We start from the raw sequence: 57444 nt of genomic DNA, 5'->3' as shown, positions 1-57444 counted from the left end.
CGGCCGGTTGGGAGACGGCGGCGATCACCGCGGTCGCCCTCAGCGTCGTCCTGCTGCTGCGCAACCGCCGCGCCGGGGTGGGCCTGGACGCGAACGTCATCGAGCTTAGTGCCGCGGTGTTCTTCGTGGCCGTCGCGATCCTCGCCCACGTGCAGCCCCACTCGCCGCTGCGCGACGGTGTCGGCGCGCTGTCCTCCGCCTGGCTGGCCCTGACCGCCTGGGCCTCCCTGGCGATCTCCCGCCCGTTCACCCTGGGCATCGCCCGCCGCTCGGTGCCTGAGCAGCTCTGGAACACCCCGCAGTTCCGGCGGGCCAACAACGTGATCACCTCGGTGTGGGCGGCCGGCTTCACCGTCACGGCGCTGGTCTGCGGCGCCATCGACCTGACCGACCCGCACGCGAGCCTGGCCACCACGCTGATCCAGGTCGCCGGGTTCGTGGTCCCGGCCGTCTTCACCCTCCGCTACCAGGAGTCCCGCCGCCGGCTCGCCGCCCAGTCCGCACAGACGGCGCGCGCCGCGCAGGCCGGGCAGGCCGCCGTGTTCACCAAGGAGAGCTGACCATGACCCCTCCCAGCGATCAGCCCAGCGATCAGCCCGTCCAGCAGCCCGTCTATCTCACCGGTCACCTCGCGCCCGTCACCGAAGAGACCGAGAGCCGCGCCCTGTCCGTCGAGGGCACACTGCCGCCCGAGTTGAACGGCCGTTACTTCCGCAACGGCCCCAACCCCCGCCCCGGACAGGATCCAGGCCACTGGTTCACCGGCGACGGCATGCTGCACGGCATCCGGCTCCAGGGCGGTCGCGCGTTGTGGCAGCGCAATCGGTGGGTGCGCACGGCCGCGTTCGCCGGGTCCCGCTTCCTCGGTCCGGAAGGGCCGGACCTGCGGGCGGTCACCGCCAACACCAACGTCATCCGGCATGCCGGACTCATCCTCGCGCTGGTCGAGAACGGCTTCCCGTACCAGGTCACCGACCGGCTCGAAACTCTCGGCCCCTACGACTTCGGCGGCCGTCTCACCACGGCCATGACCGCCCACCCCAAGGAGGACCCGGTCACCGGGGACCTGCACTTCTTCGGATACGGCGCCCTCCCTCCCCATCTCACCTACCACCGCGCCACCGTGGACGGCACGTTGGTGGAGAGCCGGGAGATCCCGGTCGGTGGGCCGACGATGATGCACGACTTCGCGATCACCGAGAACCACGTGGTCTGGCTCGACCTTCCGGTCGTCTTCGACCACTCCCGGCTGGGCCGGGGCGGCATGCCGTACCGGTGGGACGACGACTACGCGGCCCGGATCGGCGTCATGGCACAGCACGGCTCAGCTCCGGTGCGGTGGTTCGAGGTTGAGCCCGGCTACGTCTACCACGTCGGCAACGCCCGCGAGGACGCGGCCGGCCGGATCGTGCTGGACGCGGTGCGCTACGGGCGGGACGGCTTCGTCCGCTCCTGGGACCGCATCAGCGGGGCAGCCCCGGCACCGTCCGGCACCGCCGACCACCCCCGACTCCACCAGTGGACCCTCGACCCGGATACCGGCCGGGTGAACGAACAGCCCCTGGACGACCGGGCGGTGGAGTTCCCCACCGTCAACGAGACTCTCGTCGGCCGCCCCAGCCGGTACCGCTACGCCGTCGCCGACACCTCGATCGTCAAGTACGACCTGACCCTTGGCGCAAGCCGCAGCTACGACGCGGGCAGCAGCCAGGCCCCGGGGGAGGCCGTCTTCGTCCCCGCGGCCGACGCCCGCGCGGAGGACGACGGCTGGCTGCTGACGATCGTCTCCGACCGCGAGGGCCGTGGCTCCGCCTTCGCGGTCCTGGACGCGAGCGACATGACCCGTGTCGCGTCCGTGCCTCTGCCGAACCGCGTCCCGGCCGGCTTCCACGGCAACTGGCTGCCGGACGCCGGCTCCTGACGGTCTGCCGGAGGACTGCTCTCACGTTCCGCCGAGAGTGAGCACCTCGTCGGCCGCACGGGCGATCAGGGCGGCCAGGTCGACCTCGGGATCGCCGGCCCAGGCTCGGCTGGCGCGCTCGAAGGCCGCCATCCCGACCTGCGCCGCGAGTCGCGCCGTCGGTCGGGTGACCCCGCGGGCGGAGAGGGCCGCTTCGAGGACGTCGGTGAGGCCGGCGGTCTTGGCGTAGGCGCGTTCCTGCAGGGCCGGTGTCACGGCGATGACCTCCGCTCGCTGCTCCGCCACCGAGCGGTTGGCGACGATGAGCGGGACCGCCGCGCTGAACGCCCTGACCATGACCTGCAGCGGGGCCAGGCCGTCCGGCGCTGCGGCGACGGCGTCGACGAGGATCGCGCGCAGCTCCGCTTCGCCGTCGAAGAGCACCTCGCGCTTGTCGGCGAAGTGCCGAAAGTAGGTGCGCTCGCTCACCTCGGCTCGCGCGGCGATCTGCGCGGTGGTGGTCTCGTCGTAACCGCGTTCGCGGTAAAGGTCCAGGGCCGCCGCACGCAGCCGGGCGCGCGCCTTCGATCCGTCTCTCGGCATGCCCGCATTGTACGTAGCGACAGTGACTGTCACGCTGATAGCGTCAGTGACTGTCGCTACGTGGTGTCGTGAGGAGACCCGATGAGCCCCGTTCCCGCTACCGCAATCCGCTTTCACGAGTACGGCGAACCGGCCGACGTCCTGCGCGAGGAGCGCGTCGAGATCGCCGACCCGGCCGCCCGCCGTGTCCGCGTGCGGGTGTCCGCGGCCGGGTTGAACCCGGCCGACTGGGCGGTCTGCCGTGGATTCAGGCCGGGCGGCCTGCCGCGCGGCATCGGCTACGACGTCGCCGGGGTGGTCGACGCGGTGGGTGAGCAGGTGGACGACGTCGCGGCCGGAGACCTGGTCTTCGGGACGGCGGACTTCCTCGGGCAGCCCAGCGCGGGCGTCGCCGACGTCGCGATTCTCGACAGCTGGTACCGCGTGCCCGACGGGCTGGATCCCGTCGAGGCCGCCGTCCTGCCGATGGTCGTCCAGACCGCCGCCTGGACCCTCGATGCGATGGGCGTCGAGCCGGGCAACACGCTGCTGGTCCACGGCGCGGGCGCGATGGTAGGATTCGCCGCCGTTCAGATCGCGCTGAGCCGCGGCGTCCGGGTCGTCGCCACCGCCGGCCCCACCTACACCGCAGAGCTCACCGCGTTGGGCGCCCAGGCCACTCCCTACGGGGCCGGGATGGCCGATCGGGTACGTGAGCTCGCCGGTGGCCCGGTCGACCTGGTGCTGGACGCCGCGCCGCCGCACGCGGGGGTCGTCCCCGAACTCGTCGCCGCCACCGGCGATCCGAGCCGGGTCATGACCATCAGCAACCACGACGAGGCGCGGCGACTCGGCGCACGCGTCAACCTCGACCACCTCACCGCTCCGGCACCGGCGAGCACCTTCCTCCCCCGGTACGCCGCGCTCGCAGCCGACGGCGCGTTCCGTGTCCCGATCGCGCGCACCTACCCGCTCGCCGACTGGCAGGCCGCCGTCGAGCTCAGCAGGTCCGGCCGCCCCGGGGGCAAGGTCGTCCTGATCCCCTGAGAGAACGCGTCGGGCGCCGGTGTGGGGCCCGACAGACTGGGGGCGGGACGCCGGGCGATGCGACTCTCAGGAGCCGGATCACGTCCCCCGGAGCAGACTGGAGGGGCTGTTCCATCGAGCCCTGCGACAGTCCGGGTGGTGCACCATGGCAGACGCCGCCGACGCGGCACGGACCGTGATCCTGACCGTGGACGACGATCCCGCGGTCTCCCGCGCCGTGGCGCGGGACCTGCGCCGCCGCTACGGGGACCGGTACCGGGTGGTCCGCGCCGAGTCCGGCGACTCGGCGTTGGAGGCGCTGCGCGAGCTGAAGCTCCGCGGCACGCCGGTCGCGGTGATCCTGGCCGACTACCGGATGCCCCAGATGAACGGCATCGAGTTCCTCGAGGAGGCGCTCGACCTGTACCCGGGCGCCCGTCGGGTACTGCTGACGGCCTACGCCGACACCAGCGCCGCGATCGACGCCATCAACGTCGTCGACCTCGACCACTACCTGCTCAAGCCGTGGGAGCCGCCCGAGGAGAAGCTGTACCCGGTGGTGGACGACCTGCTGGCGACGTGGCGGGAGACGGACGGTCGGGTCGTGGACATCACGAAGGTCGTCGGCCACCGGTGGTCGGCGCGCTCCTCGCAGATCCGGGAGTTCCTGGCGCGCAACCAGGTGCCCTACCGGTGGTACTCCGTCGAGGAGCCGGAGGGGGCCAGGCTGCTCGCCGCCGCAGGGCAGGACGCGCTTCGGCTGCCGCTGGTGGTCACCCCGGACGGCACCGCCCTGGTCGAGCCGACTGAGCGGGACCTGGCCGCCCACGTCGGCCTGTCGATCACCCCCGCCGCCGACTTCTACGACCTGGTCGTCGTCGGCGGCGGCCCGGCCGGGCTCGGCGCCGCGGTCTACGGAGCCTCGGAGGGCCTGCGCACCGTTCTGGTGGAACGCGAGGCGACCGGCGGTCAGGCGGGCCAGAGCTCCCGCATCGAGAACTACCTGGGCTTCCCCGACGGCGTCTCCGGAGCGCAGCTCACCGAGCGGGCACGTCGCCAGGCGACGAAGTTCGGCGCGGAACTGCTCACGGCGTGCAAGGTCACCGGACTGGAGGTGAACGGCGCCGCCCGCACGCTGCGCTTCGCCGACGGCTCCGCCGTGTCGGCCCACGGCGTGATCCTCGCGACGGGCGTGTCGTACCGGAAACTCGACGTACCGGGCGTCGCGGAGCTGACCGGGCGCGGGGTCTACTACGGCTCGGCGCTGACCGAGGCGACCGCCTGCCAGGGCCAGGACGTCTACATCGTCGGCGGGGCGAACTCGGCCGGACAGGCCGCGATGTTCCTCGCCCGCAACGCCCGGAGCGTCACCCTGCTGGTACGGGCGCCCCAGTTGTCGGCGTCCATGTCGTACTACCTGCTCCAGCGGGTCGAGGACGCCCCGACCATCGCGGTGCGCACGGACACCGTCGTGGAGGCGGCCCACGGCAAGGACCACCTGGAGGGGCTGACCCTGCGCAACCGGGCGACCGGGCAGACCGAGACGGTCGACGCGCAGTGGATGTACGTCTTCATCGGGGCCGAGCCGCTGACCGACTGGCTGGACGGCACCGTCCTGCGAGACCCCCACGGCTTCGTCCTGACCGGCCCCGACCTGACCCCTGACGCGCGCCCGCCGGCCGGGTGGGCGCTGGACCGGCCGCCCTACCACCTGGAGACGAACGTGCCGGGGGTCTTCGCGGCCGGGGACGTACGGGCCGAGTCCGCCAAGCGGGTCGCGTCCGCCGTCGGTGAGGGTGCGATGGCGGTCATGCTCGTCCACCGCTACCTGGAGCAGTCGTGACCGGCGGCTGGGCGCTCTGCGACGAGGAGGAGCTGCGGAAGCTATTCCTGTTCGAGAAGCTGACGCCGGACCAGCTCACCCAGCTGTGCCGGGACGGCCACGTGGAGTGGTTCGAGGCCGGGCCGGTGTGCCGGGAGGGGGATCCGGCGGCGCACTTCTACGTGCTCTTCGAAGGGACCGTGGTCCTCTCCCGTCTGGTCGGCGGCCAGGAGGTGGACGTCACCCGCACGTCGGCACCCGGGGTCTACGCCGGAGCGTTCCAGGCGTACCTCGGTGACCAGGTGCCGCAGGTCTACAACAACTCGCTCCGGGTGACCGAGCGTTCGCGTTTCTTCGTGCTGCCCGCAGAGGCCTTCGCGCGAATCGTGCGCGACTGGTTCCCGATGGCCGTCCACCTGCTGGAGGGCCTGTTCTTCGGGTTCAAGAACACCCAGGAGGCGATCGGACAGCGGGAACGGCTGCTCGCCCTCGGCTCGGTGACGGCCGGTCTCACGCATGAGCTCAACAACCCCGCGGCCGCCGCCGTGCGAGCCACCTCCGCCCTGCGGGAGCGCATCGCCCAGGTCCGCCGCGAGTTCGGCGAACTCGCGGCCGATCCGCGCCGGGCCAAGGAGTTGGCCCGTCTGAACGACCTTCAGGACATGACCCTCGCCCGGATCGGGCAGGCCCCGCCGCTCAGCCCGCTCCAGACCGCGGACCTGGAGGACGAGGTCGGCGACTGGTTGGAGGAGCGCGAGATCGGCAACGCCTGGGAGCTGGCGCCGGTCCTCGTCCAGGGCGGCCTCGGCACCGACTGGCTGGACGGGATCGCCGCCGCCGTGCCCGAGGACCTGCTCGGCCGGGCCCTGGGCTGGCTGGGCTGCACGGTCGAAGCAGAACTCCTGCTGACCGAGATCGAGGACGCCACCCACCGCATCTCCGCTCTCGTGGGTGCGGCGAAGGAGTACTCGCAGCTGGACCGCGCCCCGTACCAGCGAGCCGACGTGCACGAGCTGTTGGACAGCACGCTGCTGCTGCTCGCCGGGAAGCTCGGTCCGGACATCACCGTGGTGCGCGACTACGACGCGAGCCTGCCCAGCATCCCCGGGTACCCGGCCGAGCTGAACCAGGTCTGGACGAACCTGATCGACAACGCCGCCTGGGCCATGCACAGCACCGGCAACGGCGGCACCCTCACCGTGCGGACCGCACGGGACGGGGAGAAGGTACTGGTCGAGATCCGGGACACCGGCCCCGGCGTGCCGGCCGAGGTGCAGAGCCGCGTCTTCGACCCCTTCTTCACCACCAAGCCCGTCGGTGAGGGCACCGGCCTGGGCCTGGACATCTCCTGGCGCATCATCGTCAACCGCCACGGCGGCGACCTGCGTCTCCAGTCCGAGCCGGGCGACACGCGCTTCCAGATCCGCCTCCCGATCGATCCCGCACCGTCCGACACACCGTCCGACACCGAGTAGGAGCAGGAGCCCCGCCATGAGCGCCGAGAACGCGATCGACCCCACCGTCCCGCCGAGCGGCACCGGCTGCGTCGAGTGCGACGCGGCCGGCGGCTGGTGGCTGCACCTGCGGCGTTGCGCCGCCTGCGGCCACATCGGTTGCTGCGACGACTCCCCCGCCAAGCACGCCACCGCGCACGCCAAGGCCAGCGGGCATCCGGTGATCCGCAGCTTCGAACCGAGCGAGGAGTGGTTCTGGAACTACGACACCTCGGAGTTCTACGAGTCCGGCCCGCAGCTGGCTCCCCCGACCCACCACCCCCTGAACCAGTCCGTCCCCGGCCCGGCCGACCGTCTGCCGAGCGACTGGCAGCAGCGCCTCGCCGCCGGGTGACCGCGCGCAGGCTCGACGTCGAAGCGGAGGCGACGCGCCCGCCGGGGAGAAATGGCCGCGTAGCCGCATACGCGCGGGTGAGACTGGGAGCCATGCTGGGACTCCCGGACCACATCCGCGGCTTCTTGTTCGATCTGGACGGCGTACTGACGCGGACCGCCGAGGTACATGCGGCTGCCTGGAAGGACATGTTCGACGGCTTCCTGCGGGCGGATGCGGCTCGGACCGGCACGGAGTTCGTGCCGTTCGATCCGGTCGGGGAGTACGACCGATACGTGGACGGCCGCCCGCGGTTGGACGGAACCCGCGCCTTCCTGCGGTCCCGCGGCATCCAGCTCCCCGAGGGCAGCCCCCAGGACCCGCCCGGGGCACGGACGATCCACGGTCTGAGCACCGCCAAGAACGAGATCGTGCTGCGCATGATCAAGGAGCGCGGCGTCGACGCCTACCCCGGCTCGGTCGCCTACCTGCGTCGCCTGCAGCAGCTCGGGCTGCCACGGGCGGTGGTCTCCTCCAGCGCCAACGCGCGGGACGTGCTGCACGCGGCCGGCCTCGCCGACCTGTTCGAGGTCGTCGTGGACGGCGTCGTCACCGCGGAGCAGCACCTGGCCGGGAAGCCCGCGCCCGACACCTACCTGGCCGCCGCCCGGATGATCGGCGTCCCGGCCGAACACGCGGCGGTCTTCGAGGACGCGCTGGCCGGTGTCGCCTCCGGGCGCGCCGGGGGCTTCGGTGCCGTCGTCGGGGTGGACCGGGTCGGTCAGGCGGACGAACTGCGCGCACACGGCGCCGACGTCGTCGTGCGGGACCTGTCCGAACTGCTCGATCTGCCCGGACGGCTCGAAGGGGACACGCAGTGAGGTCCGAGGCTTTCTCCGTCGACCCGTGGGCCGTCGTCGAGCACACCCTCGACCTGACCGGCCAGGCCACGGCGGAGTCCGTGTTCGCGTTGTCCAACGGCCATATCGGCCTGCGGGGCAATCTGGACGAAGGCGAGCCACACGGGATGCCCGGCACGTATCTCAACGGCGTGTACGAGCTGCATCCCCTGCCGTATGCGGAGATCGGCTACGGGTACCCCGAGTCCGGGCAGACCGTCATCAACGTCACCAACGGCAAGATCATCCGGATGCTGGTCGACGACGAGCCGTTCGACGTTCGGTACGGGCAACTGCGAAGTCACCAGCGCCGCTTGGACTTCCGTGACGGACTGCTTCGTCGCGAGGCGCAGTGGACGTCGCCCGCCGGACGGACCGTCAAGGTCACCTCCACCCGCCTGGTCTCGCTCACCCAGCGGGCGATCGCCGCGATCGAGTACACCGTGGAGGCCGTCGACGGTCCGGCCCGGATCGTGCTGCAGTCCACGCTGGTCGCCAACGAACAGTTGCCCACCGCGGAGGCCGACCCCCGTGTGGCCGCGATGCCGGAGGCGCCCCTGGTCGCGGAGGCCAACATCGCGGTGGGCACGGAGGCCGCACTGGTGCACCGCACCGCCCGTAGCGGGCTGCGGGTGGCGGCCGGGATGGACCACGTCATCGAGGCCCCCGGGGCCTTCGACGTCAGCGCCGAGAGCAGTGAGAACAACGCGCGCATCAGCGTCACCACCGTGCTGCAGCCGGGCGAGCGCCTGCGGCTGGTGAAGTTCGTCGCCTACGGCTGGTCCGCGGTGCGGTCGCTGCCTGCCGTCCGTGACCAGGTCCTCGCGGCCCTCACGGCCGCCAGGTTCACCGGTTGGGACGGCCTGGTGCGCGAACAGCGGGAGTACCTGGACGAGTTCTGGGAGCACAGCGACGTCCGGCTCGACGGCGACGTGGAACTGCAGCAGGCCGTGCGCTTCGCGCTGTTCCACGTTCTGCAGGCGAGTGCGCGCAGCGAGGACCGCCCCATCCCCGCCAAGGGCCTCACCGGCACGGGCTACGACGGCCACAGCTTCTGGGACACCGAGGCGTTCGTGCTGCCGGTGCTCACCTACGCCCTGCCGGGCGCCGTCAACCAGGTCCTGCGCTGGCGGCACAGCACGCTCCCGCTCGCCCGCGAGCGCGCCGCCCAACTGGGCCTCGCCGGAGCCGTGTTCCCCTGGCGCACCATCCACGGCGAGGAGTGCTCCAGCTACTGGCCCGCCGGCACCGCCGCGTTCCACATCGGCGCCGGGATCGCCGCCGCCGTCGTCCGCTACGTACGCGCCACCGGCGACCACGAGTTCGAACGCACCATCGGGCTCGAGTTGTTGGTCGACACCGCGCGGATGTGGCGCTCGCTCGGCCATCACGACCTCGCCGGGCGGTTCCGCATCGAAGGCGTCACCGGGCCGGACGAGTACAGCGCGATCGCGGACAACAACGTCTACACCAACCTCACCGCGCAGGCCAACCTGCGGCACGCGGCCGCGACGGCGACCACGTACATGCAGGAGGCCGCGGCTCTCGGCGTCGATCCCGAGGAGGCGGCGGCCTGGCGTGACGCCGCCACCGCGATGTACATCCCCTACGACGAAAGGCTCGGAGTCCACCCGCAGGCCGACGGGTTCACCGACCACCAGTTCTGGGACTTCGACAGTACTCCGGCGGAGAACTACCCCCTGCTGCTGCACTACCCGTACTTCGATCTCTACCGCAAGCAGGTCGTCAAGCAGGCCGACCTGGTGCTGGCCATGCAGGTCCGCGGCGACGCGTTCACCGACGAGCAGAAGGCGCGCAACTTCGCCTACTACGAGCGCATCACCGTCCGCGACTCGTCGCTGTCGGCGTGCACCCAGGCGGTCATCGCCGCCGAGGTCGGCCAGCTCGACCTCGCCTACGACTACACCGCCGAAGCCGCCCTGATGGACCTCGACAACCTGGGCGGCAACAGCCACGAGGGTCTCCACATGGCCTCGCTCGCCGGGGCCTGCATCGCCCTGGTCGCCGGCTTCGGCGGCCTGCGCGACCAGAACGGCACCCTCACCTTCCGCCCCCGCCTGCCCAGCGGAGTGCGGCGGCTCGCATTCGCTCTGACGGTCCGCCAGAGTCTGCTGAAGGTGGAGATCACCCATGAAACCACCACCTACGAGGTCCGCAAGGGCGGCCCGATCCCGGTCGTGCACGACACCGAGCGTCTCCAGGTGGAACCCGGCCACCCCGTGACCAGAAAGACCCGTCGGCACGAGCCGGTCGAACGCCACGTGCAGCCGCCAGGACGCGAACCCGCCCGCCGCCACGCCCAGCCGGCCTCCCACACGCCCCCGACCGACCAGCTACCGGCCGAGTGATCCGAATCCCCGCCCTGGGCGGCTGAGGCTCAGGCACGGTCCTGCCGCTGGCCGACATCAACTCCGGCACCGGCTACAACGGCACGGTCACCGTCAACAAACTCAGCCGCCGGGGGTCGTCTCGCCCTCGGTGCAGACGACCTGCAGGGTGAGGTCGGCGGGTTCCGCCGCACTGCCCTGGGTCGGCAGCGTGGACTTGTGGACGGCGACGATCCAGCCGGTGGCGTCGGTGGTGGGGCGACTGGCCAGCACGTCGGTCGGGGTCGCGTCCAGGTGGCGTCCGGGCTGGGCGGACACCGTGAAGCCGCCGCCGAGCACGTTCTCGTCCGGCGGGCACATCAGGGTCTGCTCGGCCCCGTTCGCGCCGTTCTTGATGACGGCTCCAGTGATCGCGTGCGGCTGGAAGTCTCGGCGCGGGCTGGTCGCGCCCGCGCTGGTGGTGAGGACGAGAACGAGCAAGGCTGCTCCCGCTGCGGCGGCAACGGCACGGCCGGGGGTGCTGATCACGGCGGATTCCTTTCCGAGGGCGATCACGGACTCAGCGACATTTGAGCATGCCCACATCCAAAATCGCGGGTTCGCCGCGCGTGTCTGCACACGAACAGTCACCCTCCCTGCTTGTCTGACTACTGTCAGCTACGAGCAAGGAGTGTCCCTGACATGTCCCGAAGATTGTCCGCGGCGCTGGTGGCCTGTACCGCTCTCGCACTGGCCACGACGGCCGCACTGTCCACGTCCCTGCCCACCTCCCGCGGCTACGCGGCCGACCAACCGGGCTCGCACGGAGCGCGGAGCGCGCGCGGCGTGGGCGACTACCCGGACCCGATCCGCGCCCTGCGGCTGAAGACCCTGGCCGACTCCCAGGCCGCGCTCAACAACAGCAAGTTCACCGACGTCGCCAAGTACGGTCGGTTCACCGACTACTTCCCCTCCCCCGACTTCGGCGACCACGTGGCCCTGCTGCCCACGGGCAAGGTGCTGCTCTTCTCGTTCGAGCGGATCACCTCCAACCCGCAGCAGGAGCCCGCGCCCACGCAGACGATCGGCAAGGAGAACGCCGGCCGCGCCTACGTCTGGGATCCGAGCCTGGGCACCGGGCTGAACGCGTTCAAGGACGTCCCGCCGCCGACCGTGAACCTCGACGACGGCCTGAACCAGCCGCGCCCCGCGCCCATCTTCTGTGCGGGCCACGCCTACCTGCCCAACGGCATGGTCGCCGTCTTCGGCGGCAACTTCGGCGGCAACAACGGGGCCGGCGCCCGGTTCGCGCTGGTCTTCGACTCCTGGCACGAGAAGTGGCTCAAGCAGCAGGACATGAGTGTCGGCCGCTGGTACCCGAGCGTGGTCACCGGCGCGGACGGCCGGCAGACCATCATGTCCGGCCAGACCGAGCTGGGTTGGGGCACCCCCACCCCGATCATCGAACGCTTCCCTGCCGCGGGGACCGACGTCCCGTACGGGCAGGACTTCACCGAGAACAACCCGGTGGACCAGTGGCGCACCGCCGACGCCCCCTACCGGATGGACTACCCGCACCTGTTCTCGCTGAACGACGGCCGGATCTACGGCTTCGGCCGCGACGCCGACCAGCAGTTCGTCTTCGACCCCGTCAGGCAGACCCGCCTCCCGCTGCCCAACCGCCCCGACGGCGGGCTGCGCCTCTACGGATCGGCGGTCGCCCTGCCCAACGGCACCGCGGGCCCCAACTCCGTGCTGGTCCTCGGCGGCGACAAGGACGACCCGAACACCTACCTGTTCTCCGGCGGCCGCTGGACCAAGAGCACGCCGCGCGCCTTCGGGCGGACCCAGGACGACACCCTCATCCTGCCGGGCGGCAACCTGTTCACCGTCAACGGCGCCTACGGCATCCGCAACTACGGCTTCGGCGACCTCAACCCGAACGCGGACCTGAAGTACCGCCAGACCGAGGCGCGCGACGCCAACGGCACCTGGACCCTCGGCCCGGCGCAGCGGCTGCCGCGCGGGTATCACTCCAACGCGGTCATCCTCCCGGACGGTCGGATCATGGTGACCGGCGACGAGCTGCAGGAGCTGGCCAGCAACCCGGACATCAAGAACCCGGCCGTCAACGGCTCCATCGAGATCTACGAACCGCCGTACCTCTTCCAGGGCCCGCGCCCGACCCTGACCGAAGTGCCCACCCGCGCGCAGGGCTACAACCGGCTCTTCCCCGTCGACACCACCTCGACGGACATCAGTAAGGCCGTCCTCCTCGCACCGATCACCTCCACGCACTCGGTGGACACCAGCCAGCGCTACGTCGAACTGCCCATCGTCGACAAGGCCAACGGCCAGTTGCTGCTGAAGACGCCCCCGTCCGCGGACGCCGCGCCTCCCGGCTACTACATGCTGTTCCTCCTCGACTCCAAGGGCGTTCCCAGCATCGCCAAGTGGATCCAGCTCAAGCCCTGAGCCCACACGTTTCACTCCGCCCCGGGCGGCTGTCTGAAGGCACCCGCCCGGGGGCACCCCACACCCCCAGCGGAGCAGACCATGACCACCACCACGACCGGCACCACCCCGCTCCCCCTTCGGGACAGCGCCGACATCCAGGGCGACATCATCGCCGGGTTCAAGAAGGACTACGTCTCCCTGCTCTTCCTCCAGTTCGAGGACCGGGCACGGGCGCAGGCCTGGCTCGCCGCACTCGCCCCCAGGATCGCCACGACCAAGCAGGTCGCCAGGTTCAACAAGAAGTTCAGCGATGCCCGCAAGACGTCCGGCGGCGACGACCCCGAGGCGCTCAAGGCCACCTGGCTGGGCGTCAGCTTCACCCACGCGGGCATCCAGTTCGTCTCCGGGCAGCCCGTCCCGGTCCCCGACACTCCGAAGGACTCGACGCTGAGGGCCTTCGTCCTGGGCGCGTCCGCCCGCGCCATGGACCTCGGCGACGTCCGGGACAGCGCCAGCGAGTGCTGGCTCTTCGGCCACGACGGCGGCCGCACCGTCCACGCGGTGCTCACCATCGCCTCGGACTCCCCCGAGGACCTGCAGATCGCGATCGACGAGCAGCGCGAGGTCGCGACGAGGGCCGCCGCCGTGATCGTGTTCCAGCAGAACGCCGCGACCCTCACCGGAGATCGCCGGGGCAAGGAGCACTTCGGCTTCAAGGACGGCATCAGCGAACCCGGCGTACTCGGCTTCGACGAGGAGGACCCGCAGCGCAAGGGCTATGTGAAGGGGCACCCCGGGACCCGACTGATCCCGCCGGGCGAGTTCCTCGTCGGCCGGCCCCGGGTCGAGGTCGAGGGCGACCGCCGCGAATACCCGACCAAGGACATGCCGCCGTGGATGACCGACGGGTCCTTCCAGGTGATCCGCCGCCTCGGCCAGGACGTGCCCGGCTGGTGGGCCCAGGTGGGCGAGCAGTTGGAGGAGCTCAAGAAGGTCAAGGACGCCGTGCCCGAAGGCGCGACCGTCGAGTGGCTGGCCGCCCGGATGGTGGGCCGCTGGCGCTCCGGCGCGCCGGTCCACAAGTGCCCCACCCACGACCCGGTCAACGACGCGGCTGCTATGCGCGACAACGACATCAGCTTCCTCGACGACCCCGACGGCCTGAAGACCCCGCTCTTCTCCCACCTTCGCCAGACCGCGCCCCGCGACGGCCTGGTCGACGAAGGGCCGGTCGCCGAGGTGTTCATGGACGCACGCCGGATCATGCGGCGCGGCGCCCCTTACGGTCAGCCGTTCGACCCCACCACGGGCAGCGCGGGCGGCCCGGACGCCTCACGCGGCCTGCTCTTCGTCAGCTACCAGTCCGATCTGGTCGAGCAGTTCGAGTTCATCCAGAAGGACTGGATCAACACCCCGAACTTCCCGCCCGGCCGCGGCGACCGCAAGCCCGGCCCCGACGGGATGATCAGCGGGCGGCTGCCGAAGATCAACGAGGGCGTCCTGCAGTACGAGAGCACCAATGCGGAGGGACCACGGACCACCCCGCTGAGCATGCGGCGGTTCGTCCGCACCGAGGGCGCCGTGTACGCCTTCGCCCCCTCGATCAGCACGCTCAAGGCGCTCGCCCAGGGTCGACTCGACGGACACACCCCGACCTCGGCCCGCGTCGACGCGTTCCTCCCGGTCGCGGACCAACAGCGCTTCGGCGGCGTCAGCCAGTTCTGGATGTTCCAGCAGGACAAGGTCCGCACCATCGCCGTCCCGGACAGCCGGGAGACCACCGACATGGTGCTGCGCCCCACCAGCGACCTCACCGGCTGGCCCGCACTGGAGAACGTCGCCCGGCTGGACGCCCTCCTCCCCGTGGCGGACCTCCAACGCATCGACGGCAGGAGCTCGTACTGGCTCTTCCACACCAGGAACGGCAAGCAGGTGTTCCGCATGATCTCGATCGCGGACGGGCCCCGGTACACCAGCAAGGTCGAGGTGGCCGACCGCGAACTCACCCCGTGGCGTTCCTTCAGCGGCGTCGCCCACGTCGACGCGGTCCTGCCGGTACCGGACCAGCAACGCGTCGGCGGCAAGAGCGGGTACTGGGTCTTCCACACCGTCACCGGGACGGACGGCCGGGAGCGACAGGTGTATCGGATGATCACCATCACCGACGGCCCCCGGCGCGCCGATGAACTCGTCCGCAGCGACCGTGAACTGACCCTGTGGGAGTCCCTGCGCGGTGTCGACTGGGTCGACGCCTTCCTCCCCGTCCCGACGATGCAACGCGCCGCCGGGAAGAGCCAGTTCTGGGTCTTCCACCGCCAAGGAGTCCGCACGGTCTCCATCGCGGACGGCGAACGCCACACCGACACCCGGGTGCGGGACGACCGCCCCCTCGGCGAATGGGTCAACCTCGGATGACCCCGCGCGTGGCCGAGGCGCTCAGGCCCGAACCCGCGCGCCCCGGCCACGCCGACCGGCCTTCGAGATACGGCCGTACGCCACCGCGCTGACCGGCGGGAGCCTCGTCCTCAGCGTCAGCCGGAACGGCGGGTGGGACGAGACCAAGCCGATGACGATGAATCTCCGTACTTCTCCGGCCCTGCTGCCCAAGGGCTTCTACCAGATCGTCAGCCCCGTCCGGAATCACTGCGCCGCCGAGGACCGCACGAAGGGCTCTCCCGAGCTGGTGGTCCGCGGCGGCACCTGCCCGAACAGCCACGGCACCATGTCCACCTGGGCACTGTCCGAGGACGGCACGATCAAGAACCCGGAGACGGATTCATGCTTGGCTCAGCAGTCCACTGCTGTGGATGTCGCCTCCTGCGACGGCCGCTCCGACCAGAAGTGGCGCTACGACGCGGCGAGCAAAGCACTGTACCCGCACGACGCCGACCCGAAGAAGCAGGCGGTCTGCTGGCCCGAGCACGCTGACGCGTACCCCCCGCTCGTCCTCGGCGCTCCGGGCGGCGCCTTCCCAGCCTGTGAGAACTCCGGCAACCAGACTGTGCTGAAGGAGATCAGGTGACGACGAATGCCGCGGCGAGGTAGAGGCCGCTCCTCAGGCGATGCGGCCCGCCAGGAGGTCGTGTGCCAACAGCTGTTCGGTGCCCTTCACCTTGGCGCGGAGGTAGCGGAGGTTGTGCGGGGTGGCGTGGACGCCGGTGGGAACGCGGTCGCGGATCGCGACGCCGAGGTCGCGCAGTTGGGCGGCCTTGTCGGGGTTGTTGGAGAGCAGGTCGACGCTGCCGACGCCGAGGGCGGCGAGCATCTGGGCGGCGGCGGTGTAGTCGCGGCCGTCCTCCGGCAGCCCGAGGGCCGCGTTCGCCTCGTAGGTGTCGTAGCCCTGGTCCTGCAACGCGTAGGCGTCGAGCTTGTTGTAGAGGCCGATGCCGCGGCCCTCCTGGCGGAGGTAGAGGAGGTAGCCGCCGCGCGAGGCGATGCGTTCGACCGCCTCGCGCAGCTGGGGGCCGCAGTCGCAGCGGGCGGAGCCGAAGACGTCGCCGGTGAGGCACTCGGAATGGAGCCGGACCAGCGGGGTGGTCGTTGCGTCCGGGTCGCCCAGGACCACGGCGAGGTGCTCCTGGCCGTCGGCCAGGCCGTGGAAGGTGACCAGCTCGGAGTCGACGCTGTACCCGTCACCGAACCGCAGCGGGACGCGGACGCGGGTACGGACCGACGCCTCGGGACCCACGCTCAAACTGGGGGCGCTCATGTTGGGGCTCCGCTCGTTCCGGGCTTCGTTCCAATTTGAACCAAGCGACTCGATGACAGTACACCGTGCTTCAAATTTGAACAACGGAGAATCGCCCAGTCATGCCCGGATCCGGGAGCAGTTTTGCTCGCCGGTTCTCACCGGTTCTCGCCGGATCACCAACCGGACCAACCCCGGCTGTATTCCGGGGCGGTCAGGCGCCCGTCCGCCAGCGCAGGACCTCCAGCGCGGCGGCCACGTCCACGACGCTCGAAGCCAGCGGGCGCGGCAGCAACTGGTCCGCGCGGGCCAGGCGGCGCAGCAGCGTGTTGCGGTGGACGTAGAGCCGGGACGCGGCGTGCGAGGCGTTGCACTGGGCGGCCACGAACGCGCGGACCGCCTCGGTGACCTCCGGCTCGGCGGTCTCCAGGCCGCCGAGGACCCGCCGGACGAACTGTCCGGCGCTCTTGGGGTCGGCGGTGAGCAGCGCGACCAGTTCGACCTCGTCGTGGCTCGCGACCTGGTGGGGCGAGGAGAGTCGGTCGAGCATGCGTTGCACGGTCAGCGCGTCGAGGTGGCTGCGGCGGAATCCGTCGACGCCGTCGCCGGTCGACCCGACGGCGATCCGCACGCCTGGGATGTCGGCCGCGCGCGAGCGCAACTGCTCCCGGTCGGGGCGGCCGTGCACCCAGACCCAGCGGGTCCCCGCGCCCGCCAGCACCGTCAACGGTCGCGGATCACCGCCGACGCCGGGATGTCCGGCGACATGCCCGGCTCCATGGCCCGCGACCAGCTCCGCCGCCCGGTCGAGGTCGGCGAGCTCCGCGTCCGGTCCCTCGCTCCACACCACCGCGGCCGTGTGCTCCCCCGCGAGCCGGTAGCCGAGGCGCTGCTCCGCGCGGCCGACCGGGATCGGGGCGCCGTCGAGGATCAGGCTGACGGTCTCCAGCCGCTCCGCATGGCTGCCGGAGGTCAACTCCTGGCGCTCACGCGCGATCTGTTCGGCGATCCCGGCGATGGTGTCGTCGACGAAGGCCGCGATCGAGCGGGAGGAGACGTCGAGCAGCTCGCGCAGTTCGTCGTGGTCGGTGGTGAGCGCGAAGCAGATCTCCGTCCACCGCCGCAGCGCGACCGCCTGACCGGCGCGGTACGCGTCCAGTGCGGTCTCGTTGAGCCCGCGTCGGACCAGGTCGCGGGCGATGTTCACCTGGGAGGCGTCGACGTTGGCCTTCACCCGCGCCCCGGGGGCCTGTACGTTGGCCGCGGCCCAGAAGAGCAGGTTGGAGCGGTTGGACGCGCGGGTCGCGGCCCGCAGCGCCGGGTCGTCGGCGAGGTCGCGGTGGTGCGCGGCGGACAGCGTCGCCTCGTCGAGTTCGTCCAGCCAGGCGGCCGGTGCGCGCACGGCGAGCTCCGCGCCCTGGCGGATCAGTTCCCGCACCTGCGGCGAGGGCGGTTCCCATGCTGCGGCTCCCACGCGCCCACCCTACGGCAGCAATGGTGCACTCTGCTGCGCAGAACAGAAATCCAGGTGCACTCTGCCCATGGCCACGGATCCTTGCCCGTACGACGATGATCGCCAACGGCTGGTCCCACCCCCACCGGCTCGACCGCCCCGACCGCCCCGACCGCCCCGACCGCCCCGACGGGAGCTCTGCCCATGGTCTCGAACGACACGAACAGCACAGCCGAGACGCCGACCCATGTCGACGTCGTCATCATCGGCGCGGGTATCTCCGGCATCGGGGCCGGCTACTACCTCCAGCGCGAGCACCCCGGGCGCAGCTACACGATCCTGGAGGCCCGCGAGGCCTCCGGGGGCACCTGGGACCTGTTCCGCTACCCCGGTATCCGGTCCGACTCCGATCTGCACACCTTCGGCTACGAGTTCAAGCCGTGGCGGGACAAGGACTCGATCGCCGACGCCCACAAGATCCTTGCCTATCTGCGCGAGGCCGCCGCCGAGCACGGCATCGACCGGAAGATCCGCTACCGCACCAAGGTGCTCGGCGCGCAGTGGAGTTCCGCCGACGCCCGCTGGACCGTCACCGCCGAGCACACCGACACCGGCGAACGCACCACGGTGACCTGCAACTGGATCTTCGCCGCCGCCGGCTACTACCGCTACGACGAGGGCTACACCCCGCAGTTCGAGGGACGCGACCGGTTCGGCGGGACCATCGTCCACCCCCAGCACTGGCCGGAGGACCTCGACGTCAGCGGCCAGCGGGTCGTGGTCATCGGCAGCGGCGCCACCGCGGTCACCCTTGTCCCGGCACTGGCCGAGCAGAACGCCGCGCACGTGACGATGCTGCAACGCACGCCGACGTACATCATGCCGGTGCCCTCCCAGGACAAGCTGGCCATCGGCATGCGCGCACTGCTGGGCGACGAGCGCGCCTACGCGCTGACCCGGCGCAAGAACATCCTGCAGCAGCAGCTGGTCTGGAAGTTCTGCCAGAAGTACCCGCAGGCCGCACGGGGACTGATCCGGCGCATCAACGCCCGGCTGCTCCCGGAGGGTTATCCCGTCGACGAGCACTTCAACCCGCCGTACGGGCCGTGGGATCAGCGGCTCTGCGCTGTTCCCAACGGCGACCTGTTCCACGCGATCCGCCGCGGCGACGCCTCGGTGGTGACCGACAAGATCGGGACCTTCACCGAGGCGGGCGTGCGGCTGGAGTCCGGCCGGGAGCTTCCGGCCGACATCGTGGTCACCGCGACCGGACTCAACGTGCAGGCGATGGGCGGCATCCGACTGACCGTCGACGAAAGCCCCGTGAGCATCGCGGACACCCTCGCGTACAAGGGGATGATGCTCTCCGGCGTGCCGAACTTCGCGTACGCGATCGGGTACACCAACTCGTCGTGGACGCTCAAGGTCGGCCTGCTCTGCGAGCACTTCTGCCGTCTGCTCGCGCACATGGACAGCCTCGGCTTCGACACCGCCGTGCCGGTCGTCGCGGACCCGGAGCTGCCGACCCGGCCGCTGCTCGACTTCGGCGCGGGCTACATCCAGCGGGCCATCGGCCAGCTCCCCCGTCAGGGCCACCGCGCGCCGTGGCTGACCTCGATGAGCTACGCGGGCGATGTGAAGCTGCTGCGCCACCTCCCGGTGACCGACCCGGAGCTGCGCCTGAGCGTGAGCCCGGGAGAATCGGCTCGCGGCTCCCGCACGTCCACCACCAACGAGGTCACCGCCTGATGGACCGCTACGACTTCACTCTCGGCACCGCCGTCGTGACCGGTGCCGCGAGCGGCATCGGCGAGCAGCTCGCGCACGCCCTCGCCCGCCGGGGCAGCGCGCTGGCGCTGGTGGACCGAGACGCCGAACGCCTCGAACTCGTCGCCAAGGCGGTGCGGTCGGTGTCGGGTCGACCGGTGGCGACCTACGTCGTCGACCTGTCCGACGACGACGCGACGCACGCCCTCGGCGCGCGGCTCGCGGACGAGCACCCGGACACCACACTGCTGGTCAACAACGCGGGCGTGGCGCTCGGCGGGACCTTCGAGCAGGTCAGCGAGGAGGAGTTCGACTGGCTGATGTCGGTCAACTACCGCGCCGTGGTGACGCTGACCCGCGCCCTGCTGCCGGTGCTGCGGGCCAACACCGGATCGCACCTGGCCAACGTCTCCAGCCTGTTCGGGCTGATCGCCCCGCCGGGCCAGGTCGCGTACGCCACCAGCAAGTTCGCCGTGCGCGGCTTCACCGAGGCGCTCCGCGCCGAGCTGGCGGGCAGCGTCGGAGTGACGGTCGTGCACCCCGGCGGCATCCGCACCGGGATCGCCTCGTCCGCCCGGTCCGCCGCGAGCATCCCCGCCTCGGAGGCGGCAGCGGGCCGGGCCGGATTCAACAAGCTGCTCACCTACCCGCCCGAGAAGGCCGCCGAGGAGATCGTCAGCGCCGTCGAGCGGCGTCGGCCACGGCTGCTGATCGCGATCAGTGCGCGCATCCCCGACGTGCTCGCGCGGCTGTTCCCGGCCCACTACTCGTCGGTACTGGCACTTGTCCTGAAGGCCGGCGGTCGGCCAAGGTGAACCTCGACCAACTCCCCGGAGGTAGTTCCATGCCCGCACCCGAGCGCGTTCCCGCCGCCGCTGCTGCCGACGCCGCGGCCGAGACCGCTGTCGGCGCCGCTGCCGGCGTCCAGCCCGACTGGCAGCCGGACATCCTCGGCGACGGGTACGTCCAGCACACCCTCGACCTGGGTGTCGACCCGGACGGCGAGGGCTCCGTCGCCGCGGTACTGGTCCGTCGCGAGACGCGGGCGGACGAGGCCGTCCACGGCGCGGTGCTGTACGTGCACGGGTTCTCGGACTACTTCTTCCAGACCGAGCTGGCCGACTTCGCCGCCGCGCGCGGCCTCGCCTTCTACGCGCTCGACCTGCGCAAGTGCGGCCGTGCGCGCCGCCCCGGCCAGACCGGGCACTACGTCTCGGACCTGGCCTTCTATGACGAGGAGCTGGAGCGGTCGCTGGCGATCGTCACCTCCGCTCATCCGGACCTGCCCGTCGTGCTGGCCGCGCACTCGACCGGCGGTCTGGTGCTGCCGCTGTGGCTGGACCGCCGCCGCGCGGCCGGACGCGTCGCGCCGGTGGCGGGACTGGTGCTCAACAGCCCGTGGTTCGACCTCCAGGGCAAGCCGGTGCACCGTGGCCCGCTGACACAGCTGCTGCGCGTCCTCGCCAAGGTCACCCCCAAGAGCCCGCTGAAGCTGCCGCCGAGCACCACCTACGGCGACTCGCTCCACGTCTCGTCGCACGGCGAGTGGGAGTTCGACCTCGACCTCAAGCCGCTCAACGGCTTCCCGATCACGCCGGGCTGGCTGAACGCCGTCCGCCGCGGCCACGCCCGGCTGCACCACGGACTCGACATCGGCGTGCCCTCGTTGGTACTGCGCTCGGACCGCACCCACTTCGCGAGCTCCTGGTCCGAGCGGGCCGACCGCGCCGACACCGTGCTCGACGTGGCCCAGATCGCCCGGTGGGCGGGCTGCCTGGGCAACGAGACGACCGTCGTCCCGATCCCGGGCGCCCGCCACGACGTGCTGCTCTCCGAGTCGGACGCGCGCGAGCAGGCCTACGCCACGATCGGGGCCTGGCTGGACCAGCGCCATCCGGCTGCGGCCACCGTGGTCGAGGTCGAGGTTGAGGCCGAGACTGAGGCAGCCGACGTACCGTCGCCGGAGGACGAAGCAGCAGTACCCACTTCCTGACGAATCGTCATCGTCATGTCGCCATCCGCCGCGCCGCCAACCGGGCGGCGGGCGGCTGACGCTGAGGCGGGATGCTGACCCGGTGGCGGGAAGCGCCTAGCGTTGGAGCAGGGCCGCCGCTGCGGCGAGGGTGCCGAGGGAGAAGAGGGTCGTCACGACGACCACGCGGCTGGCGAGTGCCTCACCGATCCCGTACTCCTGGGCGAAGATGAAGGTGTTCTGCGCCGTCGGCAGGCCCGCGCAGACGACGACCGCGAGCAGCTGCGGGCCGCTGAGGTGCAGCAGCAGGCCGCACGCGAAGGCGACCAGCGGCTGCGCCACCAGCTTGAGCACCGTGATCACGGCGGCCTCCGTGTGCGCGACCTTCAGGCCTGAGTCGTTGTGGAGAGACGCGCCGAGCGCGATCAGCGCCACCGGCACGGCCGCCCCCGCAAGCAGGTCGAGCGAGCCGGACACGGCCTGCGGCACGGGCAGATGCGCGGCCGACCAGACCACCCCGAGCGCGGACCCGAGGATCACCGGATTGCGGACCGGCAGGCTCGCGATCCGCCGCATCCGCACCTTGCCGGCGGTGTCACCGTGCCGGTCCAGGGCGATCAGGATGACCGGCGTGACGACGAGCGTCTGTAGCAGGACCACCTCGGCCAGGAACGATACCGAGTGCAGCACCTGCTGGGCGATCGGGATCCCGAGGTTCGCCGAGTTCACGTACCCCGCCGCCATCCCCCAGACCGGCCGCTCCCCCGCCTTCCGCCCGAAGAGCCGACTGACGCCGAGCCAGCCGGCCCCGACCACCACGGCCGTGCTCACGCCGAACGCGACCAGAGCGCGGTAGTCGTAGCCCGCCAGCGGCGTCGCCGACAAGGTCATGAACAGCGCGGCGGGCATCGCCATGTGGAACACGAAGCGCCCGAGCACCGACGCCGCGTTCTCGCTGAGCAGCCCCTGCCGACGGGCCGCGTACCCGACCGCAGTCAGGATCCAGATCGGTATGAAGGCGCTGAGCAGGCTCACGCCGTCACCTCGGATGCAGTCGTAGGGCCGGGAAGGCCGATTCCGTCAACGTCCGCGTGCCTGGGGAGGGTGATCACCCGCGCGAGGATAGTCCTGAACTGGTGTGCCGTGGGCGGCGAGACCTGCCGGCCGCCCATCCCCCTGAGAGCTCTCAGGTTACCGGCTGAGCCGTGCAGCCACATGATGCTTGCAGGGCTTGGGAGTTCATCGCCGCCATCGGCGGCGGAAGCCGCCGGGATGAGGCGAGGCCCTCAACAATCAGCTCAACCTCGAGTAGGGAGCCTATGGAGTCGAGTTCCGTCTGCGCGCGTCGGGGTGACGGGGTGACGGGGTGACGGGACGCGGACTGTTGGGCGTCCGGGAAGGTCTGCTCCCCTCAGTCCCAGTCACGCTGCCGTGACGAGTCCAGGGACTACACATCACCCACCGTCAGGCGGCCTCGGCCGGGCGGCTGACGGCCACCTTGCGGAGAAAGTCCGCGTTGTTCGGGGACTGCTTCAGGCGGTCCAGCAGGAGCTCGGTCGCCGCCTGGGTGTCGAGGGCGCCCAGGACGCGGCGGAGGGTCCAGGTCGCGGTGGTGCGGGCGGGGCCGAGGAGGAGTTCCTCGCAGCGGGTGCCGGAGGCCCGGGGGTCGACGGCGGGGAAGACGCGGCGGTCGGCGAGGCGGCGGTCGAGGCGGAGTTCCATGTTGCCGGTGCTCTTGAGCTCCTCGAAGATCAGGTCGTCCATCCGTGACCCGGTGTCCACCAGGGCCGTGGCGATGATGGTCAGCGAGCCGCCGTCCTCGATGTTGCGGCTCGCGCCGAAGAACCGCTTCGGCAGGTGGAGCGCACCCGCGTCCAGGCCTCCGGTCAGGACGCGGCCCGAGGTCGGCGCCGCCGTGTTGTAGGCGCGGGCGAGGCGGGTGATCGAGTCCAGCATCACCACGACGTCGTGACCGAGCTCCACCAGGCGCTTGGCCCGCTCGATGGCCAGTTCGGCGAGGGCGATGTGTTCGCGTGCGGGCCGGTCGAAGGTCGAGGCGAGGACCTCGCCCTGCACCGAACGCTGCATGTCGGTGACCTCCTCCGGGCGTTCGTCGACCAGGACGACCATCAGGTGCGCCTCGGGGTGGTTCGTGGCGACGGCGGCGGCGATCGACTGGAGGATCATCGTCTTGCCGGTCTTCGGCGGGGCGACGATCAGGCCGCGCTGTCCCTTGCCGATCGGGGCGACCAGATCGATGACGCGGGTGGCGAGGACGCCGGGGTCGGTCTCCAGGTGCAGCTGTTCCTGCGGGAACAGCGGTGTCAGCTTGGCGAAGTCGGGCCGGTCGCGGATCAGTTCGGGAGCACGGCCGTTGACGGTGTCGACGCGTCCCAGCGCCGCTCGGCGGTCGGAGCGGTCGGCCTTCTTTCCGGCGCCGGAGTTCCCCTGGCGGCCGCGGTTGCCCTGGTTGCCTTGACTGCCGTGGTCGGTGCGCATGTTTCCGGTGATCAGGTCGCCTGTGCGCAGGCCCAGGTTACGGACCTGACCCATCGACACGTACAGGTCGCCGGGGCCGGGAAGGTAGCCGGAGGTGCGGAGGAAGGCGTGGCCGTCCCGGATGTCCAGCACACCGGAGACCGACGTCGCGTCGGGGTCCGTTGCGGGAGCAGGGACGGCGACGGGGGCGGCGGCAGGGGCGGGAGCGGAGCGCGGCTGCTCGACGGCGCGCTTGGCGGCGATCGCCTCGACCAACTCGGCCTTGCGCAGCCGGGTGGCGCCCGGAATGCCCAGGGTGGTGGCGAGTTGATGCAGCTCGGCACGGAGGAGCCGGTCCAGCGCCTGGTCGGGTGGTGTGGTCATTGGTGTTGTGGTCATTGGTTCTGTGTTCATGGTGGTTGCGATTGCGGTGGTCATGGGAAGCCCCGTTCTTGGGTGGCTGCGAAGGAGAAAGTGGGTGTGGAGGAACTACGCCGCGGCATCGACACGCGACGGGTACAGGCCATGGAGACACAGGACGCGGCACCAAAGCGGTGCACGAATGTCACGTGATCTCTGGCGGGATCTTCAGTGGCAGGGATTTCGTCTGCCGTGTGCTCAACCGCGAGAGCCTCGCGGGAGCGTTCAGGGCGAACCCTTCGCACCCATGGTAGCAGCATCGGGACCGGGACTGCCGGATAATCCTTCAGGCGGCACAAAGCTGCTGTTCAGGCCCATGATCCGGCGAGCTGCCCAGCTTGCTCCGGGACGAGCAGCCCGCCGCCCCGGAGCAGTCGTACACCTGGCCGGTCAGCCCCGGCTGGTCAGGGCTACGACTGGTCAGCCCTGCGGGACAGGACTGACGGCGGACGTCAGGGACGGGTGCCGGTACTCCTCCATCGCGTCGGTGAGCCAGTCGGCGAGGTACTGGGCGAAGGAGCCGCGGACGAGCAGGCGGTAGACGTCACCGGCGGTGTCAGGACCGGCGTCCAGGTGCCACAGCACGACGTTGACCTTGGACACCGTCGTCTGCGCACAGCGCCCGGGCGCGAACGCGCGCGCGTGGAGGTCGATCGAGCAGCCCTTCTCCAGCACCTCCCGTGCGGCCGGGCCGGAGAGTTCGAGCGTGGTGCGGTTGGCGGAGACGTCGACCACCGAGCCCGGCTCGTCGCCGAGGGCGTCACAGAGAGTCCGCCGGCTCGGGTAGGCCCGGCCGTCCGGGGCGACGATGAGCCATTCGTCCGGGCCCAACCACAGCACCCGAACCGCTCCCGCCGTGGCAACCGAACCGGCCGCGGTGGGAAGCGGGGTGCCGAGCGCGCGACCGACCCGGGCGGCAGCCGGGGCGTCCGGGTCGAGCCGCAGGTCGAACTGGGCAAGGAAGGGGATCTTACGCAGCGTCACCTGTCGGTCGCCCTGGCCCGCGACGACCTCGCCGAGGTGGGCGAGCGGGCTGCGGCGCAGGTCGTGGTCAGCCGTCACGACGGGCTCCCTTGGGGTCGTAGAGGACGGGATCGGTGATCGTCGCCGCGAGAGTGCGGCCGTCGGGGAGCGGGGCGAGGACCGTCTCCCCGATCCGCTCGCGGCCGCCTCGCACGAGTGCCAGGGCGAACGTCCGGCCGAGCGCGGCGCTGCGGTAGCTGGACGTGACGTGGCCCAGGGATTCGACCGGGACCACCGTCAGATCAGCGTCCACCTCAACCAGTTGCGATCCCTCCGGCAGCAACTCCTGCCGGTCGACCGCCAGCAGGCCGACCAGCTGCCGACGGTCGCTGCGTGCCGTGTCCGCGCGGCGGAAGGAGCGCTTGCCGACGAAGTGCTTGTGCCGGGCGACGATCCACTCCATGCCGAGGTCCGGCGGGGTGACCGTGCCGTCCGTGTCCTGGCCGACGATCGGGTAGCCCTTCTCGGCGCGCAGCACGTGCATGGTCTCGGTGCCGTAGGGGGTGATCCCAGCGTGCGCGCCGTAGGCGAGGACGGCCTCCCACACCGCGAGCCCGTACCAGCCCGCGACGTTGATCTCGTAGGCCAGCTCGCCGGAGAAGGAGATCCGGCAGATCCGCGCCTCGACACCGTCGGCCAGCGTCGTATGACGCACCGTCATAAAGGGGAAGGCGTCGTTGGAGACGTCCAGCTCGGGGGCGAGCGCGGCGACGACCTCGCGTGAGCGAGGGCCGACCACCGCCACCGTCGCCCACTGCTCGGTCACCGAGGTGCAGCGGACCCGGAGGTCCGGCCACTCCGTCTGGAGCCACTCCTCCAGCCAGTCGAGCACGGGAGCGGCATTGCCGGTGGTTGTGGTCAGGTAGTAGTGGTCGGCGGCGAGCCGGACGGTCACGCCGTCGTCGAAGACCATTCCGTCCGGGCGGCACATCACGCCGTAACGGGCGGAGCCCACCGGCAACTTGGCGAAGCCGTTGGTGTAGAGCCGGTCCAGCAGCAGTCCGGCGTCGGGGCCGATCACGTCGATCTTGCCGAGCGTGGAGGCGTCCATCATCGCGACGCCCTCGCGAGCGGCTCGGCACTCGCGCCGCACGGCGGCGTCCATGTCTTCTCCGGAGTGGCCTGCCTCGCCGGGTCTCGGGTAGTGGCGCGGGCGCTTCCACTGGCCGACGTCCTCGAAGACCGCGCCGTGCCGGACGTGCCAGGGGTGGATCGGCGTGGTGCGGACCGGATCGAAGAGCGGACCGCGCTCGCGCCCGGCGAGCAGTGCGAAGGAGACCGGGATATAGGGGCCACGGAAGGTCGTGGTACCCACCTCTCCCGGCGAACTCGCGCCCAGCAGGCGGGCGATGACGCCGATCGCGGCCACGCCACAGGATTTGCCCTGGTCGTGGGCCGTGCCGATGGTCGTGTAGCGCTTGATGTGCTCCACCGAGCGCATTCCCGCCCGGACGGCCCGTTCGACGTCGGCGACCGTGGCGTCGCGCTGGGAGTCGACGAAGTGGTCGTGCCAGTCACCCGGTCCGCCGTGCTCGCCGGGCACCAGCCAGACGGGACGCGGACGCGTCGGCGTCCCGTCCCCGACGCAGGACGGCACGCCCACGACCTCAGCGGGCGCTTCGGCCGCGAAACCGGCGCGCGAGGCCGCCTCCGCGCCTGCGGCGAAGCCCTCGCGCAGGCAGCCCGCCAGGTCGTACGTGCCGCGCCCGGCGCCGACGGCCTGGACCTCCTGTGCGGCCCGGTCCGGGACGAAGGCGGCGAGCTCGTCGTCGTAGCGGACGGTGCCCCGGGACTGGCTCCACAGGTGCACCGCCGGGCTCCAGCCGCCGGAGACGGCCAGCAGGTCACAGGCGACCTCGCGGACCGCTCCGGTCAGTTGGTCGTCGTCCGTGAGCGCGCTGATCCGCACCCCCGTGATCCGGTCCTCGCCCACCGTGGCGACCACGGCCGAGCCGGGCACGACCTCGATGCCCGCGTCGCGGCACGCCTCGACCAGGGCGGCGGGCGGCTGCGAGCGGGTGTCCACGAGCGCGGCGACCTGCGCGCCCGCCCCGACCAGGTCCAACGCCGTCGCGTACGCCTGGTCATCGGTGGTGAACAGCACCGCGCGGCGGCCCGGCAGCACCGCGTAGCGGTTGACGTAGGTGCGCACCGCAGCCGCCGACAGGACGCCCGGCCGGTCGTTGCCCGCGAAGACCAGGGGACGCTGCTGGGCGCCGGTGGCCAGCACCACCTGACGCGCCCGGAGGTGCCACAGCCGCTGCCGGGATATCCCCGGGACCGGCCTCGGGCCCAGGTGATCGGTGCGGCGCTCGGCCACCAGCAGGTAGTTGTGGTCGTAGTAGCCGATGGCCGTGGACCGGGTGAGCACCAGGGTCTCCGGCTGCCCGGCGAGTTCGGCACGCACGGAGGCGACCCACTCCAGCGCCGGCCGCCCGTCGATCTCCTCGTGGCCGACCAGCAACGCGCCGCCCAGCTCGGGCTGGTCGTCGACCAGGACGACCCGGGCGCCGGAGCGGCCCGCCGCAAGCGCCGCCGCCAGTCCGGCCGGGCCCGCGCCGACGACCACCACGTCGGCGTGCCGGTACATCTTGTCGTGGACCGCCTCGTCAGAAGCCTCGTCGAGACGCCCACGGCCCTGGAGACTGCGGGCGGTCAGACCGTCGTAGAGCTCGACCGTGGTGGCGAGCAGCATCGGCTCGGAACAGGACCCCTCCACCTGTACCAGCGCATGCGGCTCGTCCACGCCCGCCGAGACGATCCCGCGCGGCCGGTCCCGGTAGAGGCTGCGGCCGACGGCGAGGACGCCGTTCGCCAGCAGGCCGGAGGCGAGGGTGTCGCCACGGAAACCCTCGTACTCCGCTCCGTCGTAGGTGAACCGCAGCGGCGCGGAGCGGTCGATGCGCCCGCCCTCAGGAAGTCGGTGCGTCATGCGGCCCCTCCGTTCAGCCCGAACTCCACGGGCCTCGGCTGCCCGGCCTGATACACCGCCAGGATGTCGTGGGTGACGGTGTGTCGGATCACGTTGAACCATCGGCGGCAGCCCGCCGCGTGGCACCAGCGCTCCGCGAACGGGCCCTTGGGGTTGTCGCGGACGAAGACGTACGCGGCCCACTCGGCGTCGGTGAGCGCCTCGGGGTCGGCGGGGTACGCGACGTGCGCCTGCCCGCCGTAGTGGAATTCGGTCTCGTCGCGTTCCCCGCACCAGGGGCAGGCGATGAGCAGCATGCGTCCTCCGCTCCAGGATCAGGATCCAGGGGGTCAGTGGGCGACGGCGGCTGCGCCGTGCTCGTCGATGAGCGCGCCGGTGGTGAACCGGTCCAGCGCGAACGGCTCCGCCAGCGGGTGCGGGCGGCCGTGGGCGATGGTGTCGGCGTAGACCCAGCCGGAGGCGGGCGTGGCCTTGAAACCGCCCGTGCCCCAACCGCAGTTGAGGAACAGGTTCTCGACCGGCGTCAGGCCGATGATCGGCGAGGCGTCGGGCGTGACGTCGACGATCCCGCCCCAGGTGCGCAGCACGTGCGCGCGGGCGAAGATCGGGAACAGCTCCAGGGCGGCGGCCATCTGGTGCTCGATCTGGTGGAAGGAGCCGCGCTGGCCGTAGCCGTTGTAGGGGTCGACGCCCGCGCCCATGACCAGTTCGCCCTTGTGCGCCTGACTGACGTACACGTGCACGTGGTTGGACATGACGACGGTCGGGTGAACGGGCTCCAGCAGCTCGGAGACCAGTGCCTGGAGCGGGTGGCTCTGCAGCGGCAGCCGCAGCCCGACCAGGTCGGTCAGGGTGCTGGTGTGCCCGGCGGCGGCGAGCGCGACGCGTCCGGCGGCGATCCGGCCGCGGGTGGTCTCGACACCCGTCACCCGGTCGCCGTCGCGGACAAAGCCGGTGACCTCGCAGTTCTGGATCAGGTCGACGCCGTACGCGTCGGCCTTGCGGGCCAGGGCCCAGGCGACGTGGTCGTGCTTGGCGATCCCGGCCCGGGGCTGGAGCGTCGCGCCCAGCACCGGATACCGCACGTCGGGCGAGGTGTTGACGATCGGACAGAACTCCCGGACCTGGTCCGGGTCGAGCCACTCGGCGTCGACACCGCCCAGGCGGTTGGCGTTGACCCGTCGCGTGCCCTCACGGACGTCCTGGAGGGTGTGGGCGAGGTTGAGCACGCCGCGCTGACTGAAGAGGAAGTCGTACTCCAGCTCCTCCGGCAGGCCCTCCCAGAGCTTGAGCGCGTGCTCGTAGATCGCCGCGCTCTCCTCGCACAGGTAGTTGGAGCGGATGATCGTGGTGTTCCGCGCCATGTTGCCGCCCGCCAGCCAACCGCGTTCCAGCACGGCGACATTGGTGATGCCGTGGTTGCGGGCCAGGTAGTAGGCGGTGGCCAGGCCGTGGCCGCCCGCGCCGACCACGACGACGTCGTACGAGGTCTTCGGCTCGGGAGTGCGCCACAACCAGTCGGGATGTTCAGGAAGTTGAGGGGACATCGAAGACATCGGGCGACTTCCTCCCGGACGTGTGGAGGGCATCAAATCTGTTTCAGATTACGCACAGAGTTGCGTCACCCACAACACTCCGAGCAACTCGAGCTTGCGCAGGACTCCTTGACGGGGGTCGGGAGCCGCCCGAGACTGTTGCGCACTACGGAGCGAGTTTCACTTGGAGAAACTCGCCGTCGATGTCACGGTTGCCGACAGTTACGGCAGGACACCCATGACCATGCATCAGTACGACTTCATCATCGTCGGCGGGGGCTCGGCCGGTTGCGCGCTCGCCGCCCGGCTGAGTGCGGATCCGGGCAACCGGGTCCTGGTCCTGGAGGCGGGGCGTCCCGACTATCCCTGGGACGTCTTCATCCACATGCCGGCCGCACTCACCTTCCCGATCGGAAGCCGGTTCTACGACTGGCAGTACGAGTCCGAGCCCGAGCCGTTCATGAACGACCGCCGGATCTACCACGCCCGTGGCAAGGTCCTCGGCGGCTCCAGCAGCATCAACGGCATGATCTTCCAGCGCGGCAACCCGCTCGACTACGAGCGCTGGGGTGCGGACCCGGGCATGAAGGCCTGGGACTACGCCCACTGCCTGCCCTACTTCAAGAAGATGGAGAACTGCCTGGCCGACGAGGACGGCGCGTTCCGCGGCCATGCCGGACCTCTGGTGATGGAGCGCGGGCCCGTCACCAACCCGCTCTTCGGCGCCTTCTTCGATGCCGTCCAGCAGGCGGGCCACCCGCTGACCGACGACGTCAACGGCTACCGCCAGGAGGGCTTCGCGCCCTTCGACCGCAACCTCCACCGGGGCCGCAGGCTCAGCGCCGCCCGCGCCTACCTGCACCCCGTGCGCACCCGTCCCAACCTGGAGGTGCGGACCCGGGCGCTGGTCACGCGCGTCCTCTTCGACGGAAAGCGAGCGGTCGGCGTCGAGTACACCCCACGGCGCGGCACGCCGCAGCGGGTGAGCGGCGGACGGGTCATCCTGGCCGGCGGGTCGATCAACTCGCCGCAGTTGCTGCAGCTCTCCGGCGTGGGCAACGCGGACGAGCTGTCGAAGCTGGGCATCAAGCCGGTGCACCACCTGCCCGGCGTCGGCGAGAACCTCCAGGACCACCTGGAGGTCTACGTCCAGCACGCGTGCAGGCAGCCGGTGTCGGTGCAGCCGCAGCTGAAGATGTGGCGGCGGCCGTTCATCGGCGCGCAGTGGCTCTTCCTGCGCAGCGGGCCGGGGGCGACCAACCACTTCGAGGGCGGCGGCTTCGTCCGCAGCAACGAGGAGGTGGACTACCCCAACCTGATGTTCCACTTCCTGCCGATCGCGGTCCGCTACGACGGCTCCGCCCCGGCCGGCGGGCACGGGTACCAGGTGCACATCGGGCCGATGTACTCGGACTCCCGGGGCTCGGTGAAGATCAAGTCCCGCGATCCGCGTGAGCGTCCGGCGCTGCGGTTCAACTACCTCTCCACGGAGCAGGACCGCCGCGAGTGGGTGGAGGCGATCCGGGTCACCCGCGAGATCCTCGGCCAGGACGCGCTCGCCCCGTACAGCGACGGCGAGATCTCCCCCGGCCCCGAGGTCGAGACCGACGAGCAGATCCTCGACTGGGTCCGGCGGGACGGCGAGACCGCCCTGCACCCCTCCTGCACCTGCAAGATGGGCACGGACGAGATGTCGGTCGTCGACCCGGCGACGATGCAGGTCCACGGGCTGGAGGGGCTGCACGTGGTGGACGCGTCGTCGATGCCGTACGTCACCAACGGCAACATCTACGCCCCGGTGATGATGCTCGCGGAGAAGTCCGCCGACCTGATCCTCGGGAACACTCCGCTGGATCCGGACCATCGCGAGTTCTACCGGCACCGCAAGGTCGAGTGACGGTTCGTCAGCCTCACCGCCCCATTGGTGAATGGCCCCGCCTCCGGCTCTCGCAGCGCCGGAGGCGGGGCCCTGTCGTCAGCCGGGCGTCAGCGTGCGCCGGAGCCGGGTGAAGAGCTTGGGCTGGTCGACGGCGAGGACGGCCACGTCGTGTCCGTCGCGTCCCCCGCGGCGGTAGACCGCGACGAAGGAGCGGCTGGCCGGGTCGCCGTGGACGACCTCCGGGACATCGCCTGCGCGGACGTGTCCGGCGAGCTGGATCCGGACGCCGTACTGGTCGGACCAGAAGTACGGCGGTGCAGCTGGACCCGGCGCGGACGCGCCGGACAACAGGGTGCGCACGGCGGTCCGGGGCTGCTCCATGGCGTTGGTCCAGTGCTCGATGCGCGTCACACCGGCCCCGACGAAGGCGTGCGGGCACCGCGCCACATCGCCCACGGCCACGACACTGGGGATGCTCGTCGCGCACCCGGCGTCGCAGAGCACACCGTCCTCGACCTGGACCCCTGAGCCGGAGAGCCACTCGGTCGCAGGCTGCACGCCCACACCCGCCACGACCACGTCGGCGGCGAGCAGCCGCCCGTCCGCCAGCCGGACGCCGGTCACCCGCCCGCTCCCCTCCAGCCCGGCGACACCGACCCCGCACCACAGGCGCACGCCATGGTCGGCGTGGAGCTCGGCGCAGGCGCGGCCCATCTCGGGTCCGAGCGCCCGATGCAGCGGCACTTCCGCCGCCTCGACGACGGTGACGTCCAGGCTCATCCCGCTCGCCGCGGAGGCCACCTCGGCACCGATGAACCCGGCGCCTATGACGACGACTCGGGGACCACCGGTGGTCAGGTCCGCGCGCAGCGCGCGGGCATCGTCCAGGGTGCGCAGCGTGTGGACGCCGTGGAGGCCGTCCGCGCCTCGGAGCAGGCGCGGACGGGCACCCGTGGCCACGACGACGGCGTCGGTGCGCAGTTCGCGCCCGTCGGCCAGCGATACCGTACGGGAGGCGGGATCGAGCCTGACCGCCCGCTCGCCGAGCAGCCAGTCCACCGCCAACTCCCGGTACTCGTCCGGATCGCCGAGGGCCAGCGCGTCAGCGTCGCAGCCGCCGGTGAGGAACTCCTTGGACAACGGCGGCCGGTCATACGGGAGATGGCGCTCCTCTCCCACGACCACCACGGCGCCGTCGTACCCCTGGGCACGCAGCTCCCGTACCGCGCTCAGCCCGGCGAGCGAGGCGCCGACGACGGTGACCGTCCTCACGCCGGCTCGCCGACGTTGACCTCCAGCAGGACCACCCCGTCACGCACGGAGACGTGGTGGGTGCGCACGGCCGCCTTCGCCGGAGGGCAGTTGGGACGACCGGTGCGCAGGTCGAAGGCGGAGGCGTGCAACGGGCATTCCACGACACAGCCCTCCAGCCAGCCGTCAGCCAGGGATGCGTCCTGGTGGGTGCAGGTGTCGTCGATCGCGTAGAGGACGCCGTCGGCATTGAAGACCGCGATGGGAGCGGGGACGCCGTCGGTGACGCGGAGGGCCTCGCCGGGCGGTAGCTCCTCAATCCGACACACCGTGATCATGCGGGACCTCCAAGGACTCCAAGGACTCCGGGGATCGGAACACTCGCGCTGCTCGGAGCGGTACCGCGCTCAACTGCCGGGCAGTGTCGCGTATTACACAACTCGATGCGGCATACGCAACATGGTTTCCGGCGCCTGATGCCTTGTCAAGGCTTTCGCCCTGCGGCCACGCGTGCATAATGTTGCGCCATGAGCAACAGCGCGGAATCCCCGGTGCAGTCCGTGGACCGGGCGGTGACGATCCTCGAACTCCTGGCCAGGCGCGGGGAGGCGGGCGTCACCGAGATAGCCGCCGAACTCGGCGTCCACAAGTCGACCGCCTTCCGGCTGGTCGCCGCCCTGGAGCTGCGCGGACTGGTCGAACAGCCCGGCGAGCGCGGCAAGTACCGCCTGGGCCTGGGCCTGGTGCGGCTGGCCGGAGCGGCGACCGTACGGCTGGACCTGTCGCAGCAGAGCCGCCCGGTCTGTGAGCGGCTGGCGGCGGAGGTCGCCGAGACCATCAACGTGGCGATCCTGGACGGCGACGCGGCCGTCAACGTCGACCAGGTACTCGGCCCTTCGGCGCTCACCACGCACAACTGGGTCGGCCAGCGCACCCCGCTGCACGCGACGTCCAGCGGCAAGGTGCTGCTCGCCCACCTGCCGGGCACCGCCCTGGAGCAGCGCCTCGCCCTGGAGCTGACGCGCTTCACCCCGCGTACGGTCACCGACCCCACCCTGCTGCGCCAACAGCTCGACGCTGCCCGGGCGGACGGATTCGCTTGCACGGTCGAGGAGTTGGAGACCGGGCTGAACGCGGTCGCCGCTCCGGTCTACGCCCACAACGGCCAGGTGGTCGCTGCGGTCAGCGTGTCCGGGCCCTCCTTCCGCCTCTCGGAGAGCCGTCTCGCGGACGTGGCAGTCGCCGTCCGCGACGCGGCCGAGGAGATCTCCGCACGCCTCGGCCACGTCCGCGTCGGCTGACGACCCCAGGCCCTGTCGTCAAACTCCCGCCGGGCCCGGCTCGCCTGGCACGCCCTCCCCCAGCCTTCGGCCGGGGGTACCCCCACGCTGCGTTGTCGCATCGCCCAAGTACGGCCCAGTACGAGGGCGATCCTCCGCCTTGCAGCTGGCCGCACCAGACAACCCGGGCTGATCCGACGCGAGTTTGACGACAGGGCCTAGGCCCTGAGGTCAACCGGTCATCAGCTCCGCGAGGAACTCGCCCGCCAACGCGCCCGTCGCTGACTCGTCGGGGTGGTGTGTCGCGATCCAGCCGACGAAGAGCTGGACCGCCTTCGCCCTCGTGTCGGCCGACAGCTGCGCGAAGTCGTCGCCTCCCGCTTCCTCGATCGATGCGACACAGTCGACGAGCGCGAGGTCCTCGCTGCCGTAGTGCCGCTCTGCCCAGTCACTGAACGTCATGCGTCCATGGTGACAGGTGGACGAGTGGCCGCCGTCCGGCGGTAGCGCAGGTAGAGGCCGAGGCCCACGGCCGTGATGACCGCGGTGAAGACCACGGCGCCCCACTGGTAGTACCAGTGGTCGCTCCCGTACACGGAGGCACGCGGCCACGCGAGGTTGACGGTCATCGCCGCGCCGTAGAGCACCGCAAACGCGTTCACCGGAGTACCCCAGCGCCCGAGGTTGAAGTACGGTCCGTGGTCCGGACGCGGCCACTCGCCGCGCAGGCGGCGCAGCAGCATCGGGCCGGTGACCATCAGGTAGGGGATGTAGAAGAGGATGATCGCGACCGAGGTCAGGATGTAGAAGACGCGCTGGTTCCCGATGTTGACCAGCAGCAGCGCGATGGTCAGCGCACCTGTCAGCAGCGCGGGCACGACCGGGGTCTTGGAGCGCGGCGACACCTTGGCGATGGCGTGGCCGAACGGCAGCCGCCCGTCCCGTGCCATGGCGAAGAGCAGCCGGATCGCGGCGGTCTGGACGGCCAGGCAGCAGACGGTGATGGCGATCGCCGAGCAGATCAGGAAGACGTCCCCGAGGCCGTTCCCGAGCGTGGACTTGATCAGGTACGGCATCCCGAGCGAGCCCAGCGCCTGGGAGTTGATGTCGCCCACCGCCATCATGCCGATCAGCATCAGCAGCCCGCCCGCGAGGAACGCCGCGCTGATCGCCCGGATGATGGCCCGCGGGGCGTGCCGGCGCGGCTCCTTGGTCTCCTCCGCCAGCGCGCCCGCCGTGTCGAAGCCGTAGAAGACGTAGGCGCTCATGATGGACGCGACCAGGAACGCGCCGAGGTAGCCCCAGGAGTGCCCGGTCCCCGTCCCCGCCGTCTTGAGCACGACCTGCGGGCCGCGGTGGATGTGGATCGCGAGCATGACGATCAGCAGGGTGACGCCGGTCAGCTCCACCGCCACGCCGAAGTTGTTGATCTTCGCCATCAGCTTGACGCCGACGAGGTTGACCAGCGTGGTGAAGACGACCAGCCCGAGGGCGAGCAGGATCGCGTTCTTGGCCCCGTTGGGCGTCGCGGTCTGACCCGCGTCCGAGGGGCTTCCCACGATCTCGAAGGCCAGCGAGACCTGCGGCAGGATCACCTGGTAGGCGACCGCGACGGCGGCAGCGGTGACCACCGCGCCGATCGCCATGATCCAGCCGGACATCCACGAGGTGATCGGGCGGGCGATCTGCTTGGACCACTGGTAGACGCCGCCCGCCAGCGGGAACTGCCCGGCCATCTCGGCGAAGCAGAGCGCGACGGCGAGCTGGCCGACGAAGACCAGCGGCCAGGACCAGATGAACGCCGGCCCGCCCGCACCGAATCCGAAGCCGAAGAGCTGGAAGACGCCGGTCATGATGGAGATGTAGCTGAACCCGGCGGCGAAACTGGAGAAGGAGCCGAGGGACCGCTCCAGTTCCTGTCGGTAGCCGAACCGGGCCAGGTCGGCGGTGTCCTCCCCCGGTTGTCCGGGGGCGGTGGTCTTTCCCGAGGTGCTCATGGGCAGCTCCAGGTGCTCCGAATGCTCAGAAAAAGTGCTTCGAGGACAAGACACGGAGCGTGGTCCGGGAACCGCGACCCCGTCGTGCGGGCGTCAGCCGGCGAACCAGTGCTGTGGTGCGGGGGTGAGCGTGCGCCAGATGTGCTTGGTCTCCTGGTACTCACGCAGACCGGTCGGGCCCAGCTCGCGGCCGGTTCCGGACTGCTTGTAGCCGCCCCACTCGGCCTGCGGGACATAGGGGTGGTAGTCGTTGATCCATACCGTGCCCATCCGCAGCCGGGCCGCCACCCGTTCGCCGCGTCCGGCGTCCTGGGTCCAGACGGCTCCGGCCAGGCCGTAGGGCGTGTCGTTGGCCAGCGCCACGGCCTCGTCCTCCTCGTCGAAGAGCTCGACGGTCAGGACCGGTCCGAAGACCTCCTCGCGGACCACTGCCATGCCCGCGTGGCAGCCGTCGAGCACCGTGGGCCGCAGGAAGAAGCCGTCCTGCAGCTCGGGTTCGACCGGGCGGCCGCCGCCCGCCCGCACCACCGCTCCCTCGACGAGCGCACCGGCCAGATGGCGCTCGACCTTGGCGCGGTGCTCCGCGGACACCAGCGGGCCGCACTCGGTGCCCTTGGCCAGTCCGTCGCCGAGCCGGATCCGGTCGGCGCGACGGGCCAGTTCGGCGGTGAAGTCCTCGTGCAGGCTGCGGTGGAGCAGCAGTCGCGATCCGGCCGAGCAGACCTGGCCGGAATGCAGGAACGCCGCGGTGAGCGCAAAGTCCACAGCGGCGTCGAGATCGGCGTCGGCGAAGACGATGTTCGGGTTCTTGCCGCCGAGTTCCAGGGCGACCCGCTTGACCGTCTCGGCGGCGGCGCGCATGACGGACCGTCCGGTGGCTAGGCCGCCGGTGAAGGAGACCAGGTCCACTCCGGTGTGCTCGGCCAGCGCCGCTCCCGCGACGCCACCGCCGGTCACCAGGTTGGCCGTTCCGGCCGGGGCGCCCGCGTCGGCGAGCAGCGGCTGCAGCAGCTCGAAGAGACGGATCGTGGTGAGTGGGGTGACCTCGCTGGGCTTGGCGACCACGGTGTTCCCGGCGACGAGCGCCGGGGCGAGCTTCCAGGTGATCTGCAGCAGCGGGTAGTTCCACGGGGTGATCAACGCGCAGACGCCGACCGGCTCGTGGACGATCCGGCTGATGGCGTCGGCGCGGCCGGTGTCGACGGTGCGGCCGGCGTCGGTGGTGACCAGCGCGGCGTAGTAGCGCAGCACGGCCGTGGAGTCGTCGACGTCGTAGCGGCTCTCGGCCAGGGTCTTGCCGGTGTCGAGCGTCTCCACATGGGCCAGGTCCTCGCGGTGCGCTTGGAGCGCGTCGGCCAGGGCGGTCAGGACCGCGGCCCGTCGGGCCGCAGGCGCGGCGGGCCATGAGCCTTCGTCAAAAGCTTTGCGAGCAGCGCGAACCGCCCGATCGACGTCCGCGCCGGACGCCTCGGCGACCGCAGCCAGAACGCTCGCGTCGAAGGGATTGACGATCTGCCGGAGGCGGCCGTTCTCGGCCGGACTCCAGGAGTCGGCGACGAGCAGGGACTCGGATCGGATGGATGGGCGCAAGCCGCCGCCTCCTCGGGTGAGTTGCGTCATGTGCAACAACTGTCTTCATCCGCAACGTGCCGCCGAGTATGGAAGCGGCGTCAAGGGGGTGTCAAGGGGTTCGCCACCAGGTCACGACAGTACGACCGCAATGGCCGTCGGCATACCTGCCAGGCGTCTTGACACGACCTCAGTCCGGACGGACGCTGTTTCACATCACGCATTGCTGTGCGCCATTCGGAACTCGACCGGCGCAGGGTGAGGACCATCAAGCACCGCCCGCACAACAGTGGTTAATGCACCGTCAGGGTCGACCTCCCGAGGGGACGGATCACTTGACAGCTCAACCGAAGGTCGTGATCGTCGGCGCAGGGATCGTGGGCTGCGCGCTGGCCGACGAACTCACCGCCCGCGGCTGGACCGAGGTCACCGTGCTCGACCAGGGGCCTCTCTTCGCCACCGGCGGATCGAGCTCGCACGCCCCCGGCCTGGTCTTCCAGACCAACTCCTCCAAGACGATGACCGAGTTCGCCCGTTACACGGTCGACAAGTACACGGACCTCTCGCTCGACGGGCAGTGGTGCTTCCGCAAGGTCGGCGGTCTGGAAGTGGCCACCACCCCGGAGCGCGTCGCGGAGCTCACGCGCAAGCGCGGCTGGGCCGCCTCCTGGGGCGTGCGCGCCCGGCTGGCCGACCCCGACGAGTGCGTCGCGCTGCACCCGCTGCTCGACCGCGAGCAGGTCCTGGCCGGGCTGCACACCCCCGACGACGGTCTCGCCAAGGCGCTGCGCGCCGGCGAGGCCCAGGCCCGTCGGGCCGAGGCGCGCGGTGCGCGGTTCCTGGCCCACCACACCGTCACCGGGATCGAGTCGAGCGGCGGCAGGGTCACCGGCGTCGTCACCGACGTCGCCGGTGTGGGCACCGGCGTGGGCACCGAGCAGGCCGTCTTCCCCGCCGACATCGTCGTCTCCTGCGCCGGCTTCTGGGGTCCGAAGCTGGGCCGGATGGCCGGGCTGACCGTGCCGCTGGTCCCGATGGCCCACCAGTACGCGCGCACCACTCCGCTGCCGGTGCTGGCCGGGCAGAACACCGAGCTGCAGGAGGCCACCAAGCCGATCCTGCGGTACCAGGACCGTGACCTCTACTTCCGCGAGCACGTGGACCGGATCGGCATCGGCTCCTACGCGCACCGCCCCCTGCCCGTCGACCTCGACGACCTCGATGACCTCGATGACCTCGACCACCCAGCCGCGCCCGGCGGCCCGGTGATGCCCTCGATGCTGGCCTTCACCGAGGAGGACTTCGAACCCTCCTGGCACGACGCCCGCGCCCTGCTGCCCGCGCTCGCGGGCGCCAAGGTCGAGGAGGGCTTCAACGGCGTCTTCTCGTTCACCCCCGACGGCTTCCCGTTGCTGGGCGAGGCACCCGAGTTGAGCGGCTTCTGGGTCGCCGAGGCGGTCTGGGTGACCCACTCGGCGGGCGTGGCCAAGGCGATGGCCGAGTGGCTGGTCGAGGGCCGGTCGCGAACCGATCTGCACGAGTGCGACCTGAACCGCTTCGAGCAGGTCCAGCTCGCCCCCGCCTATGTGCACCAGCGCAGCTGCCAGAACTTCGTCGAGGTCTACGACATCGTCCACCCGCTGCAGCCCATGGAGGAACCGCGCCCGCTGCGGGTAAGCCCCTTCCACGCCCGCCAGCGCGAGCTGGGCGCGGTGTTCCTGGAGGCCTCGGGGTGGGAGCGCCCGCACTGGTACGAGGCCAACGCGGGCCTCGCCGAGGTCTCGGAGATCCCCGGACGGGGCGCGTGGGCGTCGCGCTACTGGTCCCCGATCGCGGGTGCCGAGGCGCTGGCCACCCGCTCACGCGTCGCGCTCTACGACATGACGGCGCTGAAGCGGCTGGAGGTCACCGGGCCGGGCGCGCTCGCCTTCCTCCAGCGCCTGACCACCAACCAGTTGGACAAGCCGGTCGGCGCGGTCACCTACACCCTGCTGCTCGACGAGTCCGGCGGCGTGCGCAGCGATCTGACGGTGGCCCGGCTGGGCGAGCGGCGCTTCCAGGTCGGCGCCAACGGCATGCTCGACCTGGACTGGTTCACCCGCCACCTGCCGGACGACGGGACGGTCCAGGTCCGCGACATCACCGCCGGGACCTGCTGCCTGGGCGTCTGGGGCCCGCTCGCCCGCGAGCTGGTCCAGCCGCTGACCGGCGCCGACTTCTCACACCGCGGCTTCGGCTACTTCAAGGCGAGGCAGACGTACCTCGGCAACGTCCCCGTCACCGCGATGCGCCTCTCCTACGTCGGCGAGCTCGGCTGGGAGCTGTACACCACGGCGGACGCGGGGCAGCAGCTGTGGGACACGCTCTGGCGCGCCGGGCAGCCGCTGGGCATCGTCGCGGCGGGCCGCAGCGCGTTCAACAGCCTGCGCCTGGAGAAGGGTTACCGCTCCTGGGGCACCGACATGACAGCCGAGCACAACCCGTACGAGGCCGGCCTCGGCTTCGCGGTCCGGATGGACAAAGGCGACTTCGTCGGGCGGGAGGCACTGGTCGGCGTCACCGAGGAGACCGTGGCGCGACGGCTGGCCTGCCTGGTCCTGGACGACCCGCACGCGGTGGTGACGGGCAAGGAGCCGGTGTACGTCGACGGCGCCCCGGCCGGGTACGTCACCAGCGCCGCCTACGGGTACTCGGTCGGCCGGTCCATCGCCTACGCCTGGCTGCCCGCGACGGCCGCAGCGCCCGGCACGCGCGTCCAGGTCGAGTACTTCGGCGAACGGCTGCCCGCGACCGTCGCGGCGGAGCCGCTGTTCGACCCCGAGATGGCCCGCATCCGCCGCTGAGTACCGAACGGCCCTTGGTTCAGCACCTTTCCCCGACCGCCTCGTCGAAAGGCACACGACGTGACCGCGACCGAGCTGCCGCCGAGCCTGATCAGCACCCTGCCCGGCTCCTCCTACACCGATCCGCAGGTCTTCGCGCGGGAGCAGGAGAAGATCTTCGAGTCCCTGTGGTTCTGCGCCGTCCGCGCCGCCGAGCTGGACGCGCCGGGCAGGTTCCAGACCGTGCAGGTCGGCCGGGAGAGCGTGCTGGTGACCCGCTCGCGGGACCACACGATCAAGGCGTTCCTCAACGTCTGCCGCCACCGCGGCGCACGCCTGTGCACGGAGGAAGCGGGCGCGGTGAAGCGGGCGTTCCAGTGCCCGTACCACGCCTGGACCTACGGCCTCGACGGCAGGCTGGTGGCCGCCCCCAACCTCACCTCGATGCCGGACGTGGACCGGACCACCTTCGGGCTCGTCCCGGTGCACGTCCGCGAGTGGCTCGGTTACGTCTGGGTCTGCCTCGCCGAGAAGCCGCCGTCCTTCGAGGGCGAGGTGGTCGCCGCGGCGACCCAGCGGCTGGGCACCCCGGAGGCGATCGGCCACTACCAGCTCGACCAGCTCGCCCTCGGCCGACGCGTCCGCTACGACGTCAAGGCCAACTGGAAGCTGATCGTCGAGAACTTCATGGAGTGCTACCACTGCGCCACCATCCACCCCGAACTCACCGAGATGCTGCCGGAGTTCGCCGGAGGCTACGCGGCCCAGTACTACGTGGGCCACGGCGCGGAGTTCGCCGAGGAGGCGCAGGGTTTCACCGTGGACGGCAGCCCCGGGGTCACCCGGATCCCCGGCGTCTCGGCGGAGCAGGACCGGCGGTACTACGCCATCACGGTCAAGCCGCAGGTGTTCGTCAACCTGGTGCCCGACCACGCCATCGTCCATCGCATGTTCCCGCTCGCCGCGGACCGGACGGTCGTCGAGTGCGACTGGCTCTTCCTCAAGGACGTGGTCGACAACGGCGCCGACCTGGACCGTTCCGTCGAGCTGTTCCACCGGGTCAACGTGCAGGACTTCGACGCGTGCGAGCGCTGCCAGCCCGCGATGGACTCGCGCGCCTATGCTCGGGGCGGAGTGCTGGTCCCCAGCGAGCACCACATCGGAGACTTCCACACATGGGTTGCCGACCGGCTGCGCTCCTGATTCCATGAGCTGATTCCATGATCGCCACGGCCGCTTCCCCGTATCCCGGTTGCCCCGCGAAAGGTGTCGTTCCATGCCCCAGCAGGTCCGAGCAGTCGTCGCCCCCGGCAAGGGCGAACCCGTGCGGGTGGAGACGATCGTCGTCCCCGACCCGGGCCCCGGCGAGGCGGTGGTGCGCGTGCAGGCGTGCGGCGTCTGCCACACCGACCTGCACTACCGCGAGGGCGGCATCAACGACGACTTCCCGTTCCTGCTCGGGCACGAGGCGGCCGGGATCGTCGAGCAGGTCGGCGAGGGCGTGACCGAGGTCGCGCCGGGGGACTTCGTGATCCTCAACTGGCGTGCCGTCTGCGGCCAGTGCCGGGCCTGTCGGCGCGGGCGGCCGTGGTACTGCTTCAACACCCACAACGCGACCCAGAAGATGACCCTCGCCGACACCGGCCAGGAGCTCTCCCCCGCGCTGGGCATCGGCGCGTTCGCCGAGAAGACGCTGGTCGCCGCCGGTCAGTGCACCAAGGTCGACCCGGCCGCCTCCCCGGCCGTCGCCGGGCTGCTCGGCTGCGGGGTGATGGCCGGGATCGGCGCGGCCATCAACACCGGTGCGGTCAGCCGCGGCGACTCGGTGGCCGTGATCGGCTGCGGCGGCGTCGGCGACGCGGCCATCGTCGGCTCGCGGCTGGCAGGCGCGCGGCGGATCATCGCGGTCGACGTCGACGAGCGAAAGCTGGACAAGGCGCGCACCGTCGGTGCGACGCACACCGTCAACTCCCGCGAGACGGACCCGGTCGCGGCGATCCAGGAGCTGACCGACGGCTTCGGCGCGGACGTGGTGATCGAGGCGGTCGGCCGCCCGGAGACGTACAAGCAGGCCTTCTACGCCCGCGACCTGGCCGGAACGGTCGTCCTGGTCGGCGTCCCCACGCCCGAGATGACGCTCGAACTGCCGTTGCTGGACGTCTTCGGGCGCGGCGGCGCGCTGAAGTCCTCCTGGTACGGCGACTGCCTGCCCTCGCGCGACTTCCCGATGCTGATCGACCTCCACCTCCAGGGCCGCCTGGACCTGGACGCCTTCGTGAGCGAGACCATCGCCCTCGACGAGGTCGAGCAGGCCTTCGAGCGGATGCGCGGCGGCGACGTGCTGCGTTCGGTGGTGCTGTTCTGATGGCGGCGTCCGCAGCGCCGTCGGCAGGGGCTCCGTCCGACTCCGCCGCCCGCGTCGAACTCCTGGTCACCTCGGGCACGTTCACCCTGGACGGCGGCAGCTGGGCGGTGGACAACAACGTCTGGCTGGTGGGCGACGACAGCGAGGTACTGGTCCTGGATCCGGCCCACGACGCGGACGCCGTCGCGACCGCCGTCGGCGGGCGGCGGGTCACCGCGATCGTGTGCACTCACGGCCACAACGACCACGTCAACGCCGCTCCCGCACTCGCGGACCGCACCGGCGCGCCGATCCTCCTCCACCCGGACGACCTGACGCTGTGGCGGATGACCCACCCCGACCGTGAGCCGGACGGCGTGCTCAAGGACGGCGCCGTGCTGCACGTCGCCGGCGTGGACCTGCACGTCCTGCACACTCCGGGCCACAGCCCCGGGGCGGTCTCGCTGCACGCTCCGGCGCTCGGCACGGTCTTCACCGGCGACACGCTCTTCGCGGGCGGACCGGGCGCGACCGGTAGGTCCTTCTCCGACTTCCCCACCATCGTCCGCTCGATCCGCGAACGGCTGCTCACCCTGCCGCCGGAGACGACGGTCCGCACCGGCCACGGCGACCCGACCACCGTCGGCGCGGAGGCCCCGCACCTGGACGAGTGGATCGCCCGCGGGCACTGACGGACGGTGGTGCGACCGACGGTGGTGTGACGGGCCCGGCTGTGACAACGGCCGGGCCCGTCCCCGTCGGATGGGGGAAGACCGACGGGGACGGGCCGGGGCGGTGCCGGGAGGTGGCTTGGGTTACAGGCTGTTCCAGGTGATGGAGAAGGCGCCGCCGTTGAGGGCGGAGATGGTGGCCTCGGGCGTGCCCGAGTCGGAGGCCATGTTGATGCCGGTCGGGTTGGTGGAGGCCAGGCTGCTGCCGTTCACCGTGGAGTTGGTGAAGTTCACGGTCCCGAAGTCGTCCAGCGGCAGGACGCCGCCGGAGTACGGGGCCTCGGCTATGACCTCGGCGGACGAGCGGGCCAGGCCGCTCTCCTTCTTCGTGACGGTCTTGGTCCAGCCCTCGGTCTTGTCGGCGAGCTTGAGGGTGTACGTGCCCGAGGCGTAGCTGACGGTCTCGGTGATGGTGTCGCCGGGCTGGACGGTGTTGCTGTAGGTGACCGGGTTGGCCGGGTACATCTCGTACCAGGCCGAGTACGAGGCCTGGCCGCCGGAGCAGTCGGCCTCGGTGCCGGTCTGCTCGACCGAGCTGGAGCTGTAGCCGTCGAGGCCGACCCAGAAGCTGGAGTAGCCGTCGCCCTGCGAGCAGTCCACGGACGGCTGGACGAACGTGGTCGAGACACTGTTGTAGGTCGAGCCGGTGGCGGCGTAGCCGGACCAGTTGTCGCTGGTCGACGTGGCGTGCTTGACGCCACCACCGTGGCTGACGAAGAACGGCACGCTGCCGTGCTGCCCGCTGACGTGGTGCATCGGCGCGTCGACCGTCACGGCGGAAGCGGCGTGCCCGGCGGTCGCGACGGTGGCCGCGGCAGCGGCGGGCGCGAACGCGGTGGCCATGAGGACGAGGGCCGAGCCGGGGGCGAGCAGGTGGCGGAGCTGCATCGGATTCCTTTCGGACGGTGTCCAACTTCACTGGACGTGCAAGGGAGTTGCGGTTCGAGCGGAACGCCGGCAGACCCGGAGGGCGTGGCGTGTCACCCTGCGGTGTGGTGCTTGCTGCCGCTACCGGAGCGTAGAGGTGTCGCGTACACGCTGAAAAGAGGGTTGAAGCAGAAACTTCTGAGGTTCCTCTGATGACACATCGCGGCAAAGTCCCCGTTACACGTTCGGGATTGTTTCGGCGTGGCGCACTTGACATGCTTTCCTTTGAAAAACTTCTGAGCTTTCGGGGGAAAAGCTATGAGCTCACCCCCGCGCTCGTGAACGGGGGATCCGATGATCAGTCACATACCGAGCACGGCAAAGGAAACCGACAGATCCGGGCGCCTGCGCCGACGTCGCCTGAGCGCAGCCGCCCTCGTGGTCGGCATGGTCGGCGCGGCCTTCGCCGGACAGGCGATCGCGTCACCCTCGCCACAGCCGCCGTCGACGGCGCAGCAGGAGCAGGGCATGGTGGCGGGCCGTCCGTTCACCGAGCCCGTCGACGCGAGCGCGAAGCCCGGCCTGACCATCACCCTGGACGCCCGACAGACGCGCTTCGACCTCTCCGGCCGCCCGGTGTGGGGACAGTCGTACAACGGCCGGTTCGTCGCGCCGACGCTGCACGCGCAGCCGGGTACGGACCTGACGATCCGCCTGGTCAACCACCTCCCGGTGGCCACCAACCTGCACTTCCACGGCCTGCACGTGTCGCCGACCGGCGACTCCGACGACCCGTTCCTCTGCGTCGCACCGGGCAAGACGCTGGTCTACCACCTGGCGATCCCGCGCAACCACCCTCAAGGGACGTTCTGGTACCACAGCCACGCCATGGGCACCACCTGCCCGGCGCCGGGCACGATGGTGACCGACGACGGTAGCGACTCCGACGATGCGTCAGCCATGGCCGGAATGGCAGGTATGCCCGGCATGTCGAGCCCGACGCCCTCCGCGTCGGCCTCCCCCACCGCCTTCGTGCCGGGCGACGTCGAGAACCAGATCTTCGCCGGGCTCTCCGGAGCGCTGATCGTCGGCGACGACCGGTCGCTGCTGCCGCCCGCGCTGCGTCACATCACCGCGCACACCATGGTGTTCAAGGACGCCCAGATCGACAGCGGCGGCCACATCGTCCAGAACACCGCCACCACATCGATCAACTCGAACAACCCGACCGTCCGCCTGGTCGACGGGCAGCTGCGGCCGGTGCTGACCATGCGTCCCGGCGAGACCCAGCTGTGGCGGCTCGCCAACGCCGGGGCGGACATCTTCTACAAGCTCCAACTCGACGGCTACCGCTTCACCGTGATCGGCGAGGACGGCACCCCGGTCGCGCAGGTGACCACGGCCTCGTCCCTGCTGCTGCCTCCGGGCAAGCGGTACGACGTGCTGGTGACCGCAGGCGCGCACCCCGCGCGCACCTGGCTGCGGACCCTCGCCTACAGCAACGGCCCGCAGGGCGACTCCTACCCGAACGTCCCGCTGCTCCAGCTGAACGTGTCCGGCCGCCCCGCGCACTCACTGCCGACCGTCTCCGGGCGCATCCCGACGGCCGCGCCGAACCTCGCGGGCGCGCCGATCGCACAGCACCGCACGGTCGTCCTGTCCGAGAGCGCTGACGGCAACAGCTTCTACATCGACGGCAAGCAGTTCTCCATGGACGCACCGTCGGTCTTCGCCACCCCGGCGAAGCTGGGCACGGTCGAGGAGTGGACCCTCGTCAACACCAGTGGCGAGATACACCCCTTCCACCTGCACACCTCGGCGTTCCAGGTGATGTCGATCAACGGCGTAGCACAGCCCTACACCCACCAGCAGGACATCATCCCGGTCCCGAACGAGGTCAACGGAAAGCCGGGCGTCGTGGTGATCCGCGTCGCCTTCTCCGACTTCACCGGCCGCTACATGTTCCACTGCCACATAGCGGCCCACGAGGACAACGGGATGATGAGCTTCATCAACGTGGTCGCGTGAAGACAGAATCCAGGCGGGCCCCGCACTCAGTGAGCCGTGAAGAAGATCTCCCGAACCTCGCGGATGGCGTAGTACATGAGCGCAGGTCCAGCCGCGCTGTGCCACCGGGACGGAGCTGCTGGCCGGTGTGGTCCAGGACCCGGTCTTCGGCCCGCTCGTCGTCTTCGGCGCGCGCGGCACCACCGCCGACCTCGCCCTGACGGTCGACTACGGCCGGGTCTCGGAACAGGTGGTGGCGCTCGCCGAAGGCCCTCCGGTCGACCTGATCGAGACCCTGGCCCAGCAGATCGCCGACGCCTGCCTGGGGCACGACGGTGTGCGCGAGGTCGAGGTCACCGTGCACAAGCCCGAAGCCCCGATCCAGGTGCCGTTCGACGACGTGGCCGTGACGATCTCCCGTTCCAGGCAGTGACCGGTGGGTGCGACCGGTGCGGACGCTGGACATCGCTGACCCCGCGACCGGCGCGCTGAACGTCTGCGGCGATTGGTACGACATCGCCGACCTCACGGCGGTGACCGCGTCGGCGTCTCCGTCGGCGACGTCGTCGGCCACGGCCTGGAAGCGGCCGACGTCATGGGCCAACTCCGCAGCGCCCTCGCCGCCACCTCCCGTGTCGCCGACGGCCCGGCCCAGGCCCTGGACGTGCTGGGCCGCTACGCCAGCTTCGTCGACGGCGCCGAGTCCACCACCGCGGTGACCTGCTTCGTCGACTGGAGCCGGCACACCATCACCTACTCCAGCGCCGGCCACCCCCACCCGCGCACCTGCACACCGACGGCCGCGTGACCTGGCTCGACCAGGCCCTCGACCCGCCCCTGGACGCCTCCCCCGACCCCGGCCCGCGCCCCGAAGCCGTCACCCCTTTCACCGACGGGGTCATCGAGCGCCGCCACCAGGACATCACCGCCGGCCTGGACCACCTCGCCGCGTCCCCGGCCCGCCACCTGGGCGCCAACCCGGATGCCCTCGCCGACGCACTGCTGTCCGACCTGCTGCCACCCGTCGGCGTCGGACGCGCCGTGCCAACCAGCGCATCCCCGAATCGGGAACACCAGCCAGCGCGAGCGAAACTGGCACGCCACGCCAAGCCGGGCGATGATGAAAGCGTCGTGGCCCCTGAACATCGGAGGTGTCGGGATCATGGCTGTATTCATGGACGTCCACCACGGCATGGCTGGCATCACAGCCGATCAACTCGCTGCAGCCCACCAAGCTGATCTCGCGATCGAAGCGGAGGAACAGGTCCACTTCAAGCAGGCGTGGGCAGACCCGGACTCTGGCACGGTCTACTGCCTGTCCGAAGCACCGTCCATGGAAGCCGTCCAGCGGATCCATGAGCGGGCCGGCCATCGGGCGGACGAGATCCACCCGGTGCCGTTGACGGCCTGACTTCACGCTAAAGCGCAGAGGCCGGGCCGCTCCCGAGTGTCGGAGCCGGCCCGGCCCGTCGCAATCTGCGTGCTGCCCCGGGCCGGTGCGCTGATTCGAAGCTACGGCGCGTCACTGACATCCGAGCCGCCGTCGACCCGCCGGCCGGGAGGCAGGCCGAAGAAGAACGCGAACGCCTCCGGCGCGGCCAGCTGCATCGCCTGGTGCTCGGCGGGGTCGTCGCGGTCTTGGTCGTGTAGGAAGTCCCTCGCGTTCCCTGGATGACGCATGGGCCTGCCTGGCCTGCGGTGCAGGTGAGGGAGGGTTCACTCGTTCGCGTGGTAAGAGTGAGGTTCCGTCGGGATTCCTGACGGCCTACCGGTATCTGTGAGGCATGGTCGCCTTCATTGAGCTGGGGTGGTGGTCGTGGCCCTGGCCGTAGTGCGTTCGATGGACGCCCCGCGGCAGCTACGGACCGCGCAGGAGTCAGAGGACTTCGAGCAGGAGCTCGTCGACCAGTACCTGCTGGCGAGCGTCGGCGCGGGAGTGGGAGACGGGACGGTCGCCGGGGATCGGCGGGTCATCTGCGAGTTCATGCGATTCGTTGGCAGGCCGGTGTGGGCGGCAGGCCCTGAGGACGCGGACCGGTTTCTGGCCCACCAGCGCAAGGACTGCGGGTGGGCGCCGGCCACGGTGCAGGTCAAGGCCTGGGCGCTCGCGTCCTTCTACGAGTTCCTGATCGGCCGCTACCAGGGCGACATCCATGCGCTGACCGGCCACGTGCTGGTCCAGCCGATCGACAAGTTCAACGGACCGCCGAAGGCCAGTACCTGCCGGCCGTGCGGGACTACTTTGCCGCGTCCTTGTGGCGCCGGGCGGGCCTGCGAATCAACGAGACCGAGAAGCTGGACGTCAAGGACTGGCGCCCGGACCTCGGCGTCGACGGCCGCCTCCATCTCGACGGCCGGGTGATCCTCCTCGCGCCCCAGGTCGAGCAGCGACTCCGCGCCTACCTCGACGTGCGCGACCGACGATGGCCGCTTACCGCCAACCCGCACCTGTTCATCACCCAGTTCACCGCCCGCCGCATCTCGCCCGTCACCAGTGCGTGGGTCAACAAGACCCTCGGCATGACAGCTCAGTCCATCCGCGAGGACCGAATCCTGGACGAGGCACGGGAATCCGGCGGCGACGTACGCCGCCTGTGCGCGCTATTCGGCGTCAGCGTCGGCACCGCCCTGCGCTACACCGCAACCCTCGGCCACCCAGGCCTCACCGAAGTCAACATCCACCTCCGCCGACCTCCACAATGACCGGAACTGCGAGACGCCCAGCCCGGTGTCAGGGATCGATCGAGCCTGAGGCGCGCCGCCAGCAGCTCGCCGCACGTCACCGCCCTAGGCTCTGACCTATGGAGTCCTACACGATCGGCCAGGCCGCTGAACTGCTCGGCGTGAGCATCGACACCGCGCGCCGTTGGGCGGATGCCGGGCGCTTCACGACCACCCGCGACGCCGGCGACCGGCGGATCGTGGAAGGTGCAGACCTGGCCGCGTTCTGTGTGCAGTTGGCCAAAGAGGGCGACGGTGAGGACGGCGAGCGACGCTCCACCTCGGCCCGCAACGCGTTCCCAGGCATCGTGACCGCCATCAAGCTCGGAGATGTAGCCGCAGTCGCCCACACGCGTTGCTGATGTCACTGGAGCTGGGCTTCGTTCCCCACACTTCAATATCGTCCGTTCGAGGGGGCGGGGTGGTCCACTCGCCGGGGAGGATCGCGGCGGGGGCAGACTGGGCGCATGGCGGATGCGATCAAATGGCTGCTGCTCAGCTACCGAATTCCCACCGAGCCGACTCGGCTGCGTGCCGGGGTTTGGCGCCGACTCAAGGCGCTCGGGGCGATGTACCTGCAGAACGCGGTGGCGGTCCTGCCGGCCTCGCCGGAGGCGGAGCGGGCACTTCGGCTGCTGCGCCAGGACATCATCGAGATGGGCGGCTCCGCCCAAGTGCTCCGGGCGGAAGCACTCGCGGGGGAGGACGAGGTCGTGGGCGCGTTCAACACGGCCCGGGACGAGGAGTACGCCGAGCTGCTGGGCCAGTGCCGGGACTTCCTCGCCGAGATCGAAACCGAGACCGCCGAAGAGCACTTCACCTACGCCGAGCTGGAGGAGAACGACGAGGACCTGGCCAAGCTCCGGACCTGGTTGGACAAGATCCGCGCCCGGGGACCAATTCGGCGCGGCACGGCAGAACGAGGCCGTGAGAGCGGTCCAGGAGTGCGGCAGCGCACTGGAGCACTTCGCGGAGCGGGTCTACGCCGTCGAGACTGCCAAGCCGAACATCGGAATCTAACGCCCGTTACACTCATGCCGTGACGCAAGATTCTGCAGAAACCGTTGAGGTGTCCCGGGCCGCGCTGCTGCGGCGGGGCTTCGCCCTGGAGTACACGACGCTGGGCTGGAACGTGGTCGGCATCGTGGTCCTGGCCATCGCCGCGATCAGCGCCCGCTCGGTGGCGCTGGCCGGCTTCGGCCTGGACTCCCTGATCGAGATCGGCGCCTCCACCGTCGTGATCTGGGAGCTGTCCGGGGCCGGCGAGGAACGCCAAAAGCGCGCCCTGAGGCTGATCGGCGTCGGCTTCGCGCTGCTCGGGCTGTACCTGCTCGTGCAGTCGACCTGGGTCCTCGTGGCCGGCTTCCGTCCGCACCACTCAACCCTCGGCATCGTGTGGACCGCGATCACCGCGGCCGTGATGTTCTCGCTCGCATACGGAAAGGCGCGCACCGGCACCGCGCTCGACAACCCGGTCCTCAAGACCGAGGGCCGCGTCACCCTCATCGACGGCCTCCTGGCCGCCGCCGTGCTGCTCGGACTGATCCTCAACCTGGCGTTCGGCTGGTGGTGGGCCGACCCAGCCGCCGGCTACGTCCTCGTCTACTACGCCGCCCGCGAGGTCAAGGAGATCTTCCTCGGCGAACATTGACCCCGAGCGCAAAGGGGCCCGTCGACCGCCGGACCCCTTCTCTGCTGCAGAGTAAATGAACTGAGGTGACGAGCAACCCTGGTCAGATTTCGCCCGTCCTCATCATTGCGCCCGGCCTATGTTGAGAGCAGCCATCTCGCCCTGGATCAGGCGTGTTGTCTCTCTGCAGCACTGGAGTCCACCTCGGATTCGCGAACTCCCAGCTGTCGATGCACCAAGTCCACACAGCAGACCCTTGAGTTCACCAGCCAGGTTCCTTCAGAAAACGCGAACTGATGGCCCTTTGGCACTCCCACGAGCAGCGCCCAAAGGGCGTCCACGCCCGCTCGCGGTTGCAGCCGAGGCAGAACATCATCGGCGCGTCACCAGGACCGTAGCTACTGTTCACGCGGCCTTGGCTTCGATGATGTGGGCCTCCGCCGCAGGGCGCTTGACCGCGTCGCACGCCCGCCCGGCGTCGTCCTCGGTGTCGAAGCCCTTCTCCTCTGCGAGGATCTCACCGCCGGCGGCTTTGAGATGCCGGCGCCACTCGTTGTCTTCGCCTTGCCAGACCTCGAAGTGCGGGATGGCGCGGGCCATCATGCGGCCTTGGCTTCGACGATGTCCGCCTCGGCCGCGGCGCGCTTCACCGCCTCGCAGCCACGCTCAGCGTTCGTTTTCGTCGGGTAGGACTCACCGACGGCGACGATCTCACCATTGCCGGCCTTGAGCCGGAATCGCCACTGGTGGGCCTTGTCCTCGTAGACCTCGAAGTGTGCGCTCATGCCAGCCTCCCTGCAACGATGGGTCGCTCACTCCAGCGTGCGACCGGAGGGTTGGGTTGGCATTCCGAGACGGCGAACCCATACAGCAAACCAGCCCCCGGCCTGCTGAAACACGGCTGCCAGGTTTCTCAGACTGCCGAGCGCTGAGGGGCCTCATGGGCATGCGCCGACCGGCGAGGGTCGAATTCGTGATCACGGACGCGAGTGGCGTGAGGTTCCTCGCGTGCGTCGTCCGGTCGGGTGTTGTCGCTTGGACTGGCAGCCGCCGGCGGCACCATCTCGGTCGCCCTGCTCACCGCCACCAGCCCGGCGGACGGCCTGCGGGAAGCGGCAGCGGATGCTGCGGGAGGTCCGGATCGGCCGTCAGTGACGTGAACCCCCACCTACGTGCTCACCCAGAGAGTCGTCCAACAACCGGCACAGGGGTCCTTCTTCGGTGCCGTGATGGTGGCCACTCTTCTTCGTGGGGCAAGGTCGTTCGCCTTTGAGCCACACCACTACGCGTTCACCTCCGTGACGCACGGCGGCACCCTCGTTCCGGTGTGGAGCAGGGGCGCTGCGGAGCGCATGGTGGATGTGTGGGAGCGTCGAAGGGAAACCGTTCGACGTGGCCGGCCTGGCGCGGACACCATGCGCTGGCGCTGATCCCGATCGGGTTCGTCGCCGCGGTCACGGTCTTCGACGTGCTCACCACGGACAATGTCCACTACGGGGTGCTGCTCGTCCTGGCTCCCCTGATCGCGGCACTGATCGGCGACGCGTGGCTCACCGCGGCAACGGGACTGCTGGCCGTGTGCGCCCAGGCCTTCCTCGCCGCCCGGCTGGATGTGCTGGCGGTGCAGCGCCAGGAGGCCGTCCAGATCCTCGCCACCACGGCGCTGTCCACCCTGGTCGTTGTTCTCACCCGGATCCGCGACCGGCGCGAGCGCCAGCTTCAGCAGGTACGCTCCGTGTCCGAGGCGGCTCAGCGCGCACTCATGAGGCCGTTGCCCGAACGCCTGGGGGAACTGCGCATCTCCTCCTTCTACCTGGCCGCCGCGGACCAGGCCGAGATCGGCGGCGACCTCTACACGGCGACCCGCACCCGGCACGGTACCCGCATGATCATCGGGGACGTGCGCGGCAAGGGACTGACCGCCGTCGGCGAGTCGGCCCTACTGATCGGGGCGTTTCGCGAGGCCGCCGACAGCCACACCACCCTGCCCGAGCTCGCCGCCGCCCTGGACCTCAGCGTCAGCCGCTACCTGGCCGACTTCGTCGACGACTACGCCCATGCCGCCGAGCACTTCATCACCGCCCTGCTGCTCAACATCCCCAGCCGCGGGCACTCCGTGCAGTTCACCAGTTGCGGGCACCCGCCACCACTGCTGATCCGCGATGGCGATGTCCGGCTCCTGGCAAGCCCCAATCCCGCCCCGCCGCTCGGCATGCACATGTTGGCTCTGGCCGACTACACCGAGGAGGCCGCCGCCTTCGAGGCCGGCGACACTCTGCTCCTCTACACCGACGGCGTCATCGAAGCGCGCAACCAGGTCGGCGAGTTCTACCCACTGGCGGAACGCGTACAGAACTGGACGGGCCAGGGTCCGGAGAGTCTGTTGCGACACCTGCAGCACGACCTCTTGCAGCACTGCGGGCGCCGCCTCGGCGACGACGCTGCCGCGATCGCGATCGAGCGGCCGGTCGGATCCCGGATCAGCCAGCGGGGCGCGGGAACCCGCGAGAGCCACTGAACCGTCCGCCTGCAGCTGGTCTGCAGGGCGACCGAGGCCCGAACCGTCCGGCGATCGGTTCACCCAACTGCCAAGGTCGCCTACACCGCCCGGCCGAAGCGCTACCCACGCAGGTGCCCCCGGGCCAATCGGCGGGCAGCCGCAAGGCGGGTGCATGCCGCGCCGGGACAGGAGTCGTCGCCATGATCAGTGAAGTGTTGGTGCCGCCACCAAAGCCACCGTTCGGCTTCGGAATCAAGATCGACAATGAGCAGGCCACGATAACCGTCCTCGCAGGCCTACATCGCAAGACCTTCCAGCTCAGCACTCTTCGCCTCGAAGTCGCCGACCAAGGCCGCGAGCGGATGACGCTGACCCGCATGACGACGATCGGCCTGTTCGCAATCGGCGCGAAAAAGAAGGCCCACCACACGTGGGCGACCAAATCGGCCCGGCGAGTTGGTGTCGCTGCTCACGCCGGATCTCGGACGCCCGAGCACAAAGCTGCCCTGCCCTGCATGGACGCAACGTTCGGCACCCACAGGTGCGCGATTCAGCCTCGGACCGCCGACAGTACCTACTGGAGCAGCCGTTCCCCGGTCCACGACACAACCTCGGGAGCTGTCTCTGGCTCATGCACCAGCCTCGTCAGGCACGCGTTGGCCGGTGCGGACTGGCCGTGCCGCGCGGCCAGAGCGACGATCTCGCCCTGCAGGGAGTCGATCTCGGTTGGCCGACCACGCTCGAGGTCCTCCCACATCGAGGAGCGAGCCTGCTCATCGATGTCCAATGTAGAGGCGGCCACGCGCCGGAACAGGGCATCAGGCAGTCGCAGCACATGCGGTGTGATCGCGGCCGGCATCGGGCCGAGCTTCGCCGGCCGCACTCCGGCGGTCCGATACGCGATCAGTGCCTCGCGCTGGCAGAGGGCCAGGCACAACCGATAGGTGCGCAGGCCCAGTTGCTCGCGCAGCGGCAACCCGGACAGGGCGTTGATCGCGTTGTTGAGATTCATCAGGAGTTTGCCGTACTGGACCTCGGCGATGTCTCCGCGCGCCTGGACCGACAGGCCCGCTGCCGTGCACAGGCGGATCAACTTGTCGGCAGCTGGGGCCTGTTCGACCATGATGGTGCCGGGCATGCCCTGGTGGACGGTTCCGGCTTCGGTCTGCACGACGTTGTACGGGACCATTCCCGCCAGGACTGTATGGCCTGGCAGTTCCGCGCGCAGGGTGTCCGGGTTGTGCAGGCCGTTCTGGAAGCTCACCACCACCGCGTCGGAGCGGAGGTGCGGCGCCAGCTGCCGGCCGGCCTCGGCGGTCGCTGCTGTCTTCACCGTGACGAGTACGTAGTCGGCATCGCCTACCGCGTCCGGGCCGGTCGCAAAGCGCAGTTCGTCCGGTTCGATTCGGCGGGGAGCGCTGCCCGCCCGGCTGAACGTCAGACCGCACTCAGCCAGGACGTCCATGGGGGGGCCCGGCCAATCAGAGTGACGTCAGCGACGGCGGCGAGCGCGCCGCCCAGGTGGCAGCCGATGCTGCCGGCGCCGAACACGGTGATGGTGGGGCGGGTGGTCTCAACCATGGAGTGCTCCAGGTCTGGCGTGGGGCGCGACCTCTCGGTCGGCGTTGCAGTGGGTCGCGGAGTGTGAAGAGAAATGCGGGAGTGGCGCGCGAGGTGGGCCAAGTGTGGCGTCAGTTGGAGGTCGCCTGGGCGACGGCGCGTCCTCCTTGGCGGCTCGAGAAGAGGCAGCCACCGAGGAAGGTGCCCTCCAGGGCGTTCCACCCCCAGACGCCGCTGCTCGGGCGAATCGACGAAGAACAGGCCGCCGAAGGACCAGACGGCCTGACCGCCGAGACTCGCGGCGTTCTCCTGATCCACCAGCGCCACCCGACGCCCCCGCGAGGTGAGTTCATGGGCTGCCATCAACCCCGCGAGACCTGCCCCGACGACGATCAAGTCGGCGTCCATGAGCACTTCTCCTTCTGACAACACAAGTTGCTGATGAGTATTGACACGCGCAGCCCCGCTTCGCGTTCGGTGCCGCCGCCGCGCAGATCAAGCCCCGGCGACCAGACCGGTGATGTTCAGCGCCAGCCCCGCTACGTTGATGGCGATGGGGCTGGCCCACGCTGCCCGGCTCCGGTAGTAGTCACCTGGGCCCCGCAGCAGGTGGACCAGGAGCCCGCCATAGCCGAGGATCACGATGAACACGGCCATCGCGATCCGGTAGGCGACATCAAGGCGTGCCAGCCCCAGCCCCAGTGATGCGGTGTAAGCGACCATCACGAGGAATCTCGCTCCTCCTGACTCCGAGTGCAGCGGCCGGCGACCTGCCCGCTTCTCGCGAATACTGAGGGCGTGGTAGCCCGCCGCCACCACCGCGTACGCCGCCTGGGCGCAGAGCAGAGCGGGTATGCCGTGCGTACTCATAGTTGTCCTGTCGTAGTTGAGAAAAATCAGCGACGCGACGGGGACCTGCCCCGAACACTGGAGAACAGGGGGGGTGGCCGCAACCACCGACGCCGGACTCAGTGGAGCCCGAGCTATTCGCCCCGGACCTTGCGGAAGACGGTGCTTGCGCATGTGCTCGGAGGCCGGCTCCTCGTCCGACGCGATGGCGTCGGACGATGTCCTGTGCTCCTCGTCGGAGCGGGTCCATCGCCCCTGGTCGGCCAAGTTCTGCGGGCCCTGCCGTCGAGCCTGGTCGCGCAGCTGGCCGACCATCGCCACCAGGCGGCGGATGCCCAGCAGTTCGAGCAGGCCGAGGTGGAACTGCCGGTCCAGGTCCGGGAAAGCGGTAGGTCGCCCTCGCACGCGGCATCGGCGATCTCCTGTGCGAGCCGGTGCGAGCGTCCCTTATCGATTCCACGCCAACCCGCTGGCCAGCGACTTCAAGACAGCAGAGCTCGACTTCTAGGGCGCGAACAAGAGCGTGTCCAGACCGCGCACGAGGCCGATGCGGTCCATGGCCTTGGTGGCAGCCAGAAGGGTTCCGTCAACGTAAGGCGTAGTGTCCGATCCGGCGTCGTGCCGGATCGTGAGCCGCTCGGCGGGCAGCCCGAACAGGATCTCAACGCTCAGTGCGTAGCCGGGCAACCTGACACTGTGTACCTGTGTGGCGGCTATCGGTGCCCCGCGCGCTGCCGGGACACCGCCGGTATCCGCAATTGCGACATCGATTTGCGGTTCATGGACCTCGGCGAGGTGTTCGGCCAATTCGCGTGCCGTCCCGCCAGGCGCGTCCGCCTTCGTGGAGTCCGCGTACTCCACGACTTCCCATGTCGGCAGATGCTCAGCGGCAAGCAGTGCGGCATGCTGGAGCAGTGACGCCGTGATCGAGAAGTTGCCCGACGCGACGACGCCGCGTCCAGCTTCACTTGCCGCGGCCTCGATCTCGGCGAAGTCATCAGCAGAGAGGCCTGACGACCCGACTACCACCGCCACGCCGTGGCGCAGCGACCTGAGCACGTGGTCCTTCACGCTCAAGTGCGATGTGTAGTCGATCAGCACGTCAGTCGAGCCGGCGTCCAGCGCTTCCTGCACGGTGGAAAACAGGGGTACATCCATCGGTTCAACACCCAGGGCAAGGCCAAGGTCCTTGCCGGCGTGCTTCCGCGACACGCCCGAGACGACAGTGAGCTCGTCCAGGGCGGAGTCGTTCCGAGGATCTGTCCGGTTTGATCATGTGATGCCGAAGGTGGCGAGCGGGCGGTGGGGGTCGCGGGCGTGGTGGCGGAT

50 protein-coding genes and 3 pseudogenes (1 of these 53 only partly in view) are annotated in these 57444 nt (G+C 70.4%); 29 read left to right on the top strand and 24 right to left on the bottom strand.

The window, feature by feature from the left end:
• Together ABH940_RS30860 and ABH940_RS30855 are read left to right on the top strand one after the other, a co-directional pair.
• Nucleotides 1-560, top strand: the 3' portion of a protein-coding gene (locus ABH940_RS30860) for a hypothetical protein (RefSeq protein WP_370106779.1). The gene continues 58 nt to the left of window position 1, outside the view; 560 of the gene's 618 nt are visible here — the last part of the coding sequence; its start codon lies beyond the left edge, outside the window; it ends in the stop codon at nt 558-560.
• Between the two features lie 2 nt (nt 561-562).
• Nucleotides 563-1921, top strand: a complete 1359-nt coding sequence (locus tag ABH940_RS30855) for a carotenoid oxygenase family protein (RefSeq protein ID WP_370106778.1) — start codon at nt 563-565, stop codon at nt 1919-1921.
• Nucleotides 1922-1942: 21 nt separating this feature from the next.
• On the opposite strand, the gene ABH940_RS30850 is transcribed toward ABH940_RS30855, so the two are convergent.
• Nucleotides 1943-2503, bottom strand: a complete 561-nt coding sequence (locus tag ABH940_RS30850) for a TetR/AcrR family transcriptional regulator (RefSeq protein WP_370062372.1) — start codon at nt 2501-2503, stop codon at nt 1943-1945.
• Between the two features lie 81 nt (nt 2504-2584).
• On the opposite strand from ABH940_RS30850, the gene ABH940_RS30845 reads away from it, so the two are divergent.
• From ABH940_RS30845 to ABH940_RS30820, 6 genes are all read left to right on the top strand, one after another.
• On the top strand, nt 2585-3529 hold the full coding sequence (locus ABH940_RS30845; RefSeq protein WP_370106777.1) for an NADP-dependent oxidoreductase: 945 nt from the start codon (nt 2585-2587) through the stop codon (nt 3527-3529).
• A 145-nt stretch (nt 3530-3674) separates the two neighbouring features.
• Nucleotides 3675-5351: an FAD-dependent oxidoreductase gene (locus tag ABH940_RS30840; RefSeq protein WP_370062368.1), complete on the top strand. Its 1677-nt coding sequence runs from the start codon at nt 3675-3677 to the stop codon at nt 5349-5351.
• Nucleotides 5348-6805 carry an ATP-binding protein gene (locus ABH940_RS30835; protein ID WP_370062366.1) on the top strand — a complete coding sequence of 486 codons (1458 nt, stop codon included), beginning with the start codon at nt 5348-5350 and terminating at the stop codon, nt 6803-6805. The genes ABH940_RS30840 and ABH940_RS30835 overlap by 4 nt, the downstream gene beginning before the upstream one ends.
• 16 nt (nt 6806-6821) lie before the next feature.
• A complete protein-coding gene (locus ABH940_RS30830; RefSeq protein ID WP_370062363.1) occupies nt 6822-7178 on the top strand; it encodes a UBP-type zinc finger domain-containing protein in 357 nt (118 codons plus the stop codon).
• Between the two features lie 92 nt (nt 7179-7270).
• Nucleotides 7271-8038 (top strand): HAD family hydrolase, encoded by a 768-nt coding sequence (locus ABH940_RS30825; RefSeq protein ID WP_370062361.1) that lies wholly within the window; start codon nt 7271-7273, stop codon nt 8036-8038.
• The gene (locus ABH940_RS30820) at nt 8035-10425 is read left to right on the top strand and encodes a glycoside hydrolase family 65 protein (RefSeq protein WP_370062359.1); all 2391 of its coding nucleotides are present in this window, start codon (nt 8035-8037) and stop codon (nt 10423-10425) included. The genes ABH940_RS30825 and ABH940_RS30820 overlap by 4 nt, the downstream gene beginning before the upstream one ends.
• A 102-nt stretch (nt 10426-10527) precedes the next feature.
• On the opposite strand, the gene ABH940_RS30815 is transcribed toward ABH940_RS30820, so the two are convergent.
• The gene (locus tag ABH940_RS30815) at nt 10528-10932 is read right to left on the bottom strand and encodes a hypothetical protein (RefSeq protein ID WP_370062357.1); all 405 of its coding nucleotides are present in this window, start codon (nt 10930-10932) and stop codon (nt 10528-10530) included.
• Between the two features lie 153 nt (nt 10933-11085).
• On the opposite strand from ABH940_RS30815, the gene ABH940_RS30810 reads away from it, so the two are divergent.
• From ABH940_RS30810 to ABH940_RS30800, 3 genes are all read left to right on the top strand, one after another.
• Nucleotides 11086-12858, top strand: coding sequence for a galactose oxidase-like domain-containing protein (locus ABH940_RS30810; protein ID WP_370062355.1), 1773 nt, complete (start codon nt 11086-11088; stop codon nt 12856-12858).
• An 81-nt stretch (nt 12859-12939) separates the two neighbouring features.
• On the top strand, nt 12940-15255 hold the full coding sequence (locus ABH940_RS30805) for a Dyp-type peroxidase (RefSeq protein ID WP_370106776.1): 2316 nt from the start codon (nt 12940-12942) through the stop codon (nt 15253-15255).
• Between the two features lie 151 nt (nt 15256-15406).
• Nucleotides 15407-15862: a ricin-type beta-trefoil lectin domain protein gene (locus tag ABH940_RS30800; RefSeq protein ID WP_370062351.1), complete on the top strand. Its 456-nt coding sequence runs from the start codon at nt 15407-15409 to the stop codon at nt 15860-15862.
• A 33-nt stretch (nt 15863-15895) separates the two neighbouring features.
• Here ABH940_RS30800 and ribA read toward each other — a convergent pair whose 3' ends face one another.
• Complete coding sequence (gene ribA / locus ABH940_RS30795) at nt 15896-16549, bottom strand: GTP cyclohydrolase II (RefSeq protein WP_370062349.1); 654 nt, start codon at nt 16547-16549, stop codon at nt 15896-15898.
• A 193-nt stretch (nt 16550-16742) separates the two neighbouring features.
• The gene (locus ABH940_RS30790; RefSeq protein WP_370106774.1) at nt 16743-18002 is read right to left on the bottom strand and encodes a PucR family transcriptional regulator; all 1260 of its coding nucleotides are present in this window, start codon (nt 18000-18002) and stop codon (nt 16743-16745) included.
• Nucleotides 18003-18185: 183 nt separating this feature from the next.
• On the opposite strand from ABH940_RS30790, the gene ABH940_RS30785 reads away from it, so the two are divergent.
• The 3 genes from ABH940_RS30785 to ABH940_RS30775 are packed head-to-tail and all read left to right on the top strand — an operon-like array spanning nt 18186 to nt 21741.
• Nucleotides 18186-19730: a flavin-containing monooxygenase gene (locus ABH940_RS30785; protein WP_370062345.1), complete on the top strand. Its 1545-nt coding sequence runs from the start codon at nt 18186-18188 to the stop codon at nt 19728-19730.
• Nucleotides 19730-20563 carry an SDR family NAD(P)-dependent oxidoreductase gene (locus tag ABH940_RS30780; protein WP_370062343.1) on the top strand — a complete coding sequence of 278 codons (834 nt, stop codon included), beginning with the start codon at nt 19730-19732 and terminating at the stop codon, nt 20561-20563. Before ABH940_RS30785 ends, ABH940_RS30780 begins: the two co-directional genes overlap by 1 nt.
• Before the next feature lie 29 nt (nt 20564-20592).
• Nucleotides 20593-21741 carry an alpha/beta hydrolase gene (locus ABH940_RS30775; RefSeq protein ID WP_370106773.1) on the top strand — a complete coding sequence of 383 codons (1149 nt, stop codon included), beginning with the start codon at nt 20593-20595 and terminating at the stop codon, nt 21739-21741.
• A 96-nt stretch (nt 21742-21837) separates the two neighbouring features.
• Here ABH940_RS30775 and ABH940_RS30770 read toward each other — a convergent pair whose 3' ends face one another.
• The 6 genes from ABH940_RS30770 to ABH940_RS30745 all read right to left on the bottom strand — a co-directional run bounded on the left by ABH940_RS30770 (nt 21838) and on the right by ABH940_RS30745 (nt 30120).
• Nucleotides 21838-22755 carry an AEC family transporter gene (locus ABH940_RS30770; RefSeq protein WP_370062339.1) on the bottom strand — a complete coding sequence of 306 codons (918 nt, stop codon included), beginning with the start codon at nt 22753-22755 and terminating at the stop codon, nt 21838-21840.
• A 429-nt stretch (nt 22756-23184) separates the two neighbouring features.
• Entirely contained in the window at nt 23185-24582 is a 1398-nt protein-coding gene (gene rho / locus ABH940_RS30765) for a transcription termination factor Rho (RefSeq protein WP_370106772.1), read from the bottom strand.
• Nucleotides 24583-25038: 456 nt separating this feature from the next.
• On the bottom strand, nt 25039-25680 hold the full coding sequence (locus tag ABH940_RS30760; protein WP_370106771.1) for a sarcosine oxidase subunit gamma: 642 nt from the start codon (nt 25678-25680) through the stop codon (nt 25039-25041).
• Nucleotides 25670-28573 carry a 2Fe-2S iron-sulfur cluster-binding protein gene (locus tag ABH940_RS30755; protein WP_370106770.1) on the bottom strand — a complete coding sequence of 968 codons (2904 nt, stop codon included), beginning with the start codon at nt 28571-28573 and terminating at the stop codon, nt 25670-25672. Before ABH940_RS30755 ends, ABH940_RS30760 begins: the two co-directional genes overlap by 11 nt.
• A complete protein-coding gene (locus tag ABH940_RS30750; protein WP_370062331.1) occupies nt 28570-28869 on the bottom strand; it encodes a sarcosine oxidase subunit delta in 300 nt (99 codons plus the stop codon). The genes ABH940_RS30755 and ABH940_RS30750 overlap by 4 nt, the downstream gene beginning before the upstream one ends.
• Before the next feature lie 33 nt (nt 28870-28902).
• On the bottom strand, nt 28903-30120 hold the full coding sequence (locus tag ABH940_RS30745) for a sarcosine oxidase subunit beta family protein (RefSeq protein ID WP_370062975.1): 1218 nt from the start codon (nt 30118-30120) through the stop codon (nt 28903-28905).
• 226 nt (nt 30121-30346) lie between these two features.
• Between ABH940_RS30745 and betA the strand changes: the two genes are divergently transcribed.
• Nucleotides 30347-32005 carry a choline dehydrogenase gene (betA, locus tag ABH940_RS30740; RefSeq protein ID WP_370062329.1) on the top strand — a complete coding sequence of 553 codons (1659 nt, stop codon included), beginning with the start codon at nt 30347-30349 and terminating at the stop codon, nt 32003-32005.
• A 78-nt stretch (nt 32006-32083) separates the two neighbouring features.
• Here betA and ABH940_RS30735 read toward each other — a convergent pair whose 3' ends face one another.
• Nucleotides 32084-33259: an NAD(P)/FAD-dependent oxidoreductase gene (locus tag ABH940_RS30735; RefSeq protein WP_370106769.1), complete on the bottom strand. Its 1176-nt coding sequence runs from the start codon at nt 33257-33259 to the stop codon at nt 32084-32086.
• Nucleotides 33256-33576 carry a bifunctional 3-phenylpropionate/cinnamic acid dioxygenase ferredoxin subunit gene (locus ABH940_RS30730; RefSeq protein ID WP_370062325.1) on the bottom strand — a complete coding sequence of 107 codons (321 nt, stop codon included), beginning with the start codon at nt 33574-33576 and terminating at the stop codon, nt 33256-33258. The genes ABH940_RS30735 and ABH940_RS30730 overlap by 4 nt, the downstream gene beginning before the upstream one ends.
• Nucleotides 33577-33765: 189 nt before the next feature.
• Between ABH940_RS30730 and ABH940_RS30725 the strand changes: the two genes are divergently transcribed.
• A complete protein-coding gene (locus ABH940_RS30725) occupies nt 33766-34539 on the top strand; it encodes an IclR family transcriptional regulator (RefSeq protein WP_370062323.1) in 774 nt (257 codons plus the stop codon).
• A gap of 210 nt (nt 34540-34749) precedes the next feature.
• Here ABH940_RS30725 and ABH940_RS30720 read toward each other — a convergent pair whose 3' ends face one another.
• The 3 genes from ABH940_RS30720 to ABH940_RS30710 form a co-directional block, all read right to left on the bottom strand.
• A complete protein-coding gene (locus tag ABH940_RS30720; protein ID WP_370062321.1) occupies nt 34750-34980 on the bottom strand; it encodes a hypothetical protein in 231 nt (76 codons plus the stop codon).
• Nucleotides 34977-36515, bottom strand: coding sequence for an APC family permease (locus ABH940_RS30715; RefSeq protein WP_370062319.1), 1539 nt, complete (start codon nt 36513-36515; stop codon nt 34977-34979). The genes ABH940_RS30720 and ABH940_RS30715 overlap by 4 nt, the downstream gene beginning before the upstream one ends.
• Nucleotides 36516-36608: 93 nt before the next feature.
• A complete protein-coding gene (locus ABH940_RS30710) occupies nt 36609-38105 on the bottom strand; it encodes an aldehyde dehydrogenase family protein (protein ID WP_370062317.1) in 1497 nt (498 codons plus the stop codon).
• A 314-nt stretch (nt 38106-38419) separates the two neighbouring features.
• Between ABH940_RS30710 and ABH940_RS30705 the strand changes: the two genes are divergently transcribed.
• From ABH940_RS30705 to ABH940_RS30690, 4 genes are all read left to right on the top strand, one after another.
• A complete protein-coding gene (locus ABH940_RS30705; RefSeq protein ID WP_370106768.1) occupies nt 38420-40927 on the top strand; it encodes an FAD-dependent oxidoreductase in 2508 nt (835 codons plus the stop codon).
• A gap of 60 nt (nt 40928-40987) precedes the next feature.
• Entirely contained in the window at nt 40988-42109 is a 1122-nt protein-coding gene (locus ABH940_RS30700; RefSeq protein ID WP_370106767.1) for an SRPBCC family protein, read from the top strand.
• A 73-nt stretch (nt 42110-42182) separates the two neighbouring features.
• Complete coding sequence (locus tag ABH940_RS30695) at nt 42183-43271, top strand: S-(hydroxymethyl)mycothiol dehydrogenase (protein WP_370062311.1); 1089 nt, start codon at nt 42183-42185, stop codon at nt 43269-43271.
• Nucleotides 43271-43942: an MBL fold metallo-hydrolase gene (locus tag ABH940_RS30690; protein WP_370062309.1), complete on the top strand. Its 672-nt coding sequence runs from the start codon at nt 43271-43273 to the stop codon at nt 43940-43942. Before ABH940_RS30695 ends, ABH940_RS30690 begins: the two co-directional genes overlap by 1 nt.
• Before the next feature lie 123 nt (nt 43943-44065).
• Here the strand turns inward: ABH940_RS30690 and ABH940_RS30685 are convergent, their stop codons facing one another.
• Nucleotides 44066-44869: a G1 family glutamic endopeptidase gene (locus tag ABH940_RS30685; protein WP_370062307.1), complete on the bottom strand. Its 804-nt coding sequence runs from the start codon at nt 44867-44869 to the stop codon at nt 44066-44068.
• 333 nt (nt 44870-45202) lie between these two features.
• Here ABH940_RS30685 and ABH940_RS30680 point away from each other — a divergent pair, with 333 nt between their 5' ends.
• From ABH940_RS30680 to ABH940_RS30665, 4 genes and pseudogenes are all read left to right on the top strand, one after another.
• The gene (locus ABH940_RS30680; protein WP_370062305.1) at nt 45203-46876 is read left to right on the top strand and encodes a multicopper oxidase family protein; all 1674 of its coding nucleotides are present in this window, start codon (nt 45203-45205) and stop codon (nt 46874-46876) included.
• Nucleotides 46877-47003: 127 nt separating this feature from the next.
• Complete coding sequence (locus tag ABH940_RS30675; RefSeq protein WP_370106766.1) at nt 47004-47288, top strand: dihydroneopterin aldolase; 285 nt, start codon at nt 47004-47006, stop codon at nt 47286-47288.
• 40 nt (nt 47289-47328) lie between these two features.
• Nucleotides 47329-47884 (top strand): annotated as a pseudogene (locus ABH940_RS30670) (SpoIIE family protein phosphatase); the annotation flags it as partial.
• Between the two features lie 133 nt (nt 47885-48017).
• Nucleotides 48018-48266 carry an SCO4226 family nickel-binding protein gene (locus ABH940_RS30665; RefSeq protein WP_196198144.1) on the top strand — a complete coding sequence of 83 codons (249 nt, stop codon included), beginning with the start codon at nt 48018-48020 and terminating at the stop codon, nt 48264-48266.
• A gap of 101 nt (nt 48267-48367) precedes the next feature.
• On the opposite strand, the gene ABH940_RS30660 is transcribed toward ABH940_RS30665, so the two are convergent.
• A complete protein-coding gene (locus ABH940_RS30660) occupies nt 48368-48535 on the bottom strand; it encodes a hypothetical protein (protein ID WP_370062303.1) in 168 nt (55 codons plus the stop codon).
• A 549-nt stretch (nt 48536-49084) separates the two neighbouring features.
• Between ABH940_RS30660 and ABH940_RS30655 the strand changes: the two genes are divergently transcribed.
• The 4 genes and pseudogenes from ABH940_RS30655 (at nt 49085) to ABH940_RS30640 (ending at nt 51227) form a co-directional block, all read left to right on the top strand.
• The gene (locus ABH940_RS30655; protein WP_370106764.1) at nt 49085-49558 is read left to right on the top strand and encodes a hypothetical protein; all 474 of its coding nucleotides are present in this window, start codon (nt 49085-49087) and stop codon (nt 49556-49558) included.
• 98 nt (nt 49559-49656) lie between these two features.
• Nucleotides 49657-49917 (top strand): annotated as a pseudogene (locus ABH940_RS30650) (helix-turn-helix domain-containing protein); the annotation flags it as partial.
• A 126-nt stretch (nt 49918-50043) separates the two neighbouring features.
• Nucleotides 50044-50619 (top strand): Chromate resistance protein ChrB, encoded by a 576-nt coding sequence (locus ABH940_RS30645; RefSeq protein ID WP_370106763.1) that lies wholly within the window; start codon nt 50044-50046, stop codon nt 50617-50619.
• Nucleotides 50616-51227 carry a cation transporter gene (locus ABH940_RS30640; RefSeq protein WP_370062297.1) on the top strand — a complete coding sequence of 204 codons (612 nt, stop codon included), beginning with the start codon at nt 50616-50618 and terminating at the stop codon, nt 51225-51227. Before ABH940_RS30645 ends, ABH940_RS30640 begins: the two co-directional genes overlap by 4 nt.
• A gap of 384 nt (nt 51228-51611) precedes the next feature.
• On the opposite strand, the gene ABH940_RS30635 is transcribed toward ABH940_RS30640, so the two are convergent.
• Nucleotides 51612-51809, bottom strand: a complete 198-nt coding sequence (locus ABH940_RS30635) for a YegP family protein (protein WP_370062295.1) — start codon at nt 51807-51809, stop codon at nt 51612-51614.
• Nucleotides 51806-51991, bottom strand: coding sequence for a YegP family protein (locus tag ABH940_RS30630; RefSeq protein WP_370062293.1), 186 nt, complete (start codon nt 51989-51991; stop codon nt 51806-51808). The genes ABH940_RS30635 and ABH940_RS30630 overlap by 4 nt, the downstream gene beginning before the upstream one ends.
• Before the next feature lie 578 nt (nt 51992-52569).
• Between ABH940_RS30630 and ABH940_RS30625 the strand changes: the two genes are divergently transcribed.
• Entirely contained in the window at nt 52570-53724 is a 1155-nt protein-coding gene (locus tag ABH940_RS30625; RefSeq protein WP_370062291.1) for a PP2C family protein-serine/threonine phosphatase, read from the top strand.
• 278 nt (nt 53725-54002) lie between these two features.
• On the opposite strand, the gene ABH940_RS30620 is transcribed toward ABH940_RS30625, so the two are convergent.
• From ABH940_RS30620 to dapB, 5 genes and pseudogenes are all read right to left on the bottom strand, one after another.
• Nucleotides 54003-54179, bottom strand: a complete 177-nt coding sequence (locus ABH940_RS30620) for a hypothetical protein (RefSeq protein ID WP_370062289.1) — start codon at nt 54177-54179, stop codon at nt 54003-54005.
• Nucleotides 54180-54280: 101 nt separating this feature from the next.
• Nucleotides 54281-55171, bottom strand: a complete 891-nt coding sequence (locus ABH940_RS30615) for a 2-dehydropantoate 2-reductase (RefSeq protein ID WP_370106762.1) — start codon at nt 55169-55171, stop codon at nt 54281-54283.
• Between the two features lie 311 nt (nt 55172-55482).
• A pseudogene (locus ABH940_RS30610) lies at nt 55483-55674 on the bottom strand (FAD-dependent oxidoreductase); the annotation flags it as partial.
• An 87-nt stretch (nt 55675-55761) separates the two neighbouring features.
• A complete protein-coding gene (locus ABH940_RS30605) occupies nt 55762-56520 on the bottom strand; it encodes an FCD domain-containing protein (RefSeq protein WP_370106761.1) in 759 nt (252 codons plus the stop codon).
• 99 nt (nt 56521-56619) lie between these two features.
• On the bottom strand, nt 56620-57354 hold the full coding sequence (gene dapB, locus ABH940_RS30600) for a 4-hydroxy-tetrahydrodipicolinate reductase (RefSeq protein WP_370106793.1): 735 nt from the start codon (nt 57352-57354) through the stop codon (nt 56620-56622).
• Between the last annotated feature and the right edge of the window lie 90 nt (nt 57355-57444).

Source organism: Streptacidiphilus sp. BW17 (assembly GCF_041262485.1).
Classification (GTDB): domain Bacteria; phylum Actinomycetota; class Actinomycetes; order Streptomycetales; family Streptomycetaceae; genus Streptacidiphilus.
This window is presented reverse-complemented; position numbering and strand designations above follow the sequence as displayed.

Coding starts and splice junctions, on each gene's coding strand:
- ABH940_RS30725 (WP_370062323.1), top strand. CDS start 33,766: ATGAGCAACAGCGCGGAATCCCCGGTGCAGTCCGTGGACCGGGCGGTG.
- ABH940_RS30730 (WP_370062325.1), bottom strand. CDS start 33,576: ATGATCACGGTGTGTCGGATTGAGGAGCTACCGCCCGGCGAGGCCCTC.
- ABH940_RS30775 (WP_370106773.1), top strand. CDS start 20,593: ATGCCCGCACCCGAGCGCGTTCCCGCCGCCGCTGCTGCCGACGCCGCG.
- ABH940_RS30720 (WP_370062321.1), bottom strand. CDS start 34,980: ATGACGTTCAGTGACTGGGCAGAGCGGCACTACGGCAGCGAGGACCTC.
- ABH940_RS30780 (WP_370062343.1), top strand. CDS start 19,730: ATGGACCGCTACGACTTCACTCTCGGCACCGCCGTCGTGACCGGTGCC.
- ABH940_RS30695 (WP_370062311.1), top strand. CDS start 42,183: ATGCCCCAGCAGGTCCGAGCAGTCGTCGCCCCCGGCAAGGGCGAACCC.
- ribA (WP_370062349.1), bottom strand. CDS start 16,549: ATGAGCGCCCCCAGTTTGAGCGTGGGTCCCGAGGCGTCGGTCCGTACC.
- ABH940_RS30745 (WP_370062975.1), bottom strand. CDS start 30,120: ATGTCCCCTCAACTTCCTGAACATCCCGACTGGTTGTGGCGCACTCCC.
- ABH940_RS30690 (WP_370062309.1), top strand. CDS start 43,271: ATGGCGGCGTCCGCAGCGCCGTCGGCAGGGGCTCCGTCCGACTCCGCC.
- ABH940_RS30800 (WP_370062351.1), top strand. CDS start 15,407: ATGACGATGAATCTCCGTACTTCTCCGGCCCTGCTGCCCAAGGGCTTC.
- ABH940_RS30830 (WP_370062363.1), top strand. CDS start 6,822: ATGAGCGCCGAGAACGCGATCGACCCCACCGTCCCGCCGAGCGGCACC.
- ABH940_RS30855 (WP_370106778.1), top strand. CDS start 563: ATGACCCCTCCCAGCGATCAGCCCAGCGATCAGCCCGTCCAGCAGCCC.
- ABH940_RS30680 (WP_370062305.1), top strand. CDS start 45,203: ATGATCAGTCACATACCGAGCACGGCAAAGGAAACCGACAGATCCGGG.
- ABH940_RS30685 (WP_370062307.1), bottom strand. CDS start 44,869: ATGCAGCTCCGCCACCTGCTCGCCCCCGGCTCGGCCCTCGTCCTCATG.
- ABH940_RS30840 (WP_370062368.1), top strand. CDS start 3,675: ATGGCAGACGCCGCCGACGCGGCACGGACCGTGATCCTGACCGTGGAC.
- ABH940_RS30810 (WP_370062355.1), top strand. CDS start 11,086: ATGTCCCGAAGATTGTCCGCGGCGCTGGTGGCCTGTACCGCTCTCGCA.
- ABH940_RS30645 (WP_370106763.1), top strand. CDS start 50,044: ATGGCGGATGCGATCAAATGGCTGCTGCTCAGCTACCGAATTCCCACC.
- ABH940_RS30630 (WP_370062293.1), bottom strand. CDS start 51,991: ATGAGCGCACACTTCGAGGTCTACGAGGACAAGGCCCACCAGTGGCGA.
- ABH940_RS30755 (WP_370106770.1), bottom strand. CDS start 28,573: ATGACGCACCGACTTCCTGAGGGCGGGCGCATCGACCGCTCCGCGCCG.
- ABH940_RS30665 (WP_196198144.1), top strand. CDS start 48,018: ATGGCTGTATTCATGGACGTCCACCACGGCATGGCTGGCATCACAGCC.
- ABH940_RS30805 (WP_370106776.1), top strand. CDS start 12,940: ATGACCACCACCACGACCGGCACCACCCCGCTCCCCCTTCGGGACAGC.
- betA (WP_370062329.1), top strand. CDS start 30,347: ATGACCATGCATCAGTACGACTTCATCATCGTCGGCGGGGGCTCGGCC.
- ABH940_RS30660 (WP_370062303.1), bottom strand. CDS start 48,535: ATGCGTCATCCAGGGAACGCGAGGGACTTCCTACACGACCAAGACCGC.
- ABH940_RS30845 (WP_370106777.1), top strand. CDS start 2,585: ATGAGCCCCGTTCCCGCTACCGCAATCCGCTTTCACGAGTACGGCGAA.
- ABH940_RS30615 (WP_370106762.1), bottom strand. CDS start 55,171: ATGGACGTCCTGGCTGAGTGCGGTCTGACGTTCAGCCGGGCGGGCAGC.
- ABH940_RS30785 (WP_370062345.1), top strand. CDS start 18,186: ATGGTCTCGAACGACACGAACAGCACAGCCGAGACGCCGACCCATGTC.
- rho (WP_370106772.1), bottom strand. CDS start 24,582: ATGACCACACCACCCGACCAGGCGCTGGACCGGCTCCTCCGTGCCGAG.
- ABH940_RS30635 (WP_370062295.1), bottom strand. CDS start 51,809: ATGATGGCCCGCGCCATCCCGCACTTCGAGGTCTGGCAAGGCGAAGAC.
- ABH940_RS30750 (WP_370062331.1), bottom strand. CDS start 28,869: ATGCTGCTCATCGCCTGCCCCTGGTGCGGGGAACGCGACGAGACCGAA.
- ABH940_RS30715 (WP_370062319.1), bottom strand. CDS start 36,515: ATGAGCACCTCGGGAAAGACCACCGCCCCCGGACAACCGGGGGAGGAC.
- ABH940_RS30850 (WP_370062372.1), bottom strand. CDS start 2,503: ATGCCGAGAGACGGATCGAAGGCGCGCGCCCGGCTGCGTGCGGCGGCC.
- ABH940_RS30825 (WP_370062361.1), top strand. CDS start 7,271: ATGCTGGGACTCCCGGACCACATCCGCGGCTTCTTGTTCGATCTGGAC.